A 57,671-nucleotide genomic window follows, 5' to 3' on the forward strand; every position below is an offset into this window, starting at 1 on the left:
ATTTAAGTGCTTTATTTTCCGCTTCCAATCTATCTATGTGTGCTTTTATTTCCTGACTCTCACGAGCAGACTTGGCATTTTCTATTGCATCTGATTTATTCATAACAGAAAAATTCACAGCGGCACTTGCTAATGTACTAACTTCTACTTGTACTTTAGTATGGGCTTTTACTAATTTCTTCATAATTTTTGCCTGATCACTGGCCGTTTTTCTTAGGTTGCAGCGTTTCATCGATGTAAGAGCTTCGGCTTTTGATTCGCTGTCACTTCTTCCTGATTTTTGTCCAGCGGCAAAACCAGAAGCAAACAGCAAGTAAGCAACAGAAAATCCACATAATGCAACTCCTGCCCATTTCTCAATATTACACAACATCGTTGCATCTAATCCTGGAATATGAATATGACCGGTATATGCTAGAATGGCAAAAATTAGGAATGCTACGAGTAGTAAGGCCAGTAATACCCCAACAAAAATTAATGCTTTGGCAGAAGAAGTCATAGGTGATTTGTATTCGACATCACCCTCAGGAGTTACTTTGAACCCAGGTAAGTGTGAAATACCCTCAACATCATCATCGGTTGCTGTCTGTAGATTAGCCGTAAATGTATCTGGATCCCAATGTTCCATTGTCTCAGTAAAAAAACTTGATGCTTTTTCTGATACTTGTGATGCTCTGGACAATGCACTTTCTGACATCAAACGGAGGTCATTATACTCATTGCCTTCAAATGGATCTACAGTTGTCAAAGTTGTAGGTGGGTTGCTGTCTGCGCATTTTGCCATATCAAATTCCTTTTTTATCATCGATTAAGTATATTTATCAATAGCAAAATATGAGTAATAAATACACTTAACAGCTTTAGTTAGTTAAAAAATTGTTGTTCTATAATTATTAGTGCAACACCATGATAATCTTTTATTTTTGAGGTGTAAGTAAAAATTTCTATTTTTTTAGCATAAAATTTCATGATTTTGTCTATTTTTCAGGGGAAATATTATTATGGTTTTCTAGTAGCATTTTGTAATTTAACTTTTAATAAGTACATACACTTATATTTCTCACGAAAATATAGTTTTTATGTTTTCTAATTTGATCATCTTTAATAGTAAGTAGTTACACTATAATTTCATACTTATAATATTTTGTTGATAACTGATTTTTAATGATGTTTATTCCGTGATTGTTTGGGTGATTTAGAAAAAACTACTTTATTGCTCTACAGTATCAATTATAGTGGATCTTTTGGGATGTTTGGGGATATTACCAGTGATATGTTGTTGCATAACAAGTAGTAATAAAGAGGAAAACTATATTTATTTTATAGGTAATACTATTACTTTGTTCAGTTAGATTTTTATTATTGCCGTAGCATTGGTTTTATCGCGATTGTGGTATTTGGATTTTAATCTTTTTATTTTTATGATTGCATTATATTGCTATGTTTTTGTAATTTTTAATTATTTTCTTCCATTACATTAGAACAGCTCAATATAGAAATTACAATTTATAACTAGATATATGTACATTTAGGTTTTTATTCATTCATCTTTAATTAAAAATAGATTAATTTGTAATAATGATGATCGTTGACCTATGATTTATTCCCTGTTTATTTTAAGTATTGCAACTTCAGTTAAGATCATTTTTTGTTCAAGTAAATAATTAATAATTATCATATAGGGATAATGAAGTTTTTATATTTGTCTTTCCAAGCCAGGCTATTACTAGGTAATTCAAATAAGGTGTAAATGTGGTTATGGCTTATATAAGTATTTCATGAAATTTATTGATTCATGTTATCTTTAAATTTTTATAATATCTTTGTACAGCAAAATGGCAATAGCTATAAAAAATGCAATAAGAAGTACCATCAACACTATAAAGGCAATCATCGAATTGTTTGATTTGTCATTAGTATGTTTGATATTTGAGTGAGATTGTTTTTCCGATTTATACAACTCTACCAAAGTTTCTAACTTTACTAAATCTGATGAATCTTTTAAAGATATTAAATCCATTAATTCTACCAAATCAACCGGATGTTCTATCTCACTAGAATCTACTAAGCCTAATGATATTTTTGATCCATACAAAATTTGTTTAGTTGTAACTTTCAAATTTACTAAAGTTTTTGATTTTTCGACAATTGTTTTTTCTTCTGTAGGTACTGATGGTTCCGAGTTTTCTTCTTTATCTGAATCTAATGAGTCATATGTATAATTTTCTGATGTTAATGTTTCCGAAGTTTCTGAATCTGTTTCAAGTGGTAATGATAATTCTGAGTTTTGTTCGTCCTGGATCTGAAAATATTCTTCGCTGCTCCAATTCCCAGATAATACAATTTTATTACCGCCAATGTAATTTATCATATGTTTTTCCTTTTATTGCCTATCCTATATATGGCACACAAGATTCATAGTATTTATTATTTTATTGGCCCGAGTAAGTAATGACCCCTCATTTTGTTTGCGGTAGTACGCTATTTTATATGTTATTTTATATATTAAATTATTGGTAATTGTATTATTAGTATTTTGGAGTGTAATTTATTTTGATGTTTAATTTTTAATAAGTGAAAACCCTTTATCTTATTTTTCTTTTGTGTGTAATATATATACTGCTATCTTATAATTTGTTCCATCAATGATCACATACTCGTGGGAGGAGATATAATTAGATATATTTTTATATTGCGTTTTTTCTGAAAGGTATTTGCATTTATGATTATTAATCATAGTACTTTAAATATAATAATAAGTAATTCTTGGTTCTAACATGTTGTGTTTGGCCTATTTCAGATTTGTTTGCAAAGGTATAGTATTTTTTGTTAAGGGGGGGTCTATCTGCTAGAGGTGGTCTAAAGAGGTTCATTGATAAATAAATGTGAGCTTATATTCTCTAATTTTATTATGTATTTAACGCAATAAGATCTATTCTAACCTATAACAGTAATATTTTATCCCTTTATAATATAATATTTATTATTGTTAAAATTAAGAAGCACTTAATTTGTTTTGTAATAAATAACTATAAGCTATAATTTTCTGAATTAGATTTATAATCATCAAATTTTCTACCCAGTGGAAAATATATTCTTATTAGAATTTATTAATCTTTTTTGTTTTACTGGGTTGAGAAATCTTTGTTATGAACCGAAGTTATATTATAGCAGCGTACTGTGCGCCATATATTATTTTGAGATACAATGCTAAAATAATTTTTTAGTGCTATTTTTTTATTATAATATATGCGTTAGATTAAACTGTTTGTGTTCATTATTTCGTTGCTATTGGTTGTTTTATTAATGAATATGAATATGAGTAGATTTAGGTTATTTTTTAATACAATTATATAAGCATAAAAATGTTAAATTTTTTTATCCCCTTTTTTATAAATAGGATCTAAAGTGAGGGGGTATTATTCTTTCTTATTTTGGAGTTATCTAGTTCATAAATAAAATTATTGACTTTTTTGTCAGAATTATAATTTTTGCTGCTAATCTTATTGTAAAAATATATTTAAACTTTATCCTAGGCTAGTAATTTTATACCCTTGCTTATTGCTACTGTGATACGAACTAGGAATTATTTTTAAAGTGTATTAATTATTGTAGAATTTTAAGTATTTTGTCGATTGTTTAGGTCTATAGTTTTAATTATTTATATGTTATATAAATAATTTATTTTGACTATTAAGCCATATTACTTAAGCTGTCAGTCGTTTTTTGATGCGGTTATGGTGATTTTTCATTTGTGATTAATGTAGTTATATTATTGCCTTAGTGCTTTTTATATCATGATAAAAGTATAACCATTATGAAAATGGTTCACGTTTCCTTCAGTTGCAGTGCTTTTAATTATAGCAATTTATATGATAATAACCACTATATCAATAGATGATTAAAATGATATAGTGGTACATGCATACTAGTGTTTCAATAGATAACTTTATTGTTTCTCCTCTTTTGTAACTTTAATTAATAAATTTTTTATCAAATAAGTGATGATTAATAACTATTATGTTACATTGAAGGCAACAAACTAAGATTTTTTATTCATTTGGTAATTGCGATTGTAGATCTGTAATAATAGGTATCAAATCAACAATCCATAAGAGCAAATATGCGCCTAACTTACAGAAATACATGAAACTTATCTTATTGTATATTTTTTCCTCATTACGGCTATAGCAATAAAAAGAGCTATAAGAATAATTGTTATTAATGCTGTAATTATCATGATTGCTTTTAATATTTTATCATTATTGGGTAAATTAAGTTTAGATAAATCGATGCTATCTAAATCTGATAAACTTTCTGATGTATAGCTTACCGAATCATCTGGAATGCTTGACAAACTTGATGAATCCATTGAACTGTACATAGAACTATATGCTGAACCATACACCGAACTATATGCTGAACCATACACCGAACTATCAACCGAACTATCCGAACTATCTGAACTATCAACTGAACTTTCTGACGCCAATGAGCTTAATGTGGAGTTTCTTCTTTCTTGGTTTGGTGTGGATCTGTCCCAGTCTTCTGGTGTAATACTATTGCCATGCACGCTATTTCCCATGAAACTTTTCCTCTCATAAGTATCTTTTATATAAATTCCGCTAATGCACACTTATCAGAAATTTATTTTATTTATTGAATCGGGAAAGATTTTATCTATGTGGGAGCGATACTTTGTATATGAATTTTAGGTATAATGCTATTAGGATTTTCGATTACTATTTTTCTATTAAATTTTTACTATAGGCATGATGGTAAGACTTTATTTATATCATAGTTATTTTATTGTTAATTTTTTATGGATATACTAAAAAATATATGCTTCTTTGTTGATAACTATTATTTATGACTAATTAAAAATAGCTTAATCTTTTTCTACTTAAATTACTGTAATTCAAGATAAAACTATTTTTTCTTACTAAAATATTTAAATAAGCCTTTTCTTTCTTTTTTGTCTTTCTTGTCCTTCTTATCTTTTTTGTCACTCTTGTCTTTTTTGTTTTTTGTTGGTTGTTTTTCGGCAGCAGCAGCTTCTACATGTGGTGGTTTTAGCGTTCTTCTTTTTACTACTGCTTCCTCTGCTTTTACTTCTCCATGGGTGACGATTGTTCCAATAAGTTCCTGAACATTAGGGGATTTCATACCATTATTACTCGAGGCGTTATTTGGATCAGAATATCTTTTTGAGCGCCCACTTTCATTATCTATTTCTCTGGGTACATGTAATGATTTCCTAGAACCACCAAGGTGCGATTTGCCCATTGCTTTAAAATCACTTTCTCCCCCATTTTCGTTAACGGACTTTCTACTGCCTTTAATCGATTTTTGAGGTTCTCCTGATTTATTTCCTATAAGAATAGATGGTGTTGACATATAAGATGCCATAGTTTCAAATGGTGTTTCTTCTCTCAAAGATCTTCGTCTATCACGGGATTTTGATCTATTTCTATCAAGATCTCCTTTGCCGTAAGATTCAGATCTATTGGGTTTTTTTGAAATGGGTCTTCCTAATGAGGGAGTATTTGATATATCAGTATTATGTTCACCTTCATTTCCTTTATTTGTCTCGGATGCCGAAGAGCTATGAGACCCTTCAGATCTATGAGTTTTTCTATCTCTTGTTCTTGCGGACGGTAATTTGTCATCGAGATATGCTCTGACTTTTGATCCAAGAACAACGTTTTTTTCACTGGTATTATTAATGGAGTTTATACTACTACCCATGGCTTTTTGAGATTCGTCTGATATATCTCCTCCAAATATGGATGGTGCTGTTACTCCATCACCAAATGATAATTGATCAAAATCTGATGATTCTGCATTAAAAGAATATCTATCATGGGATTTTGCTTTAACTATTTTTACAAGATTATCGCTACTAGAGGAGGTTGATTTATTGTATTTTTTTGAAAATGATCTTCCTAATGATCTAGCACTTGACATTGATGTAATTGACCTAGAAAGATTCTTCATAGAGTTAGACCAAGATTTTGACAGTGATTCGAATTTTGGAGCAGGTTTTTTGCTAGTAACCATGATGTCTATGTCAATTTCTTCAAAATCGAATTTTCCTGGGTATTGTGATCTTAGCCTTCTGATTTTTTTGTTAATCTTTTCTTGTTCTTTCAGTAGTACTTCTTCTTTATTTTTTATTTCTCTTTCTGAATTTTCTACTGTTTTTTCTCTTTCTTTTAGTGTTAAGTTTGCGGCTTCAGCAGAAACTTCAAATGTTTCTCTATTTTTATCTAACATCACTCTCTGTTCTTCTATTTCTAATTGTTTGCCATATAGTTCCAGTAATTGCTCATCAATTTTATTTTTTTGGGCAGCTAATTCCATTTTTCTAATATCTAATGTTTCAGTCATTGCTTTAACTTCATTTCCTCGTCTTATCATCTCTGCAGTTACGGCTGATGCACTTTCAACTATTCCCGGTGTCGTTAATGAATTTACTTCGTCAGTGCCTTGGCTAGATCTAAAAGCATTTACTACCTCTCTTGATATATGTAAATTTGATTCAATGCCAAGTTTATTTGTAATAGATTCTTTAGTTATGAATACAGAAAAGGCTTCTAAGTTACGAGAGCATGAGAAGTTTGTTATGAACATGATAAATGAAATCATAGCAGATCCAATTGCTATGCACGAACATACTTTGGATAGATCGATACTGTGAAAATTATTGGAAATTATGTGTAGAGCTATGAGTGTAATTACTGTTAATGCTGCTATCAGTAATATGAAGAATACTATTCCTACTCCGAAACATACATCACGTTGCCTTTGTAGTGATCTTAGATCTTTTTGGAAAGATTCATCAATTTCATTCTGGGCTTCTATCGCTATTTCGAACGGGTTTTTATCTCCCCTTGCCTCTTTTAGTTCCCTTCTTAATTCATTTTTTTCTCTTAATTTTTCCGTGATTTCTCTCACCTTTTCTGCTTTTTCTTTTAAAACTCTGTCTCTTTCTTGTCTTTCCTTTTCTTTTCTTATCTTTTCTTGTTTCTCTTTTGAGATAGGAGTTTTATTTTTAGCTGTATTCCCTAAATCTAATCCTACTGAGTCAAAACTAGTGAGATCGCTAGATTCTAATATTGATATAGCAGTAAGAGGATTTCCATCCGATTCTTGATTGCCAGAACTTGCTTCGGATGCTAAGTCAAATTTTTGATCTGGAGATCCATTAAGGTTAATGCTACCGTTAGAAGACATTTTGTTCACCTTGTTATTTAGTAGTTTCCCCTATTACCATCTTAGTATCAGGTTATACTCATAATTGTTATATGTTTTGTCGGTAAATTAATAAATAACCAAGCTATACCGTAGACGATATTTAGATCAACGACAATAGAGTAATATCTTGATCTCGTATTTATGTAGTCAATTTTATTTTTACGGAAAATAGTTATCAGTAGCAGAAATTTTAGCAAAGCATAAAGAACAATAAATTTTATTTTATTCTTGTTTTGTTGTTTTTTTATAAATATTGTCTGATGATTATATCGTTGTTATTCGGCTAAATTAAAGTAGTGTATATACTTGCTATGCAATGATATTTGTTCTCATTGTGAGAAGTGTTTCCTATCCTTAGCATATTGATTTCATATGAATATGGTGATGTGTGGATTTTATAATTTACTTCGCACTTTAAAATAATTCTCCAGTTTAAATTACCTAAGTTCTTACTTTACTTGAAACAAAAAATTACCCATTCATATAATGAGCAGATCACGTGATGCCTGAGAGATGAGATAATTTATCGTTCTAATTTTTTGATTGTTGTACGGATATACGATTTTGTGGTTAATGTTAATGATAAAAACCATTGCCATGTAAGCCCACTCATCATAGACGTGGGTTCCTAGGTTATGGGCATTTGAGCGCGATTTGTCTTGATTGAAGAAATTTATTGACAGAAACAGCTTGTAAATGCACAATCTCCTATCCTGTTGCAGACGCGGGGTGGAGCAGTTTGGTAGCTCGTCGGGCTCATAACCCGAAGGTCGCAGGTTCGAATCCTGCCCCCGCAACCATGTTCGCCTATTCTTCCACCAAGAATGGTGTTCCTAGACGTTCTTCTTTGTTTGTGTTTTCTGTTGGAGGTGGGTCTTCCTCTTCTTTGTCTTCCGTCAGTAGCGTTCTGCTTCTTGCAAAATCGTTTACTACCGAGTTTATGCTGTCTACTGGTATTATTAACCTGGCTTTTTCCTTCTTCAGTATGTGGGTTCCGCTTTCTGACCCATAGTCGCTTCCTATGTGTAGACAGATGTTGTTGCCTACTCGATATATTTGGCTAATTTCATCAAATAGTATGTCTACCATGTGGTGATCAGTGTCCCACTTAGTATGCTTTTTCATTTATCGCGCCTAAGTTCTGTGCTTAAAATAGGGGTCCTTTTACGGCGCTGGATTGAAAACAGCCCAAATGTTCCGCGAGTTTGGGTGCTCACTCCCTTGGTTTCATCAACTAACTTTTTTAAATCTCCTTCATAAGGAATCTTGTGCAGTAATACGTTGCTTCCAGGGTGATTGCTCTCAAACATTAGACTGAATAAAACATCTCCGCGCCTTACTATAATGTCCATGGATGTATCTACCCAGGAAATTGCCCAATTTATAGGTCGTTGCCATTCATAAATGTTAAATCTTCCAGAAATTAATGACCAACTTCGACTTTTGAAACACGGTGCCTCAATTTGATTCAAAAATACGTCCTCATCACTAACAAAAACATAGGGCAGTAACATTTGTAACACGGGCTTAGACGGATCCCTCCATGAGGACCGCGGTTGGAATTGAATACGATCAAATAAGCTGCTTTCCGGCATTTCTGTAAACGGATATATTGGGTAAAAATACCACCTTTTATTGTCAAAAATAGCCCTTATTCTGAAGGTATATGGGCTCCTAACATGAAACACACGTCTTTCATAGTGTTGAACGGCAGGGCAAGTAGAAATCCCAGAAGTTTTGGGTGGGTACAGAGAAGAAAGAGGCTCTGGTGGGTAAAAAAGGACGGCGCTGCTATCTTCAAACAGCGCCCAGCCAATAATTACCCGTGAGGAAGACATCTTACTAATGCACTTTCTGTTTGGCCTTATCTGCTCCGTACTGAGCTCCGTAATGGTGGCCATATGTTCCGTACTGTTGACCGTACATTCCATATTGCCTTCCATACTCACCATATTGCTTATCTAAAGAGCTCTGTTCTTTTCTTTGGTCAATAAAGTTCTTTTTACCCAATTTCATGCCTAAAACTCCTTAATTTTGTGACCGACAAGGTACAAACTTTCTACGTGGTCGGGGAGAGAGGATTCGAACCTCCGACCTCTACGTCCCGAACGTAGCGCTCTACCTGGCTAAGCTACACCCCGAATGAACTTACCTACATCTGTGGACAGCAAAGTCAGCCAATTCTAGCAATATTGCTTTGAATTGTGAATCAGGTACTGTGTTAATGTCTTCCTTAGCTTTTTTAGAAAACGAAACAGCCTGTTGGTGAACATAGTCAAGTGAGCGATTTCTAATAAGAATGTTTTTAATGTTTGCTAATTCATTGATGTTTTTTTGTAACATAATGCTGCAAATAAGCTTTTTTTCCTCATTGGAAGATTTTTCTAATGCATGGATGATTGGCAAGGTTACTTTTCCTTCCGATAGGTCCTGTCCCGGTGTTTTCCCACACAGATCATAATTTGCTGTGTAGTCCAATATGTCATCCATTAGCTGGAATGCTATTCCTATGTTGTGACCATAAGATTTCCACTGTTTTTGTTCCTCAGGTGAAACTTTAGCAATTAAACTCCCAACTTGTGCTGCAGCACAGAATAATTGAGCTGTTTTTTTGTCTATGATTTCCATGTAGCTACATTCGCTGAGGTCAAGTCGATTATGGTTTAAAAGCTGTAATACCTCACCTTCTGCGGTTTTATTAGTAGCATCGGCCATAACGGACAAAATTTCGTATATTTTTGCTTGGACCATGATTTGGAAAGCACGTGTGTACAAAAAGTCTCCAACCAGGATGCTTGTTGCATTGCCAAATACAATATTTGCTGCTTTTTTCCCTCGTCTCATCGATCCTTCATCTACGACGTCATCGTGCAATAGCGTTGCGACATGGACAAGCTCAATCATTGCGGCAAGATCGGCATGTTCCGTTCCTCGGTAACCACAAGCACGAGCTACAGCTAGTACTATCAACGGTCTAACTTTTTTGCCGCCACTATTTATGATGTGTTGGGATACATTGTGAATTTGTTCTGTTTCAGATGATATATGTTTCTTTATGGCTCGCTCTAAAAGTAGCAACTCTTCCCGCATGTATTCCTGGATGGTTACTAATTTATCATGATTCCGTGACATAGCTAATCCTTGTGATTCGCAACGTATAACGATTAGGGAACTGTCGGACGTTACCCATATTACTCAGGGAAGAGACATGTTAATATTTTTTTGTCTTGTGCTGTAGCTGTGCTTTTTAAGTATTGGTTGGCTTTCCTTTTAGTCTAACCTATCATAGAATCGTACAGCGTGTGGTTTTGGTCGGTTACGTTACCTTGGTTGGAGGCGCTTAACTCGGGAGTTTAAATTTATGTATGCAGTTTTGAAGACCGGTGGCAAACAGTACCGTGTTTCGGTGGGGGATGTTCTCCGTGTAGAGCAGCTTGATGCTGAAGTTGGTTCTGAAGTCGGTTTTGATGAGGTTTTACTGGTCAAACGTTCGGAAAAAGAGATTGATGTTGGTCGTCCTTTTTTGGAAAATGTCCTAATTAAGGGTACAGTTGTTTCTGCTGGTCGTGCTGGTAAGTTGAGGATTTTTAAAATGCGTCGACGTAAGCACTACCAAAAAAGACAGGGACATCGTCAGAACTATACGGAAGTTCGTATTGATAGCATTGGATAGTAATTTGTGTTGTCGTTGCAAAATTGTGAGGTGTTTTTATGGCACATAAGAAGGCGGGTGGTAGTTCCCGTAATGGTCGTGACTCTGAGTCCAAGCGTCTGGGGGTAAAAGTGTTCGGTGGCCAATTTGTTAAGGCCGGGGGCATTGTCGTTCGCCAACGTGGAACTAGGTTCCATGCCGGTGCAAATGTTGGTGTCGGTCGTGATTATACTCTTTTTGCTCTTATTCCTGGCTACGTTAAATTTTCTGTGGGCGGAAGGATTAAGAGGAAAATAGTTTCAGTTTCTGCAGCTTGATGTTGATTTTTATCTCATGAAGTTTGTTGATGAAGCTTTCGTTAAGGTGAGTGCTGGTAGCGGTGGTGCTGGCATGGTTTCTTTTCGTCGAGAAAAATACATTCCTAAGGGCGGTCCTAGTGGTGGAAACGGGGGGCGTGGTGGTAGTGTGTGGGCAGTAGCCGATGAAAATGTTAATACCTTGATTGAGTACCGCTACAAGAGACATTGTCAGGCTAAGAATGGTGATCGTGGTGGTAGCCGCAGTTGCTATGGTAGATCTGCTGAGGATGTGTTTCTTCCTGTTCCGGTGGGAACTGTCATTTACGGTGGTAATGATGCTTTGTTGTGTGACTTGGATGCAAACGGCAAAAAGTTCATGTTGGCACGTGGAGGACGTGGCGGGTTTGGCAATGAGCATTTTAAGACGGGGTCTAATCGTGCTCCGCGTCAGTCTACTGTAGGAGAAGTTGGCGAATCTCTGAATATTCGCTTTGAATTGAAGGTTATGGCGGATGTTGGTTTGGTTGGTAAACCAAATGTTGGTAAGTCTACACTTATACGTCGTGTTTCTTCTGCTACTCCCAAAGTTGCCGATTACCCTTTTACAACATTGCATCCTCACTTAGGTGTCGTGCGAGTCGGATGTTTTAGCAGTTTTGTTATGGCTGATATTCCTGGCATAATTGATGGTGCTTCCGAAGGGTTGGGATTAGGTCAGAGGTTTTTGAAACATATTCAGAGGACTAGACTGTTATTTCAGATGTTAGATGTATCATCTATGGATTTGGATATTATAGAATCAGAGTTTCGATCCATAGAGAAGGAGCTAGGAGGGTTTAGCCTGGGATTGCTAAGTAAACCACGTTGGTTGGTTTGCAATAAAGCAGAGGGTTGTTCAGGAGATGATTTGCGCCGCATTAGGGTTGATTTATCTGATCGACTATCTTTTCCGTTGACTTCTATTTACTGTATTTCAGGATTTACAGGGATGAATTGTGATTCCCTGATGAATGATGCTTATTATTTCCTGAGTTCAGTAGTTCTATCTTCAGACGTAGTTTCTCAGTAAAAATTTTGGGTCTGTCGTGTAATGAAATTTTTTACATCTTGGGAGATTTTTCATAAGGCGTTTGTTCTTCCTTTAGTTGTTAACAGGAGAATTTTCTTAGCCATAATTTTACTGATGATGACAAATATTTTTCAATCAATCACAATCTGGAAATTGGTTACTTTGCGTCATGAAGGTAGATTTGTTCTGGTGGAAGGTACAGATGGTAGCTTAAAGGTTTTACATGCTAGACCTTTTCGTCCTGAAGATTCCAATGTGTCTTACTTTATTCGTTTATGGGTAGATAGACTATTATCTGCAGATATTCGTAGCGTTAGACAAAATTTGTCTTTGGCTTCTGCTTGGGTTAGGGGTGAAGCTGTTACTGATTTGTATCGCTTTGTGCGTTCAGATATGATTGGTAAGAATTTTTCAAATGATAAAGGTTATGTGCGTTCTGTTTCATTTCGTTCTCTTGTTTTTGGTGGAAAGGGTACTTTGCGTCATGCTGATCTAACTCTTACATTGACAGTAACTAGCGATGGTAAAATTATTAGTCGCAAAGATAAAATGATGCATGTAGAGTTTTTTCTTGTACCACCAGTTTCAGAGCTTGATTCTCAGACTAATCCCTTGGGGTTGTTCATAACTCACTTTCGTATTGTTCCCATGAACGCTTCCGGTTTGTTCTAATGTTTAGGGATTATCATGTTTTCTGATAAGGATGTTATTAACGATTTGTGGTCAAGGCGTTCTACTTTGACGGCAGGTAATATTACTAATGAACATCGAAAATGTATTCTGCGAATTCTATCTTCTTTGAATGATGGGTCATTAAGGTTGGCAGAATACGACGGATGCTCTTGGATTACCCATGATTGGATAAAGAAAGCTATTTCTTTATCGTTTCGCGTGCAGACGATGCGCATGTTAGAAAGCGGAATTTTTAGATACTTTGATAAGTGCGGAGTTAAGTTCTCAGGTTTTAATGAGAATGATTTTATTGATTCTAAATGCCGTGTTGTTCCAGGAGCTATTGCTAGGTTTGGTTCCTACATAGCTCCCGGTGTAGTTTTGATGCCTTCGTTTGTGAATGTAGGTTGTTATGTTGATTCTGATTCTATGATAGATATAGGTGCAGTTTTGGGTGGCGGCGTACAAATTGGGAAACGTTGTCATATTTCTGCTAATTCTGTTATGGCTGGCGTTATAGAACCCGTTCAGAGTAGTCCTGTCATTATTGAAGATGATGTTATGGTTGGTGCTGGTGTGGTTGTTGCAGAGGGTGTGGTTGTTAAACGTGGAAGTGTGCTAGGTGCTGGTCTTAACATAAGTTCTTCTACTAAAATATTCAATCGTGCTACTGGAAAAATATCATGCGGTCAAATTCCAGAGTACTCGGTAGTTGTTCCTGGGTCATTGCCTGACAAAAGTGGGTGCGGTATTTCTTGTGCTGTTATAGTAAAGACAGTAGACGATAAAACGAGAAATATGGTTGCTCTTAATGAACTTTTAAGAGACTAGTGTGAATGATGTTATAGAGCTTTCTAAAAAATTGATTGCTTGTCCTTCTGTTTCTCCTGTTGATGCAGGGTGTCAAGATATAATTGTCTCTCGCCTTGAGGAGTCAGGTTTTTTATGCAAGCAGCTTAATTATGAAGATGTGAATAATTTTTGGGCAACTCATGGCAATGGTCCTCCTTACGTTTGTTTAGCTGGGCATACTGATGTAGTTCCAGTAGGGTCGCCTTCATCTTGGCGTTTTGATCCATTCGATCCAGTCGTTTGTAATGGCTATCTTTATGGGCGTGGTGCCTGTGATATGAAAACCGGCTTGGCTGCTTTGGTAGTAGCAGCAGAAGATTTTGTTTCTAAATTTCCCAATCACCCAGGTACCATATGCTTTTTGGTGACTTCGGATGAGGAGAGTTGCGCGATAAATGGAACAGCTAGGGTTGTTGATTGGCTTAGAACTAATGGGATTACAATAGATTTTTGTATTGTTGGTGAGCCGGTTAGTTTAGTACGCGTCGGTGACCAAATTAAGAACGGTGCTCGTGGTTCTTTGACGCTACACTTCACTGTTTCCGGCAAACAAGGTCATGTGTCGTATGATGATGCTGATAATTCTTGTCACAATGCATTGCCTTTTTTGACAAATCTTGTTTCTCATCAATGGGACTGTGGTAATGATAATTTTCAAAAAACGTCATTGCAAATTACCAATATTATGTCAGGTGTCGGTGCTGATAACGTTGTTCCCGGAGAATGTTCTGTATCGGTTAATTTGAGATATTGCCCCAGTCATAGTGAGAGTGAAATAAAATCAACTATTGAAAATATGATGAATGATTCAAATGTATCATTCATTAGCAGAAAGTGGGTTTCTGGAGCAGCTCCTTTTTATTCACCTTCTGGATATTTGTCAGAGGTTATATCTAGTCAAGCAGCAGCCATAACTGGATTATGCCCTACTGTTAGTACTAAGGGTGGGTCAAGTGATGGTAGATTTATTGCAGAGATTTGCACTGAAGTAGTTGAGTTTGGAGCCCTCGGGGGTATGGCTCACCAGATTGATGAATGTATTTGTATAGATGACCTTAATGTTCTTGTGAAAATTTACCATGGTACTATAGGTAAATTGTTATCCCGTGAATGAATCATGGAATACGGAAAATTGCCAATTACGGGTGATTTTTTGCTGTTATTAGTGCAATTGAAAATATTAATAAATTTTGTGTATTAGTTGAAACGAATTTTTTCCTTTTTCTGTAACAGTTCGCAGATAGCTACTGTTTTCGTTGGGTTATTGTCAGCGTAGTAGGGTTAAATTTTATTAAAATAATATTGTCCAACTTCTACAGTGTGTAATCATATAAATAATTGCCAGAAAATGATGTGGTTTTTTGGTTCATTGTGAGTTAATTTTTATCCATTTATATGCTGTTATCTTTTTGAAGAATAATAATTTTATAAAAAGTGGTTATTGAGGGCAAAAAATAATGTACATAAACGTACAACAACAAACATTATTGCGTAACGCTATGGAGGATAGATGATAGCACAAGAGCTAGAAGTTACTCTCCATAAGGCTTTTGTTGAGGCTCGTCATAAGAGACATGAATTTATTACTGTGGAGCATTTGCTATTAGCTTTGCTAGATAATATGTCTGCCTTGGAGGTTTTACGAGCTTGCTGTGTCCATATCGATCTTCTGAGACGGCAGTTAACATTGTTTATAGAAGAACACACTCCAGTTGTTCCTGGGAGTCAACCAGTAGATACTCATCCCACAATAGGATTTCAGCGCATTATTCAAAGAGCTATTCTTCATATGCAATCGTCTGGAAAAAGTGAGGTTACTGGAGCAAATGTTTTAGTATCTATTTTTTATGAACGAGATTCTCATGCTCTTTATTTCTTAAACGAGCAAGGTTTGACTAGAAATGACGTAATAAACTACGTTTCTCATGGTATTGTTACGCAGAGAGACCATGGGTTTTCGCATGATTTAAGCATAGATTCAATGGTTCAGCCATTATCAGAGGAAATTCCTAATCCAGATGATGATACATTTGAAATGTATACTCATAATCTAAACAGTAAGGCATTGGCTGGAGAGATTGATCGTCTTATTGGTAGGGAAAAAGAGGTTAATCGCCTTATCCAAGTTTTATGTAGACGTCGTAAAAATAACCCCATATTAGTTGGTGAAGCTGGAGTAGGAAAAACAGCAATTGTAGAGGGATTGTCGCAGTTAATTGTTAAGCAGCAACTTCCAGAGATATTAAGTGGGTCCGTGATATATCTTCTGGATATGGGGTCATTACTTGCTGGAACCAAGTACCGTGGTGATTTTGAGCAGCGATTGAAGTCTGTTATTCAGGGTTTATCTAGGCGCCCGCATTCGATTTTATTTATTGATGAAATACATACAATGATTGGAGCTGGGTCTTCTTCAGGAGGTACTTTGGATGCTTCAAATTTGTTAAAGCCAGCTCTTTCATCCGGACAGCTGCGGTGTATAGGTGCTACTACTTATTCTGAATTTCGCGGAATTTTTGAAAAAGATGCAGCGTTGTCACGTAGATTTCAGAGAATAAATGTTGATGAACCATCCGTTAAGGATACTATACAGATACTTACGGGGATGAAGGATTATTTAGAGCGACATCATGCTATTGAGTATACTAAGTCTGCTGTCGTGTCAGCAGCAGAATTATCAGCAAAGTATATTAATGATCGCAATTTACCAGATAAGGCGATTGATGTTTTGGATGAAGCTGGAGCTGCGCGACATCTTCTTTCAGATAAGAAACGTAAGCGAATTATAGATAAAGTAGATGTTGAAGATATAGTTGCTAAAATGTCTCGTGTTTCTCCTTCTGCTGTTACTACTGATGACCGATTGTTACTTCGTAGTTTGGAGATCGATCTAAAGGCTGTTATTTTTGGTCAGGATGAGGCAATTCGTTCTCTTACATCATCGATAAAATTGTCTCGTGCAGGTTTGAATACTCCTGATAAACCTATTGGGAGCTTTTTATTTAGTGGTCCTACTGGAGTAGGTAAAACAGAGTTAGCTCGTCAATTGTCGTATTTTTTGGGATTGACGTTGGTCAGGTTTGATATGTCTGAGTACATGGAAAGACATGCTGTTTCTCGTCTTATTGGATCTCCACCAGGTTATGTAGGTTATGATCGTGGTGGGTTGTTGACAGAGACAATTTGTAAATCTCCCCACTGCGTTTTATTGCTTGATGAGATTGAAAAGGCCCATACTGATGTTTTCAATATTTTACTGCAAGTAATGGATTACGGTACTCTAACTGATAACATTGGGCGCAAGGCTGATTTTCGTAATGTTATTCTTATAATGACAACTAACATTGGTGCAGAGTCTTTGCAAAAACCAGTCTTAGGTTTTAGCTCTAAAAGGGAACATGGAGATGAGTTGATAGAAATTAAGAAAGTTTTTTCTCCGGAATTTCGTAATCGATTAGATGATATTATTTGTTTCCATGGATTAACCAAGGAAGTTATTGATTCCGTGGTTGGAAAATTCTTACTACAGTTAGAGGAACAGTTGCGTGATAAAAATATTGATGCCTCATTTACTCAAGGTGTTCGCGGTTACCTTTCCAGTAAAGGGTTTGATCCAGTTATGGGAGCAAGACCACTTAACAGGTTGATCATTGAAAAGATACGCAAGCCACTGTCAGATGAAGCACTGTTTGGAAGGTTGATTAACGGGGGTAAAGTAACCATAGATATGGATGAAAAAGGCAAGATCAGCTTTGATTCCTTCTATCCGTTGGAAGAACAACGGGAGGTAGAGCAAGAGGAAACAACGCCAGCTTCCTCTTGCTGATGGGAGGTTGCTACTGCAATACTGGAATTTCGTGGATCACTTTTTTGTCATATTTGGTTACAAATATTCCAATGGTAGCACCGACCAAACTGCCCAATATTCCAATTACAGAAGTCGAAACTACAACGTGATCCATTGTAATTTTTCCGGCAATCCAGAAAACTAATGCAAAGAATATGGAAAAGTAAGCCACTTTCTCATTGGCTCTGTTTGGTAAGAACAAAGCCACGTTAAAAGGTATAAAAATAAACACACAGCTCACGGAAAATGCACCCATGATAACATCAAGAATCATCTGATTTGAAAATATGTTGAAGATAACTATGAAAATGCCGATTGCCACAGAAACAGAGCGAATTGTGGTTAGTAATTGGCGGTCGTTTTTGGGAAAATTAAATATAGGAGTGATTAAATTTTTTGCAATCACCACAGATGATGCAAGAACACCAGCACTTGCTGTTCCCATTAGTCCCGATACTATGGCTCCGAAGAATAAAACCTTTGCTACAAAAGGAGTATAGTGAAGGATAAACTCAGGCAAAACCATTTGAGGGTCAGAGGAGGAGTAGCGAGCCGCTATTTCAGGGGCTAGTATTGTTGCTGCATAGCCAAAAATTATGGGACACAAACCAAGCAGGAGGTACAAAACGCTAGCAGTTAGAGAGCTAGCTACAATTACGTTCTCAGTTTTGGCTGAATTAACTCTTTGAAACACATCCTGTTGAGGTATCAATCCACATGGAATTGTCAAAAATGCCGAGATAATTCCCACCATTTCTGGCCAAGTTTTATTGCCGAATAGGTTAATTTTGTCTGCCTGCTGAGCATGATGCAGTATGTCTGAAAGGGGAATTTTACCGAAAATCAAAAAAGACATGAAAATCATGCTAGATATTATTATGGTAGTTTGCAAAAAATCAGTTAGGGCTACCGACCACATGCCACCAAACATGGTGTATATGACTACAACAGCAGATGAGATCATGGTGCAAGCTACGTGCGGAATGGAACCTCCAGACAAAACATCAACTATCAAACTAAAGGCTTGAATTTGAGCTGCGATCCACCCTATGTAGGTGACAGCACTAAAAAAACAAAACAGTATAGATATTTGCTTTCCGTAATGGCGGTGAAAAAAGTCACCCACCGTTACGGTGCCACAACGGTAAAGCCTACGTGCATAGAACAAAGCTATGGCGACCAAACAAACGGCAGCACTGAACGGATCCATGACTATTCCGATCAAACCATCACTAATGAATTTTCCTGCTGATCCCAAAACAGAAGAAGCTCCAAACCAAGAAGATATTATCGTGGCTGTTGCTATAGAAAATGGTAAATGTCTTCCCGCTACAACATAATCCCTAGATGATTTAACATTTCTCCCTGCATAAACACCGAGAAAGACAGAGAAAATAACATAGGCTGAAACGCTAAAATTTAACCAATTCACACAAACTCCCTAAGCATTGTATAAACTACTTTTGCGACATAACATACTTCCAACTACCATTCCGGCAGCACTACCAATGAGACCTATCAGTACTCCTGGCAATATGGATGGCACGTACCAAGAAGCTATCCAGCTAGTAACCCCTACTATAATACTGATGATAACTCCCATCATGTTAGCTTTTTCCCAGTAAAGGCCGGATATCATAGGCACTAACACCACAACCAAAGTGATGCTGTAAGCATTAAGTATCTGCTGATATATTGATTTAGTAGAGACTATGTTAACAACAGTTACGGTAAATACAAACGCTACTATTAGCACTCTGGATAGAAAAAGTACTTGCTTGTCTTTCAATTTCTTGAAAGGAAGTATTATGTTTTCTACTATTGATACAGATGGGGCCAGTATCGATGTACTTCCTGATGTTAGTAGACTCGAAAACAATGCTCCAAAAAAGCACACCTTCACCAATAATGAACTATAGTTGAGTATATACATAGGCAAAATGAACTGAGGGTCTTTTTTTATCCAGTAGTCAGCTATGTCTGGATGAGATATTTTTATGGCATAAGCAGTTAAGATCGGAACCATAGATATCACGAAGTATAATATTCCTCCAAAGATGTGAGATAGGAAGATGGTTTTTTCGTTGCGTGCGCTGTTTATTCTCTGTAGCAGATCTTGCTGGGGAATCAACCCGAGGGTCATTATGGCAAGAGCAGAAAACTGAGTCAGTAATGCTTTTAACGACGTATCGGGGAATAATTTGAATTGTCCCTGGTCAATGGCTATGCTTATGAGAGGAATTACACCGCCGATGGGGTGACTAACTGAATGAAAAACAGTAAATAACCCGGAAAATACAACGATCGTTATGAGATAGTTTGTTGCCGCTGCTGACCACATTCCACCGAAAATTGTGTACAGTATTATAGCTACTCCGGCCAATGCGGATGCAGATTTATGGGTCAACCATTGGTTGGTTAAAAGCTGTAGAATTATCTGAGTAGCGTGTAGCACACTCACCGACCATCCTAGATAGGATAAGACTATGGCCAGTGACAAGAGTTGCTCTATTTGGGGTCCGAACCGATTTCTAAAATATTCTCCCAGTGTTGTGACTTTTTTGCGATATATTGTTTTTCCCAAGAAAAACGCTACTAGCCACATGCACAGTGTCGTACCAAACGGATCACCGATAACTCCCGATATTCCTTTTTCCAAGAATATTGCAGGTGCCCCTAGAAGCGATCCTCCTCCGATCCACGAGCACACTATTATCGGAGTAAGTAGGTAAGTGTTAAGGCTTCTATTTGCCGAAATGAAGTCCTGAGACGTTCTAACACGTCTGGACGAGACATAACCTAAGGCTAGAATGAACGATATGAAGATCGCGATGAGTGTAATGAGCATAGGAAAAACGCATTCTCCGAGGTAGACCCTCAATAATTCAACAAATTTTTTTTTTTGACAAGATGGTTTTTTTGTTTGAGTTAGTATTGTTGGTATTATGTTGAATACCAATTGGATGCTGTGGCACGATGGAGTAGATAAATTTTTAATGTGATGGTTGGCACATTTTTTCGGTATTATTCGTTTCTCTAATCGCTCATTAGTGATTAAGAATTGATGATTTTGTTGAGTTGACTTTTTATATTGAGTGAGCATTGATTATGAAAAAGAGGTCTACACCATCGAGAATGTTCAAAAAACCTTTGTGGTTACCTACGCAGGAGCACATTGAATCTGCTCAGTTGACGCAGTTTGCTAGGTATGCCATAGAGAAAAACGGATTGAATGTTAACAATTGGGCTGATTTTTATCAGTGGAGTATTGATCGCATAGATCAGTTTTGGAGTACAGTGTGGGATTTTTTTCAAATTTTGGCGGCTCAACGAGGTGATGAAGTTACTCGGAGCACGTCTCATGATTTCATACTACGCTGGTTTCCTGAGTCGCAGTTGAACTATGCTCAGAATTTGCTTTATCGTGCTGATTGCGCTGATGAGGATATTGCACTTGGTTTTTACTCTGAGAACGGGGAGAAAATTTTTCTGTCATGGCGTGAATTGCGAGATCAGGTTCGCGTCTGTGCGGATTCCATGAAAGCTGCGGGTGTTGGTAAGGGCGATAGGGTAGCTAGTATTTTAACAGCTAGGCCAGAGGCCACGGTTGCTTTTTTGGCTACTGCTAGCATTGGCGCGATTTGGTGTGCTTGTTCGCCAGAGTTTGGTGCCAAGGCTATGCTGGATAGACTAGGTCAGGTTTCTCCTAAGCTGATTTTTTTGATAGATGGCTATCATTACAATGGCAAGAATTACGATTGTTCTGATAAGGGAAGTCAGTTGGTTAATGGTTTGACTTCGCTGGAGAAAGTTGTGTACGTGAAGACAATTTTCTCAAATCACAACGATTGTTTAGTTTCGTTGAATGATGTTGTAGATTGGTCGGATTGGATGACTTCTTCTTCAGATGATCCTGTATTCTTTGAACAGTTTCCATTTGAACATCCGCTAACTATAGTTTTTACATCTGGAACTACTGGGGAACCCAAGTGCATAGTTCATAGTGCGGGTGGCATTTTACTTCAGCACCTTAAGGAGCACGTTTTACATGCTGACATTGTAAAAGGTTCGCGTGTGTTTTACTACACGACGTGTAGTTGGATGATGTGGAATTGGTTGGTGGGAAGCTTAGCTGCTGGTGCCACTACTTACAGCTATGACGGTTATCCTTTTGCTGAAAAAAATAGAGTGTTCTTTCGATTGATTACTGATGAAAAGTTTACCCATGTTGGTTTATCTGCAAAGTGGATTCATCATTGTGCGGCAGAAAATATTAAACCTCTGAAGAAACATGACCTTTCCTCCGTTAGATTCTTTTTTTCTACCGGGTCTGTGTTGAGTCCGGATGGATTTCGCTACGTCTATGAAAACTTTAAGCGGGACGTTTGCTTGGGTTCAATATCAGGTGGGACTGACATTTTGTCTTGTTTTGTTTTAAGTAATCCTATTTTGCCTGTTTTCCCAGGGGAAATTCAGTGTGCAGGTTTGGGTATGTCTGTGCAAGTTTTTGACGACGCTAGCTTACCCTGTACTGGAATTCCAGGTGAATTAGTATGTACTAAACCTTTTCCTTCCATGCCGGTTGGGTTTTGGGGAGATGAGGATAATGAGCGGTACTACAAGACTTACTTTGAGCGTTATCCTGGCGTTTGGTGTCATGGCGATTATTGTGAGAAAACAGAAAGGTCCACTTTTATTATTTTGGGTCGTTCTGATGCGACTTTGAAACCAAGTGGTGTTCGCATAGGTACCGCGGAAATTTATAATTGTTTGCATCATTTTCCTGCTATAGCTTCTGCGGTTGCTATAGGGCAACCTTGGAAAAATGATGAGAGGATAGTGCTATTTGTCAAGATGCAGGATGGTTTTGAGTTTGATGAGCAAATGTCATCTAAGATTCGGTCTCATCTTGCTACCCATGCTTCCCCTCGTCATGTTCCTGCTAAAATATTGTCAGTTCCTGATGTTCCAAGAACTCATAACAGTAAATTGGCTGAATTGGCTGTGCGTGCTGTTGTACTAGGAGATGAAGTGCCAAATATAGATGCTCTTGATAATCCAGAGGTTCTTGAGGTTTTTAAAGGTTTGGAGGAGCTTAGTGTTGATTGATGAGTATTGTTGGTGATTTAGGGTTTACATAAATGAGTTGTTTTTGGGCCTTTTTTCCTGGTTGTGTTGCGGGGGGGGTGTGTATCTAAAAAGTATTAAAATGTCTGGGTTTAAGACGTTTGTTGATCCTACCGTTATTGTTACAACTGCTCATTTGGTTGGTGTTGTCGGTCCTAATGGCTGTGGAAAGTCTAATGTAATTGATGCGGTTCGTTGGGTTTTGGGAGAATCTAAGGCGTCTGCCTTGCGTGGACAGAGTCTTCAGGATGTGATTTTCTGCGGATCTCAGACTCGTAAGGCTGTTTCACGAGCTAGTGTCGAGCTGATTTTTGATAATAGTTCTGGACGTTTTCCCGGGAAGTGGGGAGAGTATTCGGAGATTTCCATTAAGCGAGTTTTAACCCGTTCTGGGGATTCTGTATACTCTATGAATGGACAGGTTGTTCGCAGACGTGATGTTATAGATGCTTTTTTAGGTACCGGTATGGGTTCCTATGCCATTATTGAGCAGGGCTTGGTCTCGAGATTTATTGAATCTAAGCCTGAAGAGGTCAGAGTTTTTCTTGAGGAGGCTGCAGGGGTTTCTCGCTACCGTGAGCGACGCAAAGAGACAGAGTTGAGATTATTAGCGGCTACTGAGAATTTGCAGCGAGTTGAGGATATTAGTTCCGAGTTGCTACGGACGCTTACTGTTTTGGAAGAGGAAGCTCGTGTTGCTAAGGAGTATAAAGAGCTTAATGACGCAATAGATCACCTTTCTTATTGGATTTGGGGGTATAGAAAAGTACAGCTGGAGTTTGATCGTAAAAAAATACATCAGAGCTTGAGTGATATAGAAAAATCATTTTCTGCCATAGATTTAGAATTAAGTAATAAAGAAAGGGAATGTGCTGAGGTTAAGGCTAGTCAGTTATCTGTATCACTAAGACTTGACGAAGCGCAGAAAAAAGTTTTCGAAAAAAGCCAGGTTTTGACCAAAATAGAGGCAGAGGAGAAATATCGCCAAGACAGAAAACATGATTTGTGTGAGAAAAAAGAAACACTTCAGCAAAAAATTTCTTCCGCTAAAGAACGTTTAGGTGGTTTGGAAAAGGAAATTTCAGAATCATCCAAGAGATTGGAGGAAAGTCAAGAATTTTACAATCAGGTTCTTGGGCGCCATGATCATCTTTATGATAGTCAGCAAGAGTCCAAGAAGGTTTGTCTTCAAGGTGATGATGAGTTTCGTGTTCTCGAGTGCCAATATCTCCAACTTGCACAAAAATTGGAGCTAAGTCAGTCAGAGCAGAAGTCGGCGTACAGTCAAGTTGAGGATTGGTCACATCGTTTGCAAGAATCCGAGTTGGCATTGTCTAATTTGTCAGAAGTTGATGATGGTGCTTTGAGTGATTTTATTCAGCAAAAAGAACAGTATGACCACCTCATGCTATCACTTTCTCGTGATATAGATAAAAAAATGAATGATAAGAATGAAACTAAGAAAACTCATTCGGAGCTTATGGGCAAGAGAGAGGAGCTTCAAAGGAAAATAATTGCTTGCCAAGCTCGTTGCGATCTTCTGCTCGATCAACAGTTAGCAGATACTGATATTACCTCTTTGGGACAGTGGCTTGCAGATGATAGTGTTCAGCCACTGTGGCAATTTTTGCGCATAGAAGAAGGGTGGCAAAAAGCAGTTGAAGCGGTTTTGGATTATCGTCTTCAAGCAGGTTTTTTTACTGATGATGAACGTATTGTGCAGTGTTTTACAGCCCGTCCTACTAAAAGATCTACGATATTTGGAGATAGAGTAATAGATGTTGTGATTCGTGAGGACAGTTTGAGGCGTAAAGTTGAGGTAATAGACCACCGTTTTAGTAACGCTATTACCGATTGGTTAGCGGATGTTTTTTGTGTTGATAATCATAAGATTTTGTTTGATCGGCAAAAAGAATTAGTACGTCCCCACATGTTGGTCACTCCAGAGGGTGATATTGCTACGGCAACCATGATTTCCGTGTATGCAACTCCGACACAGGGTGTGCTATCAAGGCAAGCAGAAATTGATGCTCTGCAAAACAGTATAGCTCGAGACAGGCTTTTTTGTCAGCAATATGACTTGGAGATTGAACGTTGTGAAGATATTCTTAGAGATATTTCGCTAAAGATAGGTAAGTTACAGCAGAAGAAAGGGGAAGTTACACAATTAATACACGATTGCGAATTGAACATTATAAAACAAGAGGAACAGCTTAAGTCCTATCAGGATAAGAAGCGGCAATGTCATCATGTACGTGATGAGGCTGAAAAGAAGACAGAATATTGGAAAATTGTTAGTAATAATTTGATGGAGGTGATTGCCGGAACAGAAAAGGAGCTATGTACTCTTGAGACTCTGAAAAATGATGTAGCAAAAAGGATACATTGTTTACATAGTGATTATGAGAGTTTGCAAAATGATTATCAACTTGTTTTGCAAGATAAACAAGAAAGCTATCTGCGGGTTATGGAGTGCCAGCAAGAAGAGAAGCAACTTAAAGAGTTGCATAATGAGTTTATGTTAATGTACTCGACTTATACTAAAGAGTATGACGAATGTTGCGAAGATTTGGCTTCTTGTCTCAAGGAGCAGGAGGATTGTTCCGATCGTGAGTTGGCTATTCAAGATAAGATAGCTGCAGAGAAAGAGTTGTCAGAGGTTCGTGATTTGTATGCCGGTGTTCAGATTATTAGTAGTGAGAATGAAGAAAAAATTAATCTTTGTCGGCGTAATAAAGAAAAAGTGCAATCTGTTCTTACCAAGGAGCAATTGAAAGCTCAGCGCATAGATATTCAGTGCTCTCAGATTATGGAGGATAAAAAAGAACACTGGGTGTGTGATTCTGCTGAAGTTGATTCGTGGTTTGCTAGCTGTGTCTGCAAGGATGTTTCGGATGATATTAATAAGAAAAAGGAAGCTGTTCAGAAGTTAGGAGCAGTTAATTTAGGGGCATGTGAAAAGTGGGAGGAAGAAAATAAACGCCATGCTTTTTTAGAACATCAGATAAGCGATTTAGTAGAGGCTGTTAATACACTCAGAGAAGCTATATCTCGCATCGATGATACTTCTCGCGCCCAGCTTCAAGAAACTTTCGATCAAGTCAATAAACATCTGAACCAAATTTTTCCGCGACTGTTCGGTGGCGGTGAGGCTCGTTTTGTACTTTTGGGGGATGATATCCTGACTACGGGGGTGGACATCGTAGCACGTCCTCCTGGGAAAAAGAATAGCAGTATTTATCTACTATCCGGGGGAGAAAAGGCTCTTACAGGCTTGAGCGTTATTCTTTCTTTTTTTCAGTTGAATCCAGCTCCTTTTTGTTTGTTGGATGAAGTTGATGCGCCTTTGGATGAGTCAAATACTGTTCGTCTAGGAAAGCTAATTCAGGATATGTCTTTGGATACGCAATTCATATTTGTTACGCATAGCAAGGTATTTATGGAAATAGCCCAACAGCTTGTAGGTGTCACTATGCAAGAGTTAGGTATTTCACGTATAGTCGAGGTCGGGTTGAGTGATGCTGTTGGTGTTGTTAAACAACCAGAAAAAAATCAAGAAAGTGAGCTTATTCACTAAGTTCATAGAATGGGAGATTCTATGGTCCATTGGTACACTGTTCTTTGGATGTTACCTATTTTTCTATTTATTCCAGGTACAATATATATGATAAAGCGCAAGCAGCATAAAAGTATGGATTTGAGGTCTGTTTCTGAAAATAATTCTGTGCCTGTTACTGAGGAGAGTAGTGCCGTTGTTGGTAATGCAGAAATGGAGATTAATTCTGATTCCGATGTGCCGGTTCTATGTGCTGATACCGATATGGGTGGCTTAGAGACTCTACAAGAATCTTTACTTGATAATGGAATTTATCCTAATTGTTTGTCTGACCAAGTTGATGATATTCTGATTCTTAATTTTCCTAACCCGGTTACTCATCAGGATTTTGCTGATTTTCGCTCGAAGATGGTATCCATTCCGCAGTTTCGTTCTTTTTACTGGAATAATTTGTCTGGTATATGGCAGCCATGTCGTGTTTCATTCGAAACTAAAAAAATGGTATTTTCTCTGCAGCTGTGTGATAGGCAATCTAGGATCCCTGGAGAGGTAGTTAGGTATGTACATGATAAATCAGAAGAGTTTGCAAAATTGTATAATGCTAGCGCGTCAATAGATGATGCTGATGTTGTTTTGTCACGTGTGAATAAGTTAACTAAATTAATTTCTGAAGTTGATGCTGTTATTGCAATTAATATTATTCCGAAGCGTACCAATTTCTTAGGTACCAAACTTCGTTCATTGGCAGAAGCCTCTGCTTGTTACTACAATAGTGATTGGGGTTATTTTCATCGAGTATCTACTAATGGGATAGAACAATTTAAGCTTACTACCTTGGATGGTTCTCCGTTCGACCTAGATATGATGCGTCGCTTGTCTTTCTGTGGTGTATCATTGTCACTTTATTTGCCTCATGTTGTTGATCCAGCTGATTCTTTTAATCAAATGTTAATTGTGGCACGTCGCCTCGTAAAATCTTTAGATGGACAAATGGTAGATGATGAGCAGCGTCCTTTACAAGAACATCATTTCAATGTTATCCGAAAAATGATAGACGGGTTGGTTAGCGACATGGAAAGCTTTAGTTTGACTCCTGGAAAACAGGCATCTCTTCGTGTTTTTTCAGAATCTTTAGTGATGGATCCGGCATAGTTTTTTGTAAATTTTTCTGCCAAAATTAACTTCCACGAACAATGAAGTGTTGTGCTATGGTTGGCTCCTTGAAGCAGCGATTGGCCAAGTTGCGACAAATGCTCCATGAGCATTCGTATTTATATCACACTCTTGATGATCCTAAGATTTCTGATGCCGAGTATGATTCTCTGTTTCAGGAATTGGTCTCCATAGAAAAAGATCACCCTGAGTTAATATCTCTAGATTCTCCCTCTCAGAGAGTTGGCTCTGCTGTTCTTCCTTGCTTTGAGACAGTTTCTCATCAAAAGCCCATGTTGTCTTTGTCCAATGTTTTTTCTTTGGATGATTTTTCTATGTTTTATCGTCGTCTCGAAGAGATGAATTTTGACTCCCCTCTTGCTTTTTACGCCAGCGCTAAGTTTGATGGACTTGCTATAAGCTTGATCTACCAAGATGCTGTATTGGTTCGTGCTGCAACTAGAGGTGATGGTCTTGTTGGTGAGGATGTTACGGCAAATATAAAAACCATCAGGAGCATTCCTCTGCGATTGCGTGGACTAAATATTCCCTCTAATCTAGAGGTGAGAGGAGAGATCATTATTTTTAAAGAAGATTTTGAGCGCCTAAATAAAGATCAGGAAAGAGAAGGTAAAAAGATTTTTTCCAACTGCAGGAATGCAGCGGCGGGTAGTGTTCGCCAACTTGATTCTCGTGTTGCGGCTAAGAGGCCGCTGCGTTTTTATGCTTATGGAATTTACAACATGAGTGATTTCAAGTGGCCTCTTTATCATCGAGACTGTATTCAATTGCTTTCAGAATGGTCATTTCCTATATCTGCTCAAGAAAAATTGGTTGTAGGAATATCAGAGGCACAGTCTTATTATGAAAATTTAGGCAAGGTTCGCGGTAATTTGTCTTTTGATATTGATGGTGCAGTGTATGTTCTAGATAATTTACATGACCAAGAAATAGCAGGGTACGTTTCTCGAGCACCTCGTTTTGCCGTAGCCTATAAATTTCCTAGTGAAGAGGGAATTGCAATTGTTGAAGACATTGTAGTACAAGTTGGTAGAACTGGGGCTATTACTCCTGTTGCTTGTTTGCATCCTATTAATTTATCTGGTGTGAGAATTTCACGTGCTACACTACATAACGAGGATGAAGTGCATCGCAAGGATATTCGGGTTGGAGATACTGTTCTTGTTAGGCGTGCTGGTGATGTAATTCCAGAAGTGGTGGCTGTTGTTAATTCATCAGGGAAAAGAAGTGATGCTTTTAGCATGCCTTTAGCTTGTCCCGTGTGTGGTACTCCTACCATCCGTGATAGTGATAAATCTGCTGTTTATTGTCCAGCAGGTATTTCTTGTTCTGCCCAGAAGGTTCAAGTTATTGAGCATTTTGTTAGTCGTAGAGCTATGAATATCGAGGGTATTGGTCCTAAGATAATTGAGCTCTTTGTTACGGAAGAATTGGTTGACACTTACGCTGATTTGTATGGTTTAAAAGTGGATGATATTTCCAGCTTAGCCGGTTTTGGTTCAAAGTCAGCGTGTAATTTAATCAATGCAATAAGTTATTCTTTACATAATGTTGATCTTCATAGTTTTATTTATGCTCTTGGTATTAGACATGTTGGTTTGTCTACAGCTCGTACGTTGGCTCAGCACTTCAGGTGTTTGTCTTCTTTGCAGGAAGCTACCGTGGAGGAACTACAAGAGATTAATGATATTGGACCTATTGTTGCACATGAAATATGCGAATTCTTTTCTATACCTGCCAATATTAAATTGATCCAAGAACTATTTGGCTATGGCCTTGATTTGCTAGAATCGAATGATGATCACGTTGTGGAGGCTAATCCCGACGTTTTGGATAAGACTTTTGTTATAACCGGTACATTGTCTAATATGAGTCGTGAGGAAGCAAAAGCGTTGATAGATTCAAGTGGCGGTAGGGTTTTGTCTTCAGTTTCTCGTTCCTTAGATTACTTAGTTGTTGGAAATAACCCCGGTTCAAAGTTAGAACGAGCCAATAACTACGGTGTCACTTTGTTGACCGAGGATGAGTTCTATGCTCTAATCGGCCTTTGTTTTCGGTGAGCTTTTTTGCCATGGTCGATGGAGACCTTCCGCTTCGTGATAGATCTAGGTGGGCTGGAGAGATACTATCTCAGTCCAGGGTTGCTATGACTGAGGACGATGTCCATAGCGTTGTTGTTGGCTTGTCAGAGCAGATTAGGCAGGATTTGTGTGTTTTGTACCCGGTAGTTATAAGTGTAATGAGTGGTTCGTTGATGTTTTCGAGCGATTTGTTGAGATTCTTTGATTTTCCAATCGATTTTGATTACCTGGATGTTTCTCGTTACCGTCGGTCAATAGACCCCAGTGATATTAGATGGTACTCGATGCCTAGAATTTCTCTTCTTGGGCGGCATGTGTTGCTGATCGACGATATTCTTGATCAGGGCATAACCTTGCGTGCAGTATACGAATGGCTTGTTGGTCAAGAAGTTAAGAGTGTACGCATAGCAGTTCTTTGTGAGCGACAGATTGACAATCAAGATGTCAGGATTCGTGCTGACTATGTAGGTTTTAAAGTTTGCGGTGATGCTTTTGTTTTCGGTTATGGTATGGATATTTACGGTTTTTGGCGTAATCTTCCCGCTGTGTATGCTTACGATCGTACCAGTGTGACAGCTTTTAGTGAGACCAAGGAAGATGGATTTTAGTAAAACTAGATTAGGTAAGTTTTATCCGGTACCAGATGAATATAGTTCTGACTTGCTTGATGTTGTTGGGCGTGGCTCTGAAGATAGGTCTTTTTTTACTGGTTATGATATTTGGTGGGTTCATGAGTTGACTTGGCTGAATAGTGACGGTTTTCCGTGCCGAGCTTGTGCCAAATTAATTATTCCGTCTACGTCTGATTTTTTGGTCGAAAGCAAGTCTGCCAAATATTATTTTAATTCTTTCCGGTTTACTTCTTTTGCAACATTGGGGCTACTTAGAGATACAATTGTTAGTGATTTTTCTCTTGCTTTGGGTTGCAGAATAGGCTGTTACATTGAGGGTTTTAGTTATAACGTTGGCATTCCAGTAAATGTCGGTTCCTGTCTTGATGATCATGAGATTGAGATTGGTGGATATGGTAAAGAAATCAGCAGGCATTGTTTGAAGTTGGAACGAGGTGATTCACGTCACGTGAGATGCTACACCAATTTATTTTTGTCACACTGTCCGGTAACTTCTCAACCTGATTTGGCAACTGCAGTGGTGGATTGTGACAGTGCTCCGTTCAATAGCGAAGGACTTATTAAGTACCTACTTTCTTACAGGCGTTTCAGTAATTTCAATGAAGCTTGCTGTGATTGGATTTTTTCCGATTTGATTGAATTGTACTCGCCAAAGCATCTAGTGGTGGCGATGTTCTATATGAGGAGGGGTGGCATCACAATTATCCCAATCAGGCACGGGGGAACCTCAGTTGATATGTCTGTGTTGAAAGACATACTTGGCTATGAGGTTCCATCATGGTAGCGTAATTTATTGTAGGAATTCCGCCGCAGGTACGTACTGCAAATTGAGGTCTTTGGCTACTGTTTCGTATGTTACTTTTCCTTTGCAAACGTTTAGCCCGTTTCTAAGGTGTGCGTTTTCTAGTAGTGCTTTCTTCCATCCTTTATCAGCTATCTCAAGTCCATACTGCAAGGTAGCGTTGTTCAATGCTATGGTTGAGGTTTGAGGAACCGCTCCTGGCATGTTTGTTACGCAGTAGTGGATGATGTTTTCCTCGATAAAAGTTGGGTTTGAGTGGCTAGTCGGGCGACTGGTTTCGAAGCACCCGCCTTGATCGATAGAAATATCAACTATCACTGACTTTGGTTCCATTTTTCTCAATATTTCCCTGGTTACTACTTTCGGAGCGGTTGCTCCAGGTATTAGTATTGATCCAATAACCAAATCAGCAGTGGAGCAAACTTCTTCAAAAGCTTCGGTAATTGCAAAGCGAGTGTGAATACGATTTCCAAACAAGATGTCTAATTCCTTTAATCTAGATAGAGATTTATCTAGGATGGTTACTTTAGCTCCCATTCCAACGGCGATTCTAGCAGCACCTGTACCTGCAGTTCCGCCTCCTAAAATAACCACATGTCCTCGCCTTGTTCCTGGTACTCCAGCTAGCAGTATTCCTTTTCCTCCCTGTTCTTTTTCTAAACAGTGAGCTCCAAGCTGAACTGACATGTTTCCAGCTACTTCGCTCATGGGCAAGAGTAGTGGTAATCCACCATGGTCGTTAGTGACAGTTTCATATGCTATGCAGATACTTCCTGATTGTTGCAAGCCTTTTGTTAGCTCTAGGTCTGCGGCTAGATGAAGGTATGTGTACAGAACGCAATCCTGGCGAAGTTTCTTGACTTCTTCAGGCTGGGGTTCTTTGACTTTTACGATCATTTGTGCCTTATCGAAAATTTCATCAACGGAATCTACTATTGTTGCTCCAGCTGCAATGTACATATCGTCAGTAGCACCAACCCCTATTCCTGCCCCCTTTTCAACAAGAACAGTATGTCCGTGTTTAATATACTCTTTGGCAAAAACCGGAAGTATCCCAACCCTGTATTCGTGGTTTTTAATTTCCTTTACGGTAGCTACAATCATTTAAAAAGACTCCAAAAGTGAGATCGGCAGATATTAGCAGTTCGGCTTGTTTTTTGCCATGTAGACGGTCCTGAATATCTTGTATGGGTGCTAAAATTGTTCTCTAAACTCTGCCTCAAATTCAAACTTAGTAAAATCGCGAATTCTCATCGTATATAAAGTGCGGAAAATATGGTCTGCATGGTGCTGGACAATTTGCGCATGGCGTCCAAAAGCTTCTCTTTGAACCGGACTTCCATATTCGTCTATACCAAAGTACCTAATTTGAGTAAATCTGGGAACATTTGCTTTCATGTGAGGTATGCATAGGCATCTTTCTACAAACTCGCAGTTGCTGCGTGTCAGTAGTTCTATTGATGGATTCATAATAGTAATTTTGGGCACGTAGTCCATACTATTTGGGTCAGCTTCGCTTTCAGGGGTTCCTATGACCATAACTTGCTGATTAATTCCAATCTGTGGGGCAGATAGACCCAGAGTTTTGTGCTTATGCTGAGTATCACGCAGATCAACAATGAGCTCCAACAATTCTGCAGTACCGAAGGAAGTTACCTTTTCTGCTTTTCTAACGAGAAGAGGGTCTCCCATCAAGAGAATTTTCTTAATCATACCTAATTCCAGATTGTTTAGTAGAATATAATCGCTATATTCTACTAGTAACAAATTACTTTTTGTAATTTAGATGTTTTCTAAAATAGATTTACAGGGAAAAGTAAATGCGTCACATTGCTCCAGGAAATTTATCAACGATATGATTGGAATTCCTAGTACAGCAGTGGGATCTGGGGTTTCTAGCTTGCTTAGAAGGCAGATTCCCATTTTTTCAATGCGAATTCCTCCTGCGCAGTCGTAAGGCATGTCTGTACTTACATATTCTTCAATGGTTTGTGCAGATAGTTTTTTTATGTGTGCTGATGTTAGGACAGAAGTTTTTAGACATATGTTTTTATCAACTTGGCGTAAGCATACTCCTGTGAAAAAATTAATTACTTTACCTTGTGTGTGTGTCAAATATTTTACTGCGGTTTCAAAATTTTCTGGCTTGGGAAGGTGCCAACCATCGCAATAAGCAGCTTGGTCACTTCCGATTACGTATGCCGAAGGGTACTTTTGTGCAATTTTACGAGCTTTTTCATAAGATAATCTTTCACATAGATCGGCAGGGCTTTCCCCAGGTAGAGGATTTTCGTTAATATTGGGTGGATCGATGGTGAATCTCATTCCTAGGTGCCGTAATATTTGCGCGCGATAGCGTGAGGAAGATGCTAGAACTATATTTGGAACCATAAAATTGTCCTGTATCAACATAGCTACGGACAACGTACATTTTTTTGTCGATAATATCAATTGAGAGACATATTTTTATACTAGATCATGATTGTTTTCAGTATTTAATTGTGCTCAATATTCTTTTACACGGTTATTCTTTGTGATAGAATTCGACACTCTGTTTTTTTGATGGGGTTTTTTGTTATGGCTGTGCAGCAAAATAAGAAGTCTCCGTCTCGGCGGAACATGAGGCGTTCACATGATGGTTTAGATAGGGCCCGTGTTTCTATTGAGAGGGCTTCTGGTGAACCTCATTATTACCACCATATTTCCGAAAAGGGATTCTATAGAGGGCGTCGTGTTATCCATTGCAAAGAAGAAGAGTCGTAGATTGCCGCCAGTTTTGGTTTTTGTCTGACCCAGGATTTATCTTATATGACCATTCGCTTAGCGGTGGATTGCATGGGGGGTGATTACGGGATACCTGTGACGTTGCCTGCTGTTGTCAACTTGCTGGATACTAGTCTGGATGTGTCTTGTTTGTTGGTTGGAGTTGAGAGCAAAATTGCAGCGTGGTTGGATGTAAATTTACCTCACCGCTTGTTGTCCCGCGTTCAGTTAGTTAATGCTTCCCAGGTTGTTCAGATGGATGAGTTGCCTAGAGTTGCCCTTCGTCAGAAGCGCGATTCCTCATTGGCTAAGGTTATGGAGCTTGTGCGTGACGGTAAGGCTGATGCCTGTGTGAGTGCCGGGAATACCGGTGCCTTGATGGTGTTTGCTTACTTCATAATTAAAACTTTCAATCTTATTGAGAGGCCAGCTATAGCGACTATGATTCCCACTTTGAGCAAGCCTGTTTGCATGCTAGATTTGGGGGCTAACGTGGAGTGTAGAGCTCCTCATCTGTTCCAATTTGCGGTTATGGGTTCATTGTTGACTACAGCCATAACCGGTATTACTTCTCCCCTTGTTGGTTTGTTGAATGTTGGTGGTGAGGAAATTAAGGGTAATTCGGTTGTTAAGGAGGCGGCACAACTAATTCGCCGTAGCGATTTAAATTTTTACGGTAGCATCGAAGGTTCGGACATATTTGATAGTGCTGTGGACGTGGTTGTATGCGATGGCTTTGTTGGTAATATAGTCTTGAAAAGTAGTGAAGGTTTGGTAAGGATGCTTTCTACGGCACTTAAGAGAGAGTTTACACGAGGGTGGTACTCTAAATTGGCAGCAGGTGTGTCCTATCCGGTGTTGAAGCGCTTTCGTAATCAATTTGATCATCGTAGCCACAATGGCGCTTGTTTGGTAGGATTGCGCTCCTTGGTAATAAAAAGTCATGGTAGTGCCGATGCATATGCTTTTGAGCAGTCCCTCCACTATGCTGCTAAGGCTGTTCGTGGCCGTTTTCTTTCCCGCCTTGAAGGTAGCATCGCGAAGGTTTTGGATGGGTGATAATATTTATACAAAAGTAGTTAGTTCCGGTTCGTATTTGCCGCGTAGAGTGGTTTCCAATAATGAGTTGAGTAGTTGTGTTTCTACCTCTGATGAGTGGATTGTTTCTCGCACAGGAATTTGTGAACGTAGGGTTGCTAGTGATGATGAAACGACATGCATGATGTCTATTTCTGCTGCGCGTCAAGCTATCGATAGAGCTTCGTGTGATCCGGCTGATGTTGATTGTATTATTGTTGCTACTACTACTCCAGATAGTGTTATTCCAGCTGTAGCGTGTTCAGTTCAGCATGGCTTGGGTTGTTTGAGTGCAGCGGCTTTTGATTTGCAGTCAGCTTGTTCTGGGTTTGTTCATGCGCTATCTGTTGCCGATGCTTTCATTCGTTCTAAGCAATTTAAACGTATTTTAGTTATAGGTGCGGAAGTTTTTTCCAGAATTGTAAACTGGAAGGATCGTTCTACTTGTGTGTTATTTGGGGATGGTGCTGGTGCTATGTTGCTGGAATCAAGTCCTGTGGCTGGGATATTGGCCTCTCATATATCTTGTGATGGTAAATATTCGGATATTTTGCAAGTTCCTTGCCATCTTGATCGTGGTTCCATAGTGGGTGATCCATATGTCCACATGGAGGGTTCTTCTGTTTTTAAGTTGGCTGTGCACTTCTTTGAAAGCAGTATTAATGCTGTTCTTGGAAAAGCTGGTGTTGATATTTCAACTGTGGATTGGGTTGTTCCTCATCAAGCTAATATACGCATTATTGATTCCTTGTTTTCGCGTTTGGGTGTTGACCGGGAGAGGGCTATCATTACCCTTCCTTTTCATGGTAACACCTCTGCAGCTTCTGTTCCGCTAGCATTTGACTGGGGATGTATTCAAGGCTTTATTAAGAGTGGAAATCGCTGCTTGTTGACGGCTTTTGGTAGTGGTCTCAGCTGGGGTTCTGTTCTTGTAGATATGTGAGATTATTATGTCTGTTGCTTTTCTATTCCCTGGTCAGGGTGGGCAGTTCGTTGGTATGTTAAATTATTGTCGGGATGTGTCTTGCGTTAGGGCTTTGTTTGAGGAAGCAAGTGATATCCTGAAGAGGGATCTGTGGTCGCTTGTTGAGCACGGCCCTATTGAAGAGTTGTCACTAACAGAAAATACGCAGCCTGCCATGTTGGTTGCTGATGTTGCTTTGTGGCGCATGTTTGAAAAGTCAGGAAAAGTGAATAAGGAGTCTGATATTTGGTTAGCTGGGCATAGCCTAGGCGAGTATGCAGCTTTGGTTGCTTCTGGGGTTCTTAGTTTTGCTGATGCTTTGCGGTCTGTTTGTTATAGAGCTGCAGTTATGCAGGACGCTGTTCCTAAAGGTCAGGGAGCAATGGCGGCGGTTTTAGGTTTGTCTGCAGATGAGGTTATGGGTGTTTGCAATAGCTTATCTACTTGTGGTGCTGTCGTGGAGGTAGTTAACTTTAATAATTCTTCGCAGACAGTTATTGGGGGTCACCATGCTGCTGTTGAAAAAGCTTCTGTAGAGATCAAGAGAAAAGGTGCGAAGAAAGTTATTTTTTTAGATATGTCTGTTCCTTCACACAGTTCTTTAATGATTGCTGCAAAAGATAAAATGCGTGATTTTTTGGAGACAATTACTTTTTTTCGTCCAACTTACCCAGTTGTTCATAATTTAACCGCTGATATTTGCCACGATCATAATCTTATGAAGGATATTCTTGCTGAGCAGTTGAGTTCTCCTGTTCGCTGGTCAGATACAATTGCTTTTATACAACGTCAGTCGGTTCGACGTTTTGTTCAGTGTGGTCCCGGTAATGTTATGGTTGGGTTGTTACGTAAAATTCCGTGTATTGAAATTTTTCTTTCATCAGATTATTGTCCTGTTGATTGCATATGGTAGATGGATATGAATCAATCTAAAGTATTTGTTGTTACAGGGGCTTCCAGAGGTATAGGTCGTTCTATTTTTTCCAGGTTGAACGAGAAGTTTCGTGATGCTATTGTTGTTGGCACTTCTACAACCAATGATGGGGCAGATGGGATAACTGAGTGTGCATCTTCCAATGCCTGGAGTGGTCGTGGATATGTTTTAAATATTGAAAATATTGATTCATGTCAAAGTTTTGTTGAGAAAGTTCGTAGCGATTTCGGTGCCGTTTCGGTGTTGGTTAATAATGCTGGAATAACAAATGATGGTTTGGCGGTGATGATGAGGCAGGATGATTGGGATTCTGTTATAGCAACTAATCTAACTGGTCCTTTTGTTTTGACTAAATTGCTACTTAAACCCATGATACGTGCCCGTTGGGGAAGAATTGTTAATGTAACATCAGTTGTTGCTTACTCGGGGAATCCAGGTCAAGCTAATTATGTTGCGGCTAAATCTGGATTGGTGGGTTTAACTAAATCTTTAGCTCTGGAAATGGCATCTCGTCAAATTACAGTTAATTGTGTTGCGCCAGGTTTTATAGATACGGATATGACCGGTAAACTTAACGATCAGCAGCGTGATCTTGTTATTAACAGTATTCCACTTGGGTACGTTGGATCACCAGATGATGTGGCAGCTGCGGTGGAATTTTTGGTATCTGATTCTGCCAGATATATAACTGGTACTACTATTCATGTTAACGGTGGTTTATGTCTAAACTAGTCATTTTTTGTTGATTTATTTATTGCTGGACTGTTATATAGTTGCTGTGAGATTTACAATTAAATTTATGGCTTCAATCAGGAGTATACTTATGGAAAATGTTGAGCAGCGCATTAAAAAAATCGTAGCTGAACAATTGGGTGTTAATCCAGATGATGTGAAAAATGAGTCGGCATTTGTTAAAGATTTAGGAGCTGATTCTCTTGATACCGTTGAGTTGGTTATGGCGTTGGAGGATGAGTTTGGTTGTGAAATTTCCGATGAGGATGCTGAGAAAATTTTAACTGTTCAGCAGGCCATTGAGTATGTTGGAAATTGTCAAGATGGGAAACAGATGTCGGAAGAGTAAGTTTGGTGATTTTTTGAGTGTTTGGTTTTTGGTGTTTTTTTGAATGGAAAAGGTATGCCTGCTTCTGGTCGTCGGCGTGTTGTTATTACGGGGATGTCCTTGGTTACTTCTCTGGGTTCGGTTGTCGATGATGTTTGGAGACTGATTGTTTCTGGTCAGTCCGGTGTAAAGAGGATTGAGTCTTTTGATGCAACTTCTTTTCCTACCAGTATTGCTGCAGAGATTAATGATTTTTCAATGGAGGATTGCTTATCTCCTAAAGAAGCAAGGCGTATGGGTTTGTTCATGAAGTATGGGGTTGTTGCTGGTGTTCGTGCCTTTCGCGATGCTTCTTTGGATGCTGATAGCATTAATTTGGAGCGCTGTGGTGTTTGCATGGGCTCTGGGATTGGTGGCCTGAGAGAGATTGAGGAAACTTGTACTAACAATCCAGTTGTTGCTGGTAAATGCTCTCCGTTTTTCGTTCCAATGACAATTATTAACATGATATCTGGACATTTGTCCGTTTTATTGGGATTTCAAGGGCCCAACACTGCGGTAGTGACGGCATGTGCTACGTCTACTCATGCTATTGGTTTGGCGGCACGTCAGATTGCTAATAATGAAGCTGATATAATGATTGCCGGTGGGTCTGAGTCCACGGTTACACCGTTGGGTATTGGTGGATTTTGTGCCATGAGGGCATTATCTACTAGGAATGATGTTCCTGAAAAAGCCAGTCGTCCTTGGGATAGGGATCGAGATGGATTTGTTTTGGGTGAGGGTGCGGGTGCTATCGTCCTAGAGGAGTATGATCACGCAGTGAGACGTGGCTCAAAAATTTACTGCGAGTTGAGTGGTTTTGGTATGAGTGATGATGCTTGCCATATGACTGCTCCTAGAGAGGATGGTTCTTGTGCTGCTAATTGCATGATGTTTGCAATGCGTGACGCCGGTGTTAATCCTGACCAAGTTCAGTATGTTAATGCTCACGGCACATCAACTCAAATCGGTGATCGTGCAGAATCTAGGGCAATTCGTCTGGCTTTTGGTGATTATGCTGGTAAATTGATGATTAGCTCAACTAAGTCCATGACAGGGCACCTTCTGGGTGCAGCTGGTGCTGTGGAGGCAATATTTACGGCTTTAACTTTACATACTGGAGAGGTTCCTCCTACTATTAATTTGGATAATCCGGACGAGTGTGTTGATGGTCTGGATTTGGTTCCCAACGAGGGTAGGTTGTGTCGTGATGTTTCCGTTGCCATTAGCAATTCTTTCGGGTTCGGTGGTACTAATGCTAGTTTAGTAATGAAAAAAATTTAGTTTGATGATTATATTGTTGTTGCAAGTTGTGATTTTTATTACTTTTTTATTGTTTTCTTGTCATAGATGCTTTGTCGCTTTTGCCTGTGGTCGATATCCTTTCTTACCAGCGTTTGCCTTTGGGCGATTCCAGAAACGGTTTCAGTTTTACAGATATTGCCTCTCTGGCACGAAAGATTCTTGATCGCACAGTTCCAACTGGGCACTCCATTATCGTAGCTATGTCATCATAGCTAAGTCCTTCAACCTCCCGTAGTACTAGTGCTTCTCGCAGTTCGTTTGGTAAAGATTGTGTGACTTTATTAATTATGTTAGCTGTCTGTTTGCTCATTAATTCCAGTTCTGGTGTGTCTAAGTTAGATACGTATTCTTCGTGACTGTTATTCTTATCATCGTCAACGGTTATGTCCTTGATGATGAAATTTTGTTTCCCAAGAGTTTCTAGATAATTTTTACCAGTATTAATGGCAATGCGGTAAATCCAAGTGTAAAAAGCACTATCTCCTCTAAAATTGCCTATGGCTCTGTAGGCTTTGATGAATACTTCTTGAGCAATATCTTCAACCTCTTGTTGGTTACGTATCAATCTGTTAAGAAGTCGAATAATGCGATTTTGGTATTTGATTACAAGTAACTCAAAAGAAGCAACATCTCCTTCTTGAACACGAAGAACCAGTGTCTTGTCAGAAGGTGTTTCCTTAGTTACTACGGTACTAATTTTAGTTACTACAGTATTTATTTTTGGCACTATAGTATCAGTAACGGCTTTTTTATTCATATTTTGTTCCCATTACCTAATAGCTTATTTCTATTGGATAATAATTTATTCTTGCGTATAGATTACCTAATTTTTATTGATATGTTTCAAAGTCCTTCGTCATGTAGAGTGTAAATATAATATTGATTTTCATGAAATTAGCGATAAATTATTTGTATGAACCATTGTTTTTTAGATAACCTACTGCATGAGAGGAAATATTGCTTTTTTGTTGAAAAACACAACTGCCACTATCTATTGGCGCGGGAGAATATGTGAAAAAATGTGCAGCGTCGCAAACTACCATCTTCGTGCGCGTTGTCGCAACCGAGGGTAATAATATCATGGTTAGGCATACTAATGATGCTTATCTTTGTAGTAGGTGCTTATCACTGGGATATTGTGCTTCTCAGGGTATTTACTCGATCTTTTCCGGTGTATTTTTGCCTATTTTTACCATTTATTCTGTTGACTCATGCCACATAGGGGATGTTTTGCAGGTTTCTGTACCAAGGAAGGTATTTTTGTTGGGTCTGTTATTAATTTTTTTCATTCCCACAATATCTTTTCTGGTAGTTGCGGTCGCAGCTGAATTTTTCCATTTAAGAGAGGTGTGGATTTTTTTGCTATCATGTTTTTCCTTTTTGGGGTCTTTAGCGGTGGTGCGTTTTTGTTTATCACGTTACCATCTTGATTGTGTTCTTTCTTGTAAAAAAATTGGTTTTCCAAATGAGTAGGGGTCTTATTGACATAGGCTGGTAGCTATTATTGGCTGAGGTATTTTCACGGATTTTTATGGAAAAAGAATATGTTCGTAATTTTTGCATTATTGCTCATATAGATCACGGTAAATCTACATTAGCCGATCGTTTTATACAGGAGTGTGGTGCTCTTGATAAGCGTGAGATGTCCGATCAGGTTTTGGACTCAATGGATTTGGAGAGAGAGCGTGGTATAACCATTAAAGCTCAAACAGTTGCCTTAGATTACCGTGCTGCTGATGGTAATTTGTACCGACTAAATCTGATTGATACCCCAGGTCATGTAGATTTTTCATATGAAGTTTCTCGTAGTTTGACTGCATGTGAGGGTGCCTTGTTGGTGGTTGATGCAAGTCAGGGGGTTGAGGCGCAGACAGTTGCTAATTGCTATACGGCTCTTGAACTTGGTGTTGAAGTTTTTCCCGTTCTCAACAAAATAGATTTGCCAGCAGCGGATCCAGATAGAGTTAGGCTAGAGATAGAGGATGTTATCGGTATTGATGCTACTTCTGCTCCTGAATGTAGTGCTAAGACAGGATTTGGTGTTGTTGAACTGTTAGAGTATGTGGTTCGTATGGTTCCAAAACCAAGATGCCGTTTAGATCAGCCTCTTAAGGCGTTGATCATAGATTCTTGGTTTGACAATTATGTTGGTGTTGTGGTTCTGATTAGGGTTTTTGATGGAGAAGTCCGTACCGGGGATAGGATTCGTTTCTTGTCCACTGGTGAAGATTTTTCTTGTGAGCAATTGGGTGTTTTCACCCCGGCAGCGAAGATTTACGATTCTTTGGGGTCAGGTGATGTCGGGTTTATTGTTGCTGGTATAAAATCTCTTAGCTCTGCTCGTGTTGGCGATACCATTACTTTGTCTAATTCTCCGGCTAGTGATCCTCTTCCTGGTTTTAAAGAAGTTAAGCCGCAAGTGTTTGCTGGTTTTTATCCAACTGAATCTAATCAGTATGATTCATTACGTGAGGCTCTTCAGAAGCTTAAACTTAATGATGCTGCCATTACTTTTGAGCCAGAGGTTTCTGATGCTTTGGGTTCAGGGTTTCGGTGCGGATTTTTGGGACTTCTGCACATGGATGTTGTTCAAGAACGCTTGGAGAGGGAGTATGGTGCTCAATTGATTTGCACTGCCCCTACTGTTGTTTATCAAGTAGTTCTTAAGGATGGTGGCTCCATTCATATTGAAAATCCGGCTCGATTACCTGATCCTTCAAAGATTATGGAAATTAGGGAGCCGATTATCAAGTGTTCTATTTTTGTGCCGGAAGAATATGTGGGTTCTGTAATGACTTTATGTAGTGAGAAACGAGGTATACAAAGAGACATGCAATACCGTGGCCGGCAAGTGGAAATGGTTTATGATATGCCGAGTGCTGAAGTTGTAATGGACTTTTTTGACCGCTTGAAGTCAGTTAGTAGGGGTTATGCATCGCTGGATTACGAGTTTATCGAGTTTAGGGTGGCAGATGTAGTGAAAATGGATATTCTTATTAATGGTGATCGAGTTGATGCTCTATCCACTATGGTTCATCGTGCTAATTCCCAGTATCGTGGGCGTATACTAGCTGAAAGGTTGCGCGGTCTTATTCCTCGTCAGATGTTTGACGTGGCAGTTCAGGCTGCCGTAGGTAGCCATATCATAGCTAGAGAGAACATTAAGGCGCTGAGGAAGAATGTGTTAGCTAAGTGCTATGGTGGAGATATTACCAGAAAAAGGAAATTGCTGGAAAAGCAAAAGGAGGGCAAGAAACGAATGAAACAAGTAGGAGCTGTGGAAATACCTCAGGAGGCTTTTTTGGCAGTTTTGAAGACTGATAATTCATCACGTTGAGTTCTGGAGGAATATTCTTTGGAGAGAGTTAACTTTGTTTTAGTGCTGTTTTTGTTAGTTGTTGTGACGGGATGTTTGTGGGGGTTTAATTTTTTCTACGCCTCTAGACGACGTCAATGTGGTTGTCCTGATCCATGGTGGATGGAATGGGGTGGTGGTTTCTTTCCAGTGTTGTTATCGGTATTTTTGATACGTTCCTTCTTGGTTGAGCCATTCCGTATACCATCTGAGTCCATGCTTCCCACCCTATTGGTTGGCGATTTTATTTTGGTTAACAAGTTTGTTTATGGAATCAGGTTACCAATGATAAACAAAAAGGTGATATCTATTAAGGAACCTGAACGGGGCGATATTATTGTTTTTCGCTATCCTCGCGATGTTAGCATTGATTATATTAAGAGAGTTGTTGGTATCCCAGGTGATGAGATAGTTTACCGTAATAAAGAGTTGTTAATTAATAATGTCTCAATTTCTAAGAGAAGAGCCCCAGATTATCTAAATACGAGCCGTCTGGTTTTTTCAGAGCGTTATCAGGAAAACTTGCTTGGTGTGTTTCACTATGTATTGAATGATTCAGATCGTACAGTTTTTCCTCCTCCCGCTAAAAATTTTATTAATGATAAAAATTGTTCCTTTAGTTTTAACGAAATTAGGTGTCACGTCCCTGATGGTAGTTACTTTGTGATGGGTGATAATCGTGACAACAGTTCTGATAGCAGAGTTTGGGGATTTGTACCAGAGGAATATATTGTCGGTAAGGCATTTTTTGTTTGGTTTCATGCTGGTGGTTTGTTTCCGCCTTTAGGGATTAAGTTATCCCGTATTGGGCCGCTTATTTAATATATGAGGGGAGTATGACTGCTTCTTCTGTTGATTTTGAGGAATTGTCGAAATCATTTGGTTATTCTTTTCAGAATAAAGATTTAGTGCAATCGGCTTTAACTCATAGTTCATTGGGTAAGGACAATTATGAACGCCTTGAGTTTTTAGGTGATAGTGTTGTCAATTTAGCTGCAGCTAGTCTTTTGTTCCATCGTTTTCCTGATTTGCGTGAGGGAGATTTATCTCGTTTGCGAGCTTCTCTTGTTAAGAAGAGTGCGTTAACAGAGATGGCTAACAGTATTAATTTGGAGAAACATGTTCGTTTGGCACAAATTAGGAATAGATCGGGTAAGGGAAGTGTTCAGCCATCTATTCTATCTGACGTTTTTGAGGCTCTTCTAGGGGTTGTTTTTTTAGAAGCAGGTTTTGAGAAATCGTCTGAAGTTGCAACTGCTCTGTTGGCAATACTTTTGGATAAACTTGATCCTAAATCGTCTAAAGATCCTAAGACAAAATTGCAAGAATTTTTGCAGTCGCAGCGTATTGATTTGCCGGAGTACGTGATATTGAATACCTATGGTTTGGCTCATCAGCAGATTTTTGAGGTGGCATGTAGGGTTCCTGCGCTTGATATCGAAGGGATTGGTCATGGTCGTTCACGCCGATTGGCAGAACAGGAAGCGGCTGCTATTGTTCTTACTTGTCTTGATTATCATGGAATGGAGTCTTAGTGTTGCGTTGTGGTCAAGTGGGATTGGTTGGTCGTCCTAATGTTGGTAAGTCTACTCTGTTGAACTGTTTAATTGGGGCTAAAATTTCTATTACTTCACGTAAACCACAGACAACAAGGCATCGTTTGCTCGGTGTTTTAACGCGTAGTGACTGCCAATATTTGTTCGTAGATACTCCTGGTTCTTGTAAATCAGGGCTTAAGCGTCTAAGTGTTGCTATGGCTAGTGCCCTGAAGGCAACCATTGCGGATGTTGATGTTGTTGTTTTAGTAGTTGATGCCACTAACTGGACAGATTTAGATGAAAGTTTTTTGAGGCAGTTAGGATCCTCTACTCCAGTTGTTGTGGCAGTAAATAAGATGGATGTTCTTAAAGAAAAGCATCACGATACTTCATTGCGTGATTTAGAAACCAAGATTAGTTCTGTTATTAGTCCGGTATCGTTTTGTTTGGTTAGTGCACGTAAAAACAAAGGAACTGATGTTCTTTTGTCTACTATTGCTTCTTTGTTACCTCAGCAAAGTTTTTTTTACCCAGAGGACATGCTTACTGATAGAACGGATCGTTTTTTGGTGTCTGAGATAATTCGTGAAAAAGTTTTTCGTTGTTTGGGAGATGAGCTTCCATATGGGTCTGCTGTGCGTATTGAATCATTTGAAGAGAGTCCTAGCATAACTAAGATTAGAGCTGTGATTTATGTCGAAAAAGAAAATTATAAGCGAATCATAATTGGTAAAAATGGTGATTTGATAAAGATGATAGGTACAGTTGCTCGTCATGATATAGAGAAATTTCTTGGATGTAAGGTTTTTTTGGGTTTGTGGGTAAAAGTGAAGTTGGGTTGGTGTAACGACGCAGTATGTCTCAAAGAGTTGGGGTATGAGATAACTGAATCGGACGAGCAGTGTCCAAAAAAGTTGAGCTAGAACAGGAACCTTGCTTCGTTTTGCACCGTAAATTTTACGATGATGATTCCGTGTGGTTGGATTGTCTTACAAACAACCATGGACGGGTTAGTATTTTCGCTCGTGGTGCTAGGCGCCCGCATTCGGTATTTGGACAAGCATTGATTCCGTTTCAGCCATTGCTTGTTAATGCATCCGGGTCTGGTTTATTGAGATTGATAAGCGTAGAGTACGTACGCATTCTTCCTTTTTTGACAGATCGTAGATCGTGGGTTGCGCTGTATGTAAATGAGCTCATTATGCGGCTTTTCCCAAGAGAATATAGTTGTCCTGATCTGTTTTCTCTGTATTGTGACACCCTGGAAGAGATTGCCCAGGAAGATTCTGATTTTTTTGATGCCATTCTCCGTCGCTTTGAGATAGCACTTTTGGATATACTCGGATATTCTCTGATTTTTTGCGTTAGTGGTGATATTGGAGGCGAAATTGTTCCGAGTAATTTTTATACCTACGCAATCGGTTCGGGTTTTTTGAGTTGCACCAGTGATTTTTTATCTGGGGTTGTTTTGTCTGGTCAGTCTTTAATAGACCTGTCCAATGGGATAGTGTCTATTGGAAATGCCTATGAAGTTCGGAATTTGATGCGCCACATTATAGATTATCATTTGGATGGATATGCATTAAAAACTAGGAAAATGTTGCAGATATTGGTTAAAAGGTGAGAGTTTAATGATCCGAAAGTGTTTGCGTTTGGGCGTGAATATAGATCACATTGCCACAGTTCGTCAGCTGAGATTGGGATCTGTTCCCAGTCCGGTTCGTATGGCCTTGCTTGCAGAGGAGAGCGGTGCCGATCAAATTACATGTCATTTACGGGAAGATCGTCGCCACATTCAGGAGGATGACGTCGTTTCGTTGCGAAAGTCTATAAAAACATCACTTAATGTCGAGACCTCATTGGACCCCGACATCTTATCATTTTTGGCTAAGATAGGGCCAGACAGTTTGTGCCTAGTTCCGGAACGTCGGGAAGAATTGACTACAGAGGGTGGATTGGATGTAATCCAAAATGAATTTAGGTTAAGTTCTGTTGTTTCCAGTTTTCGTAAAAAGGGAGTTAGGGTATCTATTTTTATTGATCCAGATTTTTCTCAACTAGATGCTGCTGCAAGATTATTTGTGGATAGTGTTGAATTTAATACAGGCTTATATTCTAATTCGTTAACTTCTGAGATGAGAGAAGAACGTATCAATCAGCTTATTTCTGCTGGTAATTATGCGGAAGGTTTGGGTTTAATTGTTAATGCTGGTCACGGGTTGGATTACAAAAATGTGTTGCCGATATTATCAATTCCTGGTCTCGTTGAGTTAAATATTGGCTATGCAATTGTTGTGTATGCTTTGGATGTTGGATGGGCTAATGCTGTTTCGAGAATGAAACAGATTCTTTGTAACTAGTGACCGAGGTTCATGATGATTGTTGGTGTAGGCACTGATTTTATACCTGTTGAGCGTTTTCATAGGCTGTGGTTGCGTTATAGCGATAGATTTTGTCGCAAAATCCTTAATGATAAAGATTATCCTTGGGTTGATGAGTCTTCTCCTCACAGAGGTATTGCAAAGAGTTTTGCTGCTAAGGAGGCTTTGTCTAAGGCCTTGGGTGTTGGTCGTAGGTATCCATTGACTTGGAGTAATATTGCGGTTTTGCGAGACTCGTACGGTAAACCGTTTTTTGCTTTCGATGACCTTTTGCTGACCCACCTGTCAGTCTACAGAATTCATTTATCTCTGTCAGATGATGATGGCCATGTTTTGGCTTTTGTTATCGTTGAACTGTAGCATTGTTTTTGGTTCAGTTTCTTACCGATTTTAGGGAATTTGATTATGCAGTTGGTTTTGGGTCCGGTTATAGTAAGTTTTCACGGTACGGAGTTAAATGAAGAATCTAGGAAGCGCTTGAGTCACCCAGCGGTTGGTGGTGTCATACTTTTTTCTCGTAATTTTGAGGATATGGGTAAGTTACTGCTTTTGATAAAGGATATAAAGTCTATAAAATCACCAAGGTTGCTAGTGAGTGTTGATCACGAGGGTGGTCGTGTTCAGCGGTTCAGAAATGGTTGGACACTGGTTCCTTCTGCTCGAGATATTGGTGATCTGTACAATGCAAATCCAGAAGAAGCCCTATTGTTAGCTACTGACATAGGGGTTATAGTCGGCTATGAGCTAGCTATGGTGGGCATTGACCTTACCTATGCTCCTGTTCTAGACATAGACTATCACGCAAACGATGTAATAGGGGATCGTGCTTTTCATCGGGATCCTGCTGTTGTATCTTTCTTGGCTGAGTGTTTCATTGAGGGTGTTTCTGCATCAGGTGTTCGTTGTGTTGGCAAGCATTACCCAGCTCATGGGTATGTTCAGGGTGATAGTCATTTTATGCAGCTAGCCGATCATCGGGTATTGGAAATGCTTAAGGATGATTTGCGTCCGTATTATGATTTACGTTATAAATTGTCAGGAATAATGGCATGTTGGGTTTCATTTTCAAAGGTTGATCATTGGCCTGCCTGTTTGTCGTCTTTTTGGATAAATTATTTGCGACAGGACATAGGTTTTCGTCAGTGTGTTATAAGCGATGATTTGTCTATGCAGGGAGCTTCTGTTATTCCTGATCTGCACGAACGCCTTTATCGCGCTCTTGATGCAGGATGTGATATGGTGTGCTTGTGCGATGTGCTTGATAGTACTGTTAATATAGATGATCTTCTAGATTCTTTGGATGTTTTTCGTCTTCATGACTGCCAAAAGCACGTGGATGATTTGCGAGCCTCAGATGTAAATTTGGCTAATGTTGAGCCTCGTTATCGTGCTGCTAAGTTTCATTTGTCAGAATTTGTGGGTGCACGTTTATTGCCTAGTTTGTTGTGATTCCTTCTATAAATAATATCTTGTCGTCGCTTCCGTCTTCTCCAGGTGTATATCGTTTCTGGGATAAGACTGGGAACATCTTGTACGTTGGTAAGGCTCGACATCTGAGGAAAAGGGTATCGTCGTACTTTTTGCGTACACATAATAATCCAAGGATTAGTTGTCTCGTAGATAGAATAAGCGATATAGAGGTTACAGTTACTCCTTCCGAAAGAGAGGCACTATTACTCGAAATTAATCTCATTAAATCTTTGAGACCACCATTTAATATAGTTTTTCGTGATGATAAGACTTATCCATATTTGGTTTTCTCTAATCATGCATACCCACGGCTAATGAAATACAGAGGAAAATTTGCCCCATCCGCTGATGATTATTTTGGCCCATATCCTGATGCTGGTTCAGTTAACAGCAGTATTCAAATTTTGCAGAAAATTTTTCGGCTAAGGACTTGTGACGATAATGTTTTCAATAATCGCAAGCGACCATGTTTATTGCATCAAATAGGACATTGTTCGGCACCATGTGTACGAAATATCAGTGAATCTTCCTACGCTGATGATATTTCTAGTGCTCGTCTTTTCTTGTCAGGTAAGCGCAGTCGTATTTTGCTAGTGTTAGAGGAAGAGATGCAGCGTTGCTCTGATAAGTTGCTATTCGAGCGTGCTGCTCAAATTAGAGATCAGATTGTTGTTCTTCAAAAGATGATTGAGGTTCAGCACGTTGTGACCGATGATCATGCTGATTTTGACATAATTAACGGGTTATTCAGTAGCAATCATTCATTATTTGTTGTTAATGTTATTAATGTTCGTGACGGGCATTTGATAAATCATAGAAACTACTTGACACCAACTGAAAATTTTGTTTACCAGGATGCTAGAGAATTGATTATTCGTTTTGTCATAGAGTATTATCGCACTCTTGTTCCTCCTGAAACTGTTGTATTGCCGTCATTGAAAGATCTAGATTTTGTGGGGGATGTTTTGCTTGAATGTGGTTATAGTTGCCGTGTTACATTTCCAGAGAAGTCACATTTGGGTTTAGTGAGGTTATCTGAGGATAATCTTCGTAATGCTATTGATCATCATTCAACTCATTCTGAAATGCGGTATAGTCGTTGGCGTGCTGTGTCGAAGATGATGGATATACCTGAAGATCGGATGCGGGTTGAATGTTTCGATATTAGTCATACTAATGGTCAAAGTACTGTTGGTGCTTGTGTTGTCTGGAATAAATTGGATTTTGCTAAATCTGAATATCGACGTTATGAGATTCGTGATATAACTCCCGGTGATGATTTAGCTGCTATGTATCAGGCTATTAGTAAGCACTATAGTCATGTGCTTAAGGATGGTGTTCCACCAGATATGATTATTGTTGATGGTGGCTTGGAACAGATGAAGGCGGCTGAACGAGCTCTTTCGGAACTTCAGTTAGTTATTCCAGTAATTGCCATTTCTAAGGGGCGTTCACGCAAGGTTGGACTGGAAACTTTACATTTTTCAGATGGAAGACCGCCACTGAAGTTGTGTGTGTCAGACGAAATCCTTCTTTTTTTCGCGGAAATTCGTGACGAAGCTCACAGATATGCTATAGAAGGTCATCGTTCTCGTCGTTTAAAAAAGACATTTAACTCTGTTTTAGATGGAATTGATGGAATTGGTCCTAAGCGTCGCCAAATGTTGTTAAATCGTTTTGGTAGTATTCGTGCTATAGCTGATGTTAACCCAGAAACTCTAGCAACAGTTTCTGGTATAAGTCATGCATTAGCAATGAAAATATATGAAGCTTTGCGTACGATTCGGTGATATTTATGATGACACTTCCTAATTTTTTGACTTTTTTTAGAATCATTTTGGTGCCATTTTTTGTGATTTGCTACTGTTGTCATTGGGGTAGTGTGCACACTCGTGATATTACGGCAACTGTGATTTTTACAATTGCTGCTGTAACTGATGCTTTTGACGGTTACTTTGCTCGCATACTTAATCAGAGTTCTAGATTGGGATCATTTCTTGATCCGGTTGCCGATAAACTATTGGTTGTTTCTGCCTTGTGTGTGTTGCTACATTTAGGTCGGTTGCCGACATGGATTGTTATAGTGATTATAGGTCGAGAGATTACTGTGTCGGCATTGCGTGAATGGATGGCGATAGTTGGTCATAGTAAAAGTGTGACAGTTTGTTTGCTTGGGAAATTGAAAACAGTTTCCCAGCTGAGTGCCATTCCGTTAGCGCTAGCTAATTTGAAGTTTGCCTTTTTTGATACGTTGTTGTTGGGACAGATTTTGATGTTTGTAGCAGTTGTAATGACGTTAATATCGATGATAATTTACATGTGTGATGCGTGGCCATACTTAGTTAAGTAGTTGTAAAAAAATAATATTTTTTTCTTTTGCGATTTTTTTGTCTGATGGCTTGGAGTTCTTGCCATAATTTATTTTTACATCTTTTTATTTTTTTCTGGTTTCTGTCATTGACAGCGAAAGATCTGATCCCCATAATCTCGACTTGGTGTTAGTGATTCGGTTTAAGAGTTCTTTAAAAAACAGGTAGACAGCAGATAGTTGTGAGCGGGTAGAGGGAAGTGCGAAAGCACAAAGGAAGAAATTAAAGAAATAAAGTAAAGAGTTTGATCCTGGCTCAGATTGAACGCTGGCGGTGTTCTTTAAAAAACAGGTAGACAGCAGATAGTTGTGAGCGGGTAGAGGGAAGTGCGAAAGCACAAAGGAAGAAATTAAAGAAATAAAGTAAAGAGTTTGATCCTGGCTCAGATTGAACGCTGGCGGTATGCTTTACACATGCAAGTCGAACGGCAGCACGTTCTAGGCAACTAGGATGGTGGCGAGTGGCGGACGGGTGAGTAATACATCGGAACGTACCCAGTCGAGGGGGATAACCTAGCGAAAGTTAGGCTAATACCGCGTAAGCTCGAGAGAGGAAAGCAGGGGATCGTAAAAGACCTTGCGCGATAGGAGCGGCCGATGACCGATTAGCTAGTTGGTGGGGTAAAGGCCTACCAAGGCGACGATCGGTAGCTGGTCTGAGAGGATGATCAGCCACACTGGGAATGAGAGACGGCCCAGACTCCTACGGGAGGCAGCAGTGGGGAATTTTGGACAATGGGCGGAAGCCTGATCCAGCAATACCGCGTGGGTGAAGAAGGCCTTAGGGTTGTAAAGCCCTTTCAGCGGGGAAGAAAAGGTATGCGTGAATATCGCATATTGATGACGGTACCCGCAGAAGAAGCACCGGCAAACTACGTGCCAGCAGCCGCGGTAACACGTAGGGTGCGAGCGTTAATCGGAATTATTGGGCGTAAAGAGTGCGCAGGCGGATAGGTAAGTCAGGTGTGAAATTCCCGGGCTCAACTTGGGGACAGCACTTGAAACTACGTATCTAGAGTGGGGCAGAGGGAGGTGGAATTCCACGTGTAGCAGTGAAATGCGTAGAGATGTGGAGGAACATCGATGGCGAAGGCAGCCTCCTGGGCCATCACTGACGCTCATGTACGAAAGCGTGGGTAGCAAACAGGATTAGATACCCTGGTAGTCCACGCCCTAAACGATGTCGACTAGTTGTTGGGGAAGTAGTTTCTCAGTAACGCAGCTAACGCGAGAAGTCGACCGCCTGGGGAGTACGATCGCAAGATTAAAACTCAAAGGAATTGACGGGGACCCGCACAAGCGGTGGATGATGTGGATTAATTCGATGCAACGCGAAGAACCTTACCTACCCTTGACATGTGCGGAACGTGAGAGAGATTTCACGGTGCCTGAAAGGGAACCGCAACACAGGTGCTGCATGGCTGTCGTCAGCTCGTGTCGTGAGATGTTGGGTTAAGTCCCGCAACGAGCGCAACCCTTGTCATCATTTGCTACGAAAGGGCACTCTGGTGAGACTGCCGGTGACAAACCGGAGGAAGGTGGGGACGACGTCAAGTCATCATGGCCCTTATGGGTAGGGCTTCACACGTCATACAATGGTCGGTACAGAGGGTAGCCAACCCGCGAGGGGGAGCCAATCCCAGAAAGCCGATCGTAGTCCGGATTGCAGTCTGCAACTCGACTGCATGAAGTCGGAATCGCTAGTAATCGTGGATCAGAATGCCGCGGTGAATACGTTCCCGGGTCTTGTACACACCGCCCGTCACACCATGGGAGTGGGATTAACCAGAAGCAGGTAGCCTAACCGCGAGGAGGGCGTTTGCCACGGTGAGTTTCATGACTGGGGTGAAGTCGTAACAAGGTAGCCGTATCGGAAGGTGCGGCTGGATCACCTCCTTTCTAGAGAAAACACCCTTTACTCCGTTCACAACTATAAGTTGTCTATCTTTGACTGTATCTGATGGTGTTGAGGATGATTTTAGGGTCTATAGCTCAGCTGGTCAGAGCACACGCTTGATAAGCGTGGGGTCGTTGGTTCAAGTCCAACTAGACCCACCACATGTTTTTCCTCGCTTCAGCGGTATACGAGGTTTTGTGGTTTTCTGGTACGGTTGTGGTGATGATTTTTTTGAAGCAAGTGGAGTAAAGAGATCTGTAAAAAAGAGGAAGAGAAGTAGGTAGAAAAGCAAGGATAATTAAAAAAACAAAGAGGAAAAAAAGCAAAGCACAGAGAGATACTAAAGCTATAGGATCAAGAGGAATAAGTGCACGAGGTGGATGCCTTGGCGATCACAGGCGAAGAAGGACGTGGAAGGCTGCGAAAAGCCCTGACAAGCTGTCAACGAGCGTTAAAGTCAGGGATGTCCGAATGGGGGAACCCGGCGTGCGAAGAGTGCGTCACCGTATGCTGAATAAAATAGGCATAAGGAGCGAACCTGGGGAACTGAAACATCTAAGTACCCGGAGGAAAAGAAATCAACCGAGATTCCCTTAGTAGTGGCGAGCGAAAGGGGAGGAGCCTGTACGAGTTAGCGCGATCGAGAGTAGAACTATCTGGGAAGGTAGACGGAACAGGGTGAAAGTCCCGTATACGGAAGCGATTGAGTGGGACTAAGCGTACGAAAAGTAGGGCGGGGCACGAGGAACCCTGTCTGAAGAAGGGGGGACCATCCTCCAAGGCTAAATACTAGTGATCGACCGATAGAGGACAAGTACCGTGAGGGAAAGGTGAAAAGAACCCCGGGAGGGGAGTGAAATAGAATCTGAAACGGCGTGCATACATAACAGTGGGAGCCGCAAGGTGACTGCGTACCTTTTGTATAATGGGTCAGCGAGTTACATTTACTGGCAAGCTTAACCGAATAGGGGAGGCGAAGCGAAAGCGAGTTTTAATAGAGCGAATAGTCTGTAGATGTAGACCCGAAACCGGATGATCTATGCATGACCAGGGTGAAGGTTGGGTAAAACCAACTGGAGGCCCGAACCCACTACTGTTGCAAAAGTAGGGGATGAGTTGTGGATAGGGGTGAAAGGCCAAACAAATCCGGAGATAGCTGGTTCTCCCCGAAAACTATTGAGGTAGTGCCTTGTAAAGTGATTACCTGGGGTAGAGCACTGTAATGGTTGTGGGGGTCATTGCGACTTACTTCGCCATAGCAAACTCCGAATACAGGTAATTTGATTACAGGAGACAGTCCTAGGGTGCTAACGTTCTAGGACAAGAGGGAAACAACCCAGACCGCCAGCTAAGGTCCCAAAGTAAGGTTAAGTGTGAAACGAAGTGGGAAGGCGAAGACAGCCAGGAGGTTGGCTTAGAAGCAGCCATCCTTTGAAGAAAGCGTAATAGCTCACTGGTCGAGTCGTCCTGCGCGGAAGATGTAAGGGGGCTCAAACCGTACACCGAAGCTGCGGGTGTGTAAGAGAGATTTTACACGCGGTAGGGGAGCGTTCTGTAGGCTGAAGAAGGTGTGTCGAGAGGCATGCTGGAGGTATCAGAAGTGCGAATGCTGACATGAGTAGCGATAAAGGGGGTGAGAAGCCTCCTCGCCGAAAACCCAAGGTTTCCTGCGCAACGTTAATCGACGCAGGGTGAGTCGGTCCCTAAGGCGAGGCTGAGAAGCGTAGTCGATGGGAAACGGGTTAATATTCCCGTACCGGAGTTAACTGTGAAGTGGGGACGGAGAAAGCTAGGCCATCCGGGTGTTGGAAGTCCCGGTTTAAGCAAGAAGGCTAACTGGTCAGGGAAAACCGGCCGGAGGTGCTGAGATGTGAATACGAGCTACTGAGAGGTAGTGAAGTGGTTGATGCTATGCTTCCAGGAAAAGCCACTAAACGTAGGTTAATTTCGACCGTACCGCAAACCGACACAGGTGGGTGGGAAGAGAATTCTAAGGCGCTTGAGAGAACTCAGGAGAAGGAACTAGGCAAAATGACACCGTAACTTCGGGAGAAGGTGTACCTCAATAAGGTGAAGGTTGAACAACTGGAGCCGTAAGAGGTTGAAAAAACCAGGTGGCTGCGACTGTTTAATAAAAACATAGCACTCTGCAAACACGAAAGTGGAAGTATAGGGTGTGACGCCTGCCCGGTGCCGGAAGGTTAAATGAGGAGGTGAGAGCTTCTGATTGAAGCCCCGGTAAACGGCGGCCGTAACTATAACGGTCCTAAGGTAGCGAAATTCCTTGTCGGGTAAGTTCCGACCTGCACGAATGGCGTAACGATGGCCGCACTGTCTCCTTCTGAGACTCAGCGAAATTGAAATGGTTGTGAAGATGCAATCTACCTGCGGCTAGACGGAAAGACCCCATGAACCTTTACTGTAGCTTTGTACTGGGCTTTGATCAGATCTGTGTAGGATAGGTGGGAGGCGAAGAAGGGATCACGCTAGTGATTCTGGAGCCGACGTTGAAATACCACTCTGATGTGTTTGAGGTTCTAACCTAGGTCACGAGACGTGGCTGGGGACAGTGCATGGTGGGCAGTTTGACTGGGGCGGTCTCCTCCTAAAGGGTAACGGAGGAGTGCGAAGGTACGCTTGGCACGGTCGGAAATCGTGCCTAAAGTGCAAGGGCGGAAGCGTGCTTAACTGCGAGACGTACATGTCGAGCAGATGCGAAAGCAGGTCCTAGTGATCCGGTGGTACTGAATGGAAGGGCCATCGCTCAACGGATAAAAGGTACTCTGGGGATAACAGGCTAATTCCGCCCAAGAGTTCATATCGACGGCGGAGTTTGGCACCTCGATGTCGGCTCATCACATCCTGGGGCTGAAGCAGGTCCCAAGGGTATGGCTGTTCGCCATTTAAAGTGGTACGTGAGCTGGGTTTAAAACGTCGTGAGACAGTTTGGTCCCTATCTGCCGTAGGCGAAGGAAGTTTGAGAGGAGCTGCTCCTAGTACGAGAGGACCGGAGTGGACGTACCGCTGGTGCGCCGGTTGTATCGCCAGATGCATAGCCGGGTAGCTAAGTACGGAAGGGATAACCGCTGAAAGCATCTAAGCGGGAAGCCTGCCTCAAGATTAGACATCCCAGGGAGAGAAACCCTCTGAAGGGTCGTTTTAGACTAAGACGTTGATAGGCTGGGTGTGTAAGCGCAGTAATGCGTTGAGCTAACCAGTACTAATTGCCCGTGAGACTTGATCCTATAGAATTAGTGTCTAGCTCTGTGTGAATCTACTTCTCTTTTTTGATCTCTTTTTGATTTTTATAGTCTCGTGGCCATAGCTCGGTGGAACCACCCCTTCCCATCCCGAACAGGACCGTGAAATGCCGACGCGCCGATGATAGTTACTTAACTGTAGCGAAAGTAGGTTGCTGCGAGACTTTTGATATACTTTATGGGGGCCGTGTGGCCCCTTTTTTTTACCCTTCCCATCCCGAACAGGACCGTGAAATGCCGACGCGCCGATGATAGTTACTTAACTGTAGCGAAAGTAGGTTGCTGCGAGACTTTTGATATACTTTATGGGGGCCGTGTGGCCCCTTTTTTTTAGGGCCTCCGTAGCTCAGTGGATAGAGCGACTTCCTCCTAAGAAGTAGGTCGCACGTTCGATTCGTGTCGGAGGCGTTTTTTTATTAAGGCTTGTTAACCTTGTTGGTTAATATCTGCTCAAATTGACAGACTATTTGACTTGCTCCGCATAAAGCTGAAACCTTTGCTTTCTTACAGGATTCTGAGACCTTAATTTCACGAGAAAGGATGCGTTTTTTTGATGCTTGAGACGAAGAAGATCCTGCGTGAGCGCAACAGTTAGTGTTGTTTGCAGCAACTTCAACAGAGAAACGACCAATTTTGCTTGTAACTGCTGAGTGTTGCCTAGAATTACCGATTATGGATCGGACAATCTGAATCATGTTCATATAATCGCTGGGTTCGCTGATGATTACTTATATACTATCCCCTATCAGGTCAAAAACTCAATGACATGATTACATAGACTAGGGATATATTAGACATCAGTTAACACAATTTAGTTTTTTATGGGTACCATTCCAATAGCCATATTTCTTCCTATATGGAGGGAATGTCCTAGTAACTTGCTGCTTCCTTTATTAACAATTTTTTCGTGTGCTTTCCTATGGACCTTTTTTCTTTTTTGCAATTAGATGATTTTCCTACCGAACTATTGAGCTTGATTAGTCATATTGTTGATGTGAGTATAGATGTTTCTCAAGTACTTTCAACCGGGGTTAATCCTTGTAACAATGAGGTTGGTGAGCTTAATGTCCATGGTGATGTTAAAAAATCAATGGATATGTACGCCCATGAGCGCTTTTTTGAAATTATTCCTAAGTGTCCTTACCTTCTGGGTATTGCTTCTGAGGAAAGTGTACATCCAATATTTCAATCATCTCCAACCATAGAGTCTAAATACCTTTTAGCTGTGGATCCACTAGATGGATCATCTAACTTAGACATGAATATTTCAGTCGGAACCATTTTCTCTATATTTGTTAATGATAGTCATGAAAAGCTTTCGGATGAAGTTTTTTTAAAAACAGGATCATCGCAACTTGTGTCCGGATATTTTATCTATGGACCGATGACTCAGCTTGTTTTAACTTGGGGTAAGGGAACTCATATATTTACATTGGATAAGTCTCATCGTGTTTATCGTCTGTATAAGAGATCTATTACCATTCCAGCTATGACTAGTGAATTCTCAATCAATTTATCAAACCTGCGTTTTTGGTCTCCACCAGTACAAAAATATGTTACCTCCTGTTTGGAAGGTGAAGTGGGTCCTCGTCAACGTAATTTTAATATGCGTTGGGTGGCTTCAATGGTAGCAGATGTTCATAGATTGCTTATGCGTGGTGGAGTGTTTCTTTATCCTTCAGACTCGCGAGAAAAGACTAAGCATGGCCGCTTGAGATTGCTATATGAGGTTAATCCAATATCATGGATTGTGGAGCAGGCCGGTGGATTAACAACTGATGGTTATGTTTCTTCATTGCTTGATGTTGTGCCGCACTCCCTTCATCAGCGCGTGAGTACCATTTTAGGGTCTTTGGAGGAAGTTTTGTATATTAAATCTATATTTAATGAGTAAATAATATGTATTTCGATCGATTGGCTAATGCGGTTCGGATTCTTTCTGTTGATGCAATTGAAAAATCTAATTCAGGTCATCCTGGTATGCCTATGGGAATGGCAGATATAGCTTGTGTTTTATGGCACTCTTATCTTCGTCATGATCCTAAAGATCCTCTATGGCCTGATCGTGATCGTTTTGTGTTGTCTAATGGTCATGGGTCAATGCTACTATACGCACTCCTCCATTTGTCAGGTTACGACCTCTCTATTGATGATTTGAAATCATTTCGTCAGTTTCACTCCCTGACACCAGGTCACCCAGAGTTTGATCATACACCAGGTGTTGAAACAACAACCGGA

General features: G+C 39.9%; 49 protein-coding genes, 4 tRNA genes and 3 rRNA genes (2 of these 56 only partly in view). 40 read left to right on the top strand and 16 right to left on the bottom strand.

The features are described from left to right. From Arg41_RS03555 to Arg41_RS03570, 4 genes are all read right to left on the bottom strand, one after another. Positions 1–784, bottom strand: partial view of a hypothetical protein gene (locus tag Arg41_RS03555; protein ID WP_092490482.1) — the 5' portion only. It extends 104 nt beyond the left edge of the window; the window shows 784 of its 888 coding nt (coding positions 1–784); the start codon lies at positions 782–784; its stop codon lies beyond the left edge, outside the window. A gap of 1,020 nt (positions 785–1,804) precedes the next feature. Continuing rightward, the gene (locus Arg41_RS03560) at positions 1,805–2,371 is read right to left on the bottom strand and encodes a hypothetical protein (RefSeq protein ID WP_092343013.1); all 567 of its coding nucleotides are present in this window, start codon (positions 2,369–2,371) and stop codon (positions 1,805–1,807) included. A 1,782-nt stretch (positions 2,372–4,153) separates the two neighbouring features. After that, a complete protein-coding gene (locus Arg41_RS03565; RefSeq protein ID WP_092490483.1) occupies positions 4,154–4,585 on the bottom strand; it encodes a hypothetical protein in 432 nt (143 codons plus the stop codon). 344 nt (positions 4,586–4,929) lie between these two features. Continuing rightward, the gene (locus Arg41_RS03570) at positions 4,930–7,236 is read right to left on the bottom strand and encodes an AAA family ATPase (protein ID WP_092490484.1); all 2,307 of its coding nucleotides are present in this window, start codon (positions 7,234–7,236) and stop codon (positions 4,930–4,932) included. Positions 7,237–7,980: 744 nt separating this feature from the next. Here Arg41_RS03570 and Arg41_RS03575 point away from each other — a divergent pair. Further along, a tRNA-Met gene (locus Arg41_RS03575) sits at positions 7,981–8,057 on the top strand. 7 nt (positions 8,058–8,064) lie between these two features. Here Arg41_RS03575 and Arg41_RS03580 read toward each other — a convergent pair. The 5 genes from Arg41_RS03580 to Arg41_RS03595 all read right to left on the bottom strand — a co-directional run bounded on the left by Arg41_RS03580 (position 8,065) and on the right by Arg41_RS03595 (position 10,389). Then, the gene (locus tag Arg41_RS03580) at positions 8,065–8,382 is read right to left on the bottom strand and encodes a hypothetical protein (RefSeq protein WP_092343010.1); all 318 of its coding nucleotides are present in this window, start codon (positions 8,380–8,382) and stop codon (positions 8,065–8,067) included. Beyond that, positions 8,379–9,095 carry a hypothetical protein gene (locus Arg41_RS03585; RefSeq protein WP_092343009.1) on the bottom strand — a complete coding sequence of 239 codons (717 nt, stop codon included), beginning with the start codon at positions 9,093–9,095 and terminating at the stop codon, positions 8,379–8,381. The genes Arg41_RS03580 and Arg41_RS03585 overlap by 4 nt, the downstream gene beginning before the upstream one ends. Before the next feature lie 4 nt (positions 9,096–9,099). Next, complete coding sequence (locus tag Arg41_RS07885; protein ID WP_157722258.1) at positions 9,100–9,273, bottom strand: hypothetical protein; 174 nt, start codon at positions 9,271–9,273, stop codon at positions 9,100–9,102. Between the two features lie 48 nt (positions 9,274–9,321). After that, positions 9,322–9,398: transfer RNA gene (locus Arg41_RS03590), tRNA-Pro, on the bottom strand. 7 nt (positions 9,399–9,405) lie between these two features. Next, positions 9,406–10,389, bottom strand: a complete 984-nt coding sequence (locus tag Arg41_RS03595; protein WP_092490485.1) for a polyprenyl synthetase family protein — start codon at positions 10,387–10,389, stop codon at positions 9,406–9,408. A 229-nt stretch (positions 10,390–10,618) separates the two neighbouring features. Between Arg41_RS03595 and rplU the strand changes: the two genes are divergently transcribed. The 7 genes from rplU to clpA all read left to right on the top strand — a co-directional run bounded on the left by rplU (position 10,619) and on the right by clpA (position 17,627). Next, on the top strand, positions 10,619–10,930 hold the full coding sequence (gene rplU / locus Arg41_RS03600; protein WP_092343007.1) for a 50S ribosomal protein L21: 312 nt from the start codon (positions 10,619–10,621) through the stop codon (positions 10,928–10,930). Between the two features lie 38 nt (positions 10,931–10,968). Then, positions 10,969–11,226, top strand: coding sequence for a 50S ribosomal protein L27 (gene rpmA / locus Arg41_RS03605; protein ID WP_092343006.1), 258 nt, complete (start codon positions 10,969–10,971; stop codon positions 11,224–11,226). Positions 11,227–11,242: 16 nt separating this feature from the next. After that, on the top strand, positions 11,243–12,277 hold the full coding sequence (cgtA, locus tag Arg41_RS03610) for an Obg family GTPase CgtA (RefSeq protein ID WP_092343005.1): 1,035 nt from the start codon (positions 11,243–11,245) through the stop codon (positions 12,275–12,277). Positions 12,278–12,298: 21 nt separating this feature from the next. Further along, the gene (locus Arg41_RS03615; protein ID WP_092343004.1) at positions 12,299–12,949 is read left to right on the top strand and encodes a VirB8 family type IV secretion system protein; all 651 of its coding nucleotides are present in this window, start codon (positions 12,299–12,301) and stop codon (positions 12,947–12,949) included. Between the two features lie 15 nt (positions 12,950–12,964). Next, positions 12,965–13,780: a 2,3,4,5-tetrahydropyridine-2,6-dicarboxylate N-succinyltransferase gene (locus tag Arg41_RS03620; protein ID WP_092343003.1), complete on the top strand. Its 816-nt coding sequence runs from the start codon at positions 12,965–12,967 to the stop codon at positions 13,778–13,780. A 1-nt stretch (position 13,781) separates the two neighbouring features. Next, positions 13,782–14,915: a succinyl-diaminopimelate desuccinylase gene (gene dapE / locus Arg41_RS03625; protein ID WP_092343002.1), complete on the top strand. Its 1,134-nt coding sequence runs from the start codon at positions 13,782–13,784 to the stop codon at positions 14,913–14,915. Between the two features lie 396 nt (positions 14,916–15,311). Further along, a complete protein-coding gene (clpA, locus tag Arg41_RS03630) occupies positions 15,312–17,627 on the top strand; it encodes an ATP-dependent Clp protease ATP-binding subunit ClpA (RefSeq protein WP_092343001.1) in 2,316 nt (771 codons plus the stop codon). A gap of 10 nt (positions 17,628–17,637) precedes the next feature. Here clpA and Arg41_RS03635 read toward each other — a convergent pair whose 3' ends face one another. Both Arg41_RS03635 and Arg41_RS03640 read right to left on the bottom strand, forming a co-directional pair. Further along, positions 17,638–19,080, bottom strand: coding sequence for a high affinity choline transporter 1 (locus Arg41_RS03635; protein ID WP_092343000.1), 1,443 nt, complete (start codon positions 19,078–19,080; stop codon positions 17,638–17,640). Positions 19,081–19,089: 9 nt separating this feature from the next. After that, positions 19,090–20,607 (bottom strand): high affinity choline transporter 1, encoded by a 1,518-nt coding sequence (locus Arg41_RS03640; protein ID WP_242641391.1) that lies wholly within the window; start codon positions 20,605–20,607, stop codon positions 19,090–19,092. A gap of 149 nt (positions 20,608–20,756) precedes the next feature. Here Arg41_RS03640 and Arg41_RS03645 point away from each other — a divergent pair, with 149 nt between their 5' ends. The 6 genes from Arg41_RS03645 to Arg41_RS03670 all read left to right on the top strand — a co-directional run bounded on the left by Arg41_RS03645 (position 20,757) and on the right by Arg41_RS03670 (position 31,001). Beyond that, positions 20,757–22,757, top strand: coding sequence for an acetoacetate--CoA ligase (locus Arg41_RS03645; RefSeq protein ID WP_242641392.1), 2,001 nt, complete (start codon positions 20,757–20,759; stop codon positions 22,755–22,757). Positions 22,758–22,836: 79 nt separating this feature from the next. Beyond that, a complete protein-coding gene (gene smc, locus Arg41_RS03650; protein ID WP_092342998.1) occupies positions 22,837–26,352 on the top strand; it encodes a chromosome segregation protein SMC in 3,516 nt (1,171 codons plus the stop codon). 87 nt (positions 26,353–26,439) lie between these two features. Next, positions 26,440–27,483 carry a cell division protein ZipA C-terminal FtsZ-binding domain-containing protein gene (locus Arg41_RS03655; protein WP_092486819.1) on the top strand — a complete coding sequence of 348 codons (1,044 nt, stop codon included), beginning with the start codon at positions 26,440–26,442 and terminating at the stop codon, positions 27,481–27,483. Positions 27,484–27,539: 56 nt separating this feature from the next. Continuing rightward, positions 27,540–29,564, top strand: a complete 2,025-nt coding sequence (ligA, locus tag Arg41_RS03660) for an NAD-dependent DNA ligase LigA (RefSeq protein WP_157722260.1) — start codon at positions 27,540–27,542, stop codon at positions 29,562–29,564. Further along, the gene (locus tag Arg41_RS03665) at positions 29,561–30,193 is read left to right on the top strand and encodes a phosphoribosyltransferase family protein (RefSeq protein ID WP_092342995.1); all 633 of its coding nucleotides are present in this window, start codon (positions 29,561–29,563) and stop codon (positions 30,191–30,193) included. The genes ligA and Arg41_RS03665 overlap by 4 nt, the downstream gene beginning before the upstream one ends. After that, positions 30,183–31,001, top strand: coding sequence for a hypothetical protein (locus Arg41_RS03670; protein ID WP_092342994.1), 819 nt, complete (start codon positions 30,183–30,185; stop codon positions 30,999–31,001). Before Arg41_RS03665 ends, Arg41_RS03670 begins: the two co-directional genes overlap by 11 nt. 6 nt (positions 31,002–31,007) lie before the next feature. Here Arg41_RS03670 and ald read toward each other — a convergent pair whose 3' ends face one another. From ald to Arg41_RS03685, 3 genes are all read right to left on the bottom strand, one after another. Next, on the bottom strand, positions 31,008–32,123 hold the full coding sequence (gene ald, locus Arg41_RS03675; RefSeq protein ID WP_092342993.1) for an alanine dehydrogenase: 1,116 nt from the start codon (positions 32,121–32,123) through the stop codon (positions 31,008–31,010). 90 nt (positions 32,124–32,213) lie between these two features. Then, positions 32,214–32,732: a peptide deformylase gene (locus Arg41_RS03680; protein WP_092342992.1), complete on the bottom strand. Its 519-nt coding sequence runs from the start codon at positions 32,730–32,732 to the stop codon at positions 32,214–32,216. A gap of 69 nt (positions 32,733–32,801) precedes the next feature. Further along, complete coding sequence (locus tag Arg41_RS03685) at positions 32,802–33,410, bottom strand: Maf family protein (protein WP_157722261.1); 609 nt, start codon at positions 33,408–33,410, stop codon at positions 32,802–32,804. Positions 33,411–33,596: 186 nt separating this feature from the next. Here Arg41_RS03685 and rpmF point away from each other — a divergent pair, with 186 nt between their 5' ends. From rpmF to fabF, 7 genes are all read left to right on the top strand, one after another. After that, a complete protein-coding gene (rpmF, locus tag Arg41_RS03690) occupies positions 33,597–33,782 on the top strand; it encodes a 50S ribosomal protein L32 (protein WP_092342990.1) in 186 nt (61 codons plus the stop codon). 45 nt (positions 33,783–33,827) lie between these two features. Beyond that, positions 33,828–34,841, top strand: coding sequence for a phosphate acyltransferase PlsX (plsX, locus tag Arg41_RS03695; RefSeq protein ID WP_092342989.1), 1,014 nt, complete (start codon positions 33,828–33,830; stop codon positions 34,839–34,841). After that, positions 34,834–35,802 carry a beta-ketoacyl-ACP synthase III gene (locus tag Arg41_RS03700; RefSeq protein WP_092342988.1) on the top strand — a complete coding sequence of 323 codons (969 nt, stop codon included), beginning with the start codon at positions 34,834–34,836 and terminating at the stop codon, positions 35,800–35,802. The genes plsX and Arg41_RS03700 overlap by 8 nt, the downstream gene beginning before the upstream one ends. A 7-nt stretch (positions 35,803–35,809) precedes the next feature. Beyond that, complete coding sequence (fabD, locus tag Arg41_RS03705) at positions 35,810–36,736, top strand: ACP S-malonyltransferase (protein WP_092342987.1); 927 nt, start codon at positions 35,810–35,812, stop codon at positions 36,734–36,736. Next, a complete protein-coding gene (gene fabG / locus Arg41_RS03710) occupies positions 36,737–37,489 on the top strand; it encodes a 3-oxoacyl-ACP reductase FabG (RefSeq protein WP_092342986.1) in 753 nt (250 codons plus the stop codon). A 91-nt stretch (positions 37,490–37,580) separates the two neighbouring features. Then, the gene (gene acpP, locus Arg41_RS03715) at positions 37,581–37,838 is read left to right on the top strand and encodes an acyl carrier protein (protein ID WP_092342985.1); all 258 of its coding nucleotides are present in this window, start codon (positions 37,581–37,583) and stop codon (positions 37,836–37,838) included. A 54-nt stretch (positions 37,839–37,892) separates the two neighbouring features. Further along, complete coding sequence (fabF, locus tag Arg41_RS03720) at positions 37,893–39,143, top strand: beta-ketoacyl-ACP synthase II (protein WP_092343031.1); 1,251 nt, start codon at positions 37,893–37,895, stop codon at positions 39,141–39,143. 103 nt (positions 39,144–39,246) lie between these two features. On the opposite strand, the gene rpoE is transcribed toward fabF, so the two are convergent. Beyond that, complete coding sequence (rpoE, locus tag Arg41_RS03725) at positions 39,247–39,921, bottom strand: RNA polymerase sigma factor RpoE (protein ID WP_092342984.1); 675 nt, start codon at positions 39,919–39,921, stop codon at positions 39,247–39,249. A gap of 254 nt (positions 39,922–40,175) precedes the next feature. Here rpoE and Arg41_RS03730 point away from each other — a divergent pair, with 254 nt between their 5' ends. The 17 genes from Arg41_RS03730 (at position 40,176) to Arg41_RS03805 (ending at position 55,841) form a co-directional block, all read left to right on the top strand. Beyond that, positions 40,176–40,637, top strand: coding sequence for a SoxR reducing system RseC family protein (locus tag Arg41_RS03730; protein ID WP_092490487.1), 462 nt, complete (start codon positions 40,176–40,178; stop codon positions 40,635–40,637). A 58-nt stretch (positions 40,638–40,695) separates the two neighbouring features. Further along, positions 40,696–42,501: a translation elongation factor 4 gene (gene lepA / locus Arg41_RS03735; RefSeq protein WP_092343030.1), complete on the top strand. Its 1,806-nt coding sequence runs from the start codon at positions 40,696–40,698 to the stop codon at positions 42,499–42,501. 18 nt (positions 42,502–42,519) lie between these two features. Beyond that, positions 42,520–43,341, top strand: coding sequence for a signal peptidase I (gene lepB, locus Arg41_RS03740; RefSeq protein WP_092342982.1), 822 nt, complete (start codon positions 42,520–42,522; stop codon positions 43,339–43,341). Positions 43,342–43,355: 14 nt separating this feature from the next. Then, complete coding sequence (gene rnc, locus Arg41_RS03745; RefSeq protein WP_092342981.1) at positions 43,356–44,054, top strand: ribonuclease III; 699 nt, start codon at positions 43,356–43,358, stop codon at positions 44,052–44,054. Continuing rightward, positions 44,054–44,980 (top strand): GTPase Era, encoded by a 927-nt coding sequence (gene era / locus Arg41_RS03750; RefSeq protein WP_092342980.1) that lies wholly within the window; start codon positions 44,054–44,056, stop codon positions 44,978–44,980. The genes rnc and era overlap by 1 nt, the downstream gene beginning before the upstream one ends. Then, on the top strand, positions 44,959–45,681 hold the full coding sequence (recO, locus tag Arg41_RS03755) for a DNA repair protein RecO (protein WP_157722262.1): 723 nt from the start codon (positions 44,959–44,961) through the stop codon (positions 45,679–45,681). Before era ends, recO begins: the two co-directional genes overlap by 22 nt. Before the next feature lie 7 nt (positions 45,682–45,688). Continuing rightward, positions 45,689–46,417: a pyridoxine 5'-phosphate synthase gene (locus Arg41_RS03760; RefSeq protein WP_092342978.1), complete on the top strand. Its 729-nt coding sequence runs from the start codon at positions 45,689–45,691 to the stop codon at positions 46,415–46,417. 12 nt (positions 46,418–46,429) lie between these two features. Further along, complete coding sequence (gene acpS, locus Arg41_RS03765; RefSeq protein WP_092342977.1) at positions 46,430–46,798, top strand: holo-ACP synthase; 369 nt, start codon at positions 46,430–46,432, stop codon at positions 46,796–46,798. A 45-nt stretch (positions 46,799–46,843) separates the two neighbouring features. Beyond that, positions 46,844–47,887, top strand: coding sequence for a beta-N-acetylhexosaminidase (gene nagZ / locus Arg41_RS03770; RefSeq protein ID WP_092342976.1), 1,044 nt, complete (start codon positions 46,844–46,846; stop codon positions 47,885–47,887). After that, complete coding sequence (uvrC, locus tag Arg41_RS03775; protein ID WP_092342975.1) at positions 47,884–49,698, top strand: excinuclease ABC subunit UvrC; 1,815 nt, start codon at positions 47,884–47,886, stop codon at positions 49,696–49,698. The genes nagZ and uvrC overlap by 4 nt, the downstream gene beginning before the upstream one ends. Positions 49,699–49,703: 5 nt before the next feature. Continuing rightward, a complete protein-coding gene (pgsA, locus tag Arg41_RS03780; protein WP_092342974.1) occupies positions 49,704–50,258 on the top strand; it encodes a CDP-diacylglycerol--glycerol-3-phosphate 3-phosphatidyltransferase in 555 nt (184 codons plus the stop codon). Between the two features lie 378 nt (positions 50,259–50,636). Then, positions 50,637–52,175, top strand: a 16S ribosomal RNA gene (locus Arg41_RS03785). Between the two features lie 82 nt (positions 52,176–52,257). Continuing rightward, positions 52,258–52,334: transfer RNA gene (locus Arg41_RS03790), tRNA-Ile, on the top strand. Further along, positions 52,299–52,457, top strand: a complete 159-nt coding sequence (locus Arg41_RS07890; protein WP_157722243.1) for a hypothetical protein — start codon at positions 52,299–52,301, stop codon at positions 52,455–52,457. Before Arg41_RS03790 ends, Arg41_RS07890 begins: the two co-directional genes overlap by 36 nt. Before the next feature lie 68 nt (positions 52,458–52,525). Then, positions 52,526–55,418 (top strand): 23S ribosomal RNA (locus tag Arg41_RS03795). Positions 55,419–55,484: 66 nt separating this feature from the next. Continuing rightward, a 5S ribosomal RNA gene (gene rrf / locus Arg41_RS03800) occupies positions 55,485–55,597 on the top strand. Together the 16S, 23S and 5S rRNA genes with 2 tRNA genes alongside form the textbook arrangement of a ribosomal RNA operon. Before the next feature lie 171 nt (positions 55,598–55,768). Beyond that, a tRNA-Arg gene (locus Arg41_RS03805) sits at positions 55,769–55,841 on the top strand. Between the two features lie 8 nt (positions 55,842–55,849). Here the strand turns inward: Arg41_RS03805 and Arg41_RS03810 are convergent. Continuing rightward, on the bottom strand, positions 55,850–56,134 hold the full coding sequence (locus Arg41_RS03810; RefSeq protein WP_092490488.1) for a hypothetical protein: 285 nt from the start codon (positions 56,132–56,134) through the stop codon (positions 55,850–55,852). 218 nt (positions 56,135–56,352) lie between these two features. Here Arg41_RS03810 and Arg41_RS03815 point away from each other — a divergent pair, with 218 nt between their 5' ends. Next, positions 56,353–57,327, top strand: coding sequence for a class 1 fructose-bisphosphatase (locus tag Arg41_RS03815; RefSeq protein ID WP_092343397.1), 975 nt, complete (start codon positions 56,353–56,355; stop codon positions 57,325–57,327). A 5-nt stretch (positions 57,328–57,332) separates the two neighbouring features. Further along, positions 57,333–57,671, top strand: partial view of a transketolase gene (gene tkt, locus Arg41_RS03820; RefSeq protein ID WP_092490489.1) — the beginning only. The gene runs 1,662 nt beyond the window's last position; only the first 339 of its 2,001 coding nucleotides appear in the window; the start codon lies at positions 57,333–57,335; its stop codon lies beyond the right edge, outside the window.

It is taken from the genome of Candidatus Ichthyocystis hellenicum (assembly GCF_001460935.1).
Lineage (GTDB): Bacteria > Pseudomonadota > Gammaproteobacteria > Burkholderiales > 2013Ark19i > Ichthyocystis > Ichthyocystis hellenicum.

Coding starts and splice junctions, on each gene's coding strand:
- Arg41_RS03560 (WP_092343013.1), bottom strand. CDS start 2,371: ATGATAAATTACATTGGCGGTAATAAAATTGTATTATCTGGGAATTGG.
- Arg41_RS03565 (WP_092490483.1), bottom strand. CDS start 4,585: ATGGGAAATAGCGTGCATGGCAATAGTATTACACCAGAAGACTGGGAC.
- Arg41_RS03570 (WP_092490484.1), bottom strand. CDS start 7,236: ATGTCTTCTAACGGTAGCATTAACCTTAATGGATCTCCAGATCAAAAA.
- Arg41_RS03580 (WP_092343010.1), bottom strand. CDS start 8,382: ATGAAAAAGCATACTAAGTGGGACACTGATCACCACATGGTAGACATA.
- Arg41_RS03585 (WP_092343009.1), bottom strand. CDS start 9,095: ATGTCTTCCTCACGGGTAATTATTGGCTGGGCGCTGTTTGAAGATAGC.
- Arg41_RS07885 (WP_157722258.1), bottom strand. CDS start 9,273: ATGAAATTGGGTAAAAAGAACTTTATTGACCAAAGAAAAGAACAGAGC.
- Arg41_RS03595 (WP_092490485.1), bottom strand. CDS start 10,389: ATGTCACGGAATCATGATAAATTAGTAACCATCCAGGAATACATGCGG.
- rplU (WP_092343007.1), top strand. CDS start 10,619: ATGTATGCAGTTTTGAAGACCGGTGGCAAACAGTACCGTGTTTCGGTG.
- rpmA (WP_092343006.1), top strand. CDS start 10,969: ATGGCACATAAGAAGGCGGGTGGTAGTTCCCGTAATGGTCGTGACTCT.
- cgtA (WP_092343005.1), top strand. CDS start 11,243: ATGAAGTTTGTTGATGAAGCTTTCGTTAAGGTGAGTGCTGGTAGCGGT.
- Arg41_RS03615 (WP_092343004.1), top strand. CDS start 12,299: ATGAAATTTTTTACATCTTGGGAGATTTTTCATAAGGCGTTTGTTCTT.
- Arg41_RS03620 (WP_092343003.1), top strand. CDS start 12,965: ATGTTTTCTGATAAGGATGTTATTAACGATTTGTGGTCAAGGCGTTCT.
- clpA (WP_092343001.1), top strand. CDS start 15,312: ATGATAGCACAAGAGCTAGAAGTTACTCTCCATAAGGCTTTTGTTGAG.
- Arg41_RS03645 (WP_242641392.1), top strand. CDS start 20,757: ATGAAAAAGAGGTCTACACCATCGAGAATGTTCAAAAAACCTTTGTGG.
- Arg41_RS03655 (WP_092486819.1), top strand. CDS start 26,440: ATGATAAAGCGCAAGCAGCATAAAAGTATGGATTTGAGGTCTGTTTCT.
- ligA (WP_157722260.1), top strand. CDS start 27,540: ATGGTTGGCTCCTTGAAGCAGCGATTGGCCAAGTTGCGACAAATGCTC.
- Arg41_RS03670 (WP_092342994.1), top strand. CDS start 30,183: ATGGATTTTAGTAAAACTAGATTAGGTAAGTTTTATCCGGTACCAGAT.
- ald (WP_092342993.1), bottom strand. CDS start 32,123: ATGATTGTAGCTACCGTAAAGGAAATTAAAAACCACGAATACAGGGTT.
- Arg41_RS03680 (WP_092342992.1), bottom strand. CDS start 32,732: ATGATTAAGAAAATTCTCTTGATGGGAGACCCTCTTCTCGTTAGAAAA.
- Arg41_RS03685 (WP_157722261.1), bottom strand. CDS start 33,410: ATGGTTCCAAATATAGTTCTAGCATCTTCCTCACGCTATCGCGCGCAA.
- rpmF (WP_092342990.1), top strand. CDS start 33,597: ATGGCTGTGCAGCAAAATAAGAAGTCTCCGTCTCGGCGGAACATGAGG.
- plsX (WP_092342989.1), top strand. CDS start 33,828: ATGACCATTCGCTTAGCGGTGGATTGCATGGGGGGTGATTACGGGATA.
- Arg41_RS03700 (WP_092342988.1), top strand. CDS start 34,834: ATGGGTGATAATATTTATACAAAAGTAGTTAGTTCCGGTTCGTATTTG.
- fabD (WP_092342987.1), top strand. CDS start 35,810: ATGTCTGTTGCTTTTCTATTCCCTGGTCAGGGTGGGCAGTTCGTTGGT.
- fabG (WP_092342986.1), top strand. CDS start 36,737: ATGGATATGAATCAATCTAAAGTATTTGTTGTTACAGGGGCTTCCAGA.
- acpP (WP_092342985.1), top strand. CDS start 37,581: ATGGAAAATGTTGAGCAGCGCATTAAAAAAATCGTAGCTGAACAATTG.
- fabF (WP_092343031.1), top strand. CDS start 37,893: ATGCCTGCTTCTGGTCGTCGGCGTGTTGTTATTACGGGGATGTCCTTG.
- rpoE (WP_092342984.1), bottom strand. CDS start 39,921: ATGAATAAAAAAGCCGTTACTGATACTATAGTGCCAAAAATAAATACT.
- lepA (WP_092343030.1), top strand. CDS start 40,696: ATGGAAAAAGAATATGTTCGTAATTTTTGCATTATTGCTCATATAGAT.
- rnc (WP_092342981.1), top strand. CDS start 43,356: ATGACTGCTTCTTCTGTTGATTTTGAGGAATTGTCGAAATCATTTGGT.
- Arg41_RS03760 (WP_092342978.1), top strand. CDS start 45,689: ATGATCCGAAAGTGTTTGCGTTTGGGCGTGAATATAGATCACATTGCC.
- acpS (WP_092342977.1), top strand. CDS start 46,430: ATGATGATTGTTGGTGTAGGCACTGATTTTATACCTGTTGAGCGTTTT.
- nagZ (WP_092342976.1), top strand. CDS start 46,844: ATGCAGTTGGTTTTGGGTCCGGTTATAGTAAGTTTTCACGGTACGGAG.
- pgsA (WP_092342974.1), top strand. CDS start 49,704: ATGATGACACTTCCTAATTTTTTGACTTTTTTTAGAATCATTTTGGTG.
- Arg41_RS03810 (WP_092490488.1), bottom strand. CDS start 56,134: ATGAACATGATTCAGATTGTCCGATCCATAATCGGTAATTCTAGGCAA.
- Arg41_RS03815 (WP_092343397.1), top strand. CDS start 56,353: ATGGACCTTTTTTCTTTTTTGCAATTAGATGATTTTCCTACCGAACTA.